Origin of the sequence: Nonomuraea sp. NPDC050733, assembly GCF_040654215.1 — a bacterium.
Lineage (GTDB): Bacteria > Actinomycetota > Actinomycetes > Streptosporangiales > Streptosporangiaceae > Nonomuraea.
Map to the genome: position 1 here is coordinate 178863 of NZ_JBFAHO010000010.1, position 47196 is coordinate 226058.

Sequence of the window (47196 nt, forward strand, 5' to 3'; positions counted from 1 at the left end):
ACCTCGCCGCGGGCGGCCAGGGTGAGCAGGGCGTCCGTGGCGCTCGCTCGCGCGGCCGGGCCCGCGTGGCTCATGCCGCAGGCCAGCGCGTACGCCGTCGCCGTACCGGCGGCCCCCTCGCAGCGCGCGAGGTCGGTCAGCACGGCGACGTCGCCCTCGCGCGCCTCCGTGGAGGCGGCCAGGTGCGCGACGAGGTGGGCGGCGGCGAGCTCCCGGTGCGAGGGAAGAGCGAGCGGCCACCACCCGAGCGTGTACGCGTGCCCTGGCGCCGGCTCGAACAGCCCCGCGACCGGCTGGGGCAGAGCGGCGTCGGAGCCGGTCACGACGACGTCCATGCTCTCGCGGTCGTGGCCGAACATGCGGGACACGCGCGGACGGCAGGACACCTCGGGGTCGGGCAGGCGGTCGCCGGCCATCCAGGAGGCACAGGCGTGGCCGGCGTCCGAGCTGAACGTCCTGGCCCGCCGCACGGTCGCCGCGTCGATCTCCCGGGGCAGCCTGAGCAGGGCCTGCGTGAGGTCGGCGGGCAGGGCCCGCGCCCCGGCGGCCTCCAGGCGTGCGAGGCGGTCGAGCAGCACGCCGGGGTCGACGTGGCCGGTGCCCGAGGTGGGCGTGGCCAGCAGGACGGGATAGACCTCGCCCCTCTCGAACGGGGCGACGAGCTCGAAGGCACGACGCCGGGAGAGCCGGCTGATCGCATCCGCGTCCGCGGCGCCCCAGGTGCGGGCCCGTTCGGGGTCGTGCGGCAGCTCGCGGCTGACCTTCGGCATGGCGAACGCGAAGAACGCCCGGTCGAGGACCTCGTCCAGGGCGTCGTCGGCGTCCCTGACGAGATAGCGGTAAGCGTCCGGACGATGCGGCCACCACCAGGTGCGCAGCGCCTCGCGGAGCGCGCCGGGCTCCCGGTGCGACCAGTCGGCGAGCCCCGCGAGGATGCGTTCGAAGGCGGAGAAGTCGTACGGCCGGCGAAAACCGGTGAGCTCACGGACGAGCTCCCGGGGCGAGGCGATGGGCGGCTGCGGTTGCGGGGCCGGGGCGGCGACGAGGACCGGCACGTCTGGTGGGGTCTCCTCGCCGACCTCGCCGTACGCCGCGGCGACCCGGTCGCGCAGCTCGGCCGGAAGCCCGGCCGCCGCCTCCCTGACCGCCTCGCGGCCCTGCTCCCCCGCCATCGGGGCGAGCTTGACGGCCAGCCGTACGGCCCGCGCCTGCAGGACCAGCGAGTCGTGGCCGGCGACCCGCGCGAGGGCGCGGAGGGCGACGTCCACCCGGCCCGCGCCGCCGGGGCCGGCCGTGCGTACGGCCCCGATACCGGGTGTGGCGCCGCCGGCCGATCGGACGGCGGCGGGGGCGGCGGCCGGGGCGGCGAGCCAGGACAGGAGGGACCGCAGCAGCCTGGGCTCCGGCCGGAACGCCAGGGACTCCGCCGCCTCGGCGAACAGGTCCCCGTCCAGCCGTCCCGCCTCGTCCAGCGCCCGCAGCCGGGCCACGGCCGTCTCGGCCACCGCCACGGGCGCCGCGGGCAGCAGGCGGGCGTAGTCCCTGGCCCGCCCGGCGGTCTCGTCCAGACCGGGGTCGAGCCGGTCGTGCAGGGTCGCGAGCAGGGGCAGCCCGTTCTGCCCGTCGCGCAGGAGGCGTCCGACGACGCCGTCGAGCACGGCCCGGCGCTCCAGCACCCCGGTCTCGGTCAGCGTCACGAGCGTGTGCAGGGCGCCGGGCAGCGCCTCGCCCAGGCCGTCGGTCGCGAAGACGCGCGGAGCCATCGCGGGGAGCAGCGGGTCCGTGACCGCCGAGCCGGGGGTGAGGGCTCGCAGCCAGCCGATCGTGAACGCGGCGACGTCCGGCGGCTCGACGCCGGTCTCGCGGACGAGGGCGGCGGTCAGCTCCCAGTGCCGCAGGTCGGGGAGGCGCAGCCGCGCGGCGAGGCGGCGGGCCAGGTCGGCGCGCCACGGCTCGGGCCGGTCGCGCAGCAGGCCGAGGAGGCGGTCCACGTCACGGGGGTCCTGCCTGGCCCACCGGAAGTCGCGCCGGAACAGCCACGAGGCCACCGCCGCCGAGCCGCCGAGGCAGCCGGCGCCCGCCATCATCAGGGGCCGCACCTCGTGCCGCCACCGCCCCTCCCACCTGGGGCGCCGGCGGACGTGCTCGGCCAGCTCGGCCGCGACGGCCCTGCGGTCGGCGGGGCCGAGCCCGGCGACGTGGGCGGCCGTGCCGGCGACGTCGCCGCCGACGATGAGCTTGCGCAGGTCGTGCCAGGCGGCCATGGGGCCCCTTTCCAGGACGGTGTCACTGGTTCCGGGACATTAGCGGCGGCTTACGACAATCTTGATCGCCTACCGGGGCGGAGTGCTGTCGCGCAGGACGACCGTGGCGGGGACGGTGGTGACGGCCGGTCCTGGGTCGCCGGCGGGGGCGGCATCGGGTGACATCGCCGTGCTCCTCAGAAGGGCGGCCGGCGCGCCCTCTCGCGGAGGGCGCGCCGGTGGACGGATCAGCTGGAGAGAGCGGTGGGGTGCGTGACGTCGTGGGTGACGAGGTTGCCGCACATGCCCCAGCGGTCCTCGGGCGGGCTCTCCATGAGGGCCGCGTCCAGCAGGTGGGCGCCGTCGCCTGCTTCGAGGGCGTCGAGGACGGCGGCGGTATGGCGGGTCTGGGCGGCCACGTTGTGCTCCCACAGGTCGCGCCAGCGGGCCACGTTCGGGCGGACCAGGGCGACGGCGTCGGCGTAGAGGCGGCGCAGCGGCTCCGGGTCGCCGTCGCGGGCGGCGGCGGCCAGCCGCAGGAAGCCGTCCACGGCCAGGTCGCGGCGGCGGGCCACGGCCCGCTCGATCTCCTCGGTGGACGCTGCGGCGGGCAGCGCGGCGGCCTCGCGGTAGCGGCCGGGGTCGCCCACGACGTCCGGGGGGAAGGTCATGACCGCGTCGCCGGCCTCGGGCAGCCCGGCGTTCTGCATGACCACCACCACCCGCAGGTCGTCGTGGTTGACGGCGCGGTGGATGGTGCCCGGGGTGAACCAGACCGTGGAGCCGGGCCGCAGCTCGGTCTCGCGCAGCCCGCGCGCGTCCAGCGTCTGCAACGCGCCGCTGCCGCCGATCACCACGTACGCCTCGGTGGAGGCGGTGTGCAGATGCGGCGTGCCGCCCGCCAGGCCGTCGGCCGCGCAGGCGCCGGAGTAGACCGACAACCGGCTGACCGACGTGCCACCGGGGAACGTCATGCCGGCGCTCCCCCCGCGAGCGCCGCCCGGCCCCGCCCGGCCAGCAGCGCGGTGCCCTCCTCGCCCCGGTCGCCGTCGGCCACCACGACCGCGTACCGGAAGCGCAGCGTCTCGCCGTCCGGCAGCTCCAGCTCCTCGCTGAAGAACGGCGCCGGGCACAGGCAGGCGAACTCCTCGGTGCGCGCGAACCACTGCGGCGGGTGCCGCGGGTTCGCGGTGTCGTCCACCATGACGATCGTCGAGTGGCCGCCGGTCCCGTCGTGCCGGCCGCGGAAGCCGAACCACTCGGCGCGGGTGCCGCGCAGCTCGTCGCCGCCGGCCCCGGCGGGCGACTGGATGACGCCTCCGGTGAACGACCTCGGGCCGCGCCAGAACAGGCCGCCGTAGCCGGCGTTCTCACGGCCCTTCGTGGTCGGGGAGCCGAAGGCCAGCGGCGCGCCCGACACGTTCGTCATGACCGTGTCGAACACCAGGACCCACGTGGCGTCGTCGAGGACGGCGACCTCCAGCCCGCGCCGCTCGTCGATGACCGGGTCACCGGCCTGCGAGGTCCAGGCGAGGGTGTGCCCGATCCCGGCCCGGTCTCCCTCCGCCGTCAGGGTGGTCATCTCCTGGTGGGTGGCGCTGCCGTTGTTGTCGAGCTGCACGTAGAACCGCCCATGCACGTACGTCGGGCCGCCCCAGAAGTTGTGCTCGCCCACGTTCGGCAGCGACCAGGCGATGCCCTTGTGCCAGACGTGGTCGTGCGGCCGGAACAGCGACACCTCCGCGCCGCCGAGCGTGCGGATCGGGTGCAGGTACGGCTTCGGCGACTCCAGCACGGGCGTGTCGGGCCGGTAGACGTAGGTGAAGAGCTGGACGCCCCCCGCCGAGACGGCGACCGACCGGCCGAGAGCGTGGTCGACCTGAAGGGTCACGAGTTCCTCACCTTTTCCCAGGGTGTGCCCGTCCCGTCCATGCGCGGCGCGAACGGGTGATCGGGCGTGATCTGTCCACTGCGTACGCGCTCGCCGGTGAAGGCGGAGGCGTACAGGGCGGCGATGAACTCCATCGTCCGCCGGGCGTCGCCGGCCGTGACGGGCGGCGCCTCGTCCCGGTCGAGGGCGTCGAGCACCGCCGCGAACCAGCCCTCGTGGCCGCTCGGCACGGTGGTGTGCTCGCGGTTCCACAGTGCCACGACGTCCTCGTGGCCGGGGGCCGGGGTGACGGTCCAGTCGTCGTCGGTGTAGCCGTACAGGTGCTCCACCTCGACGGTGGCGTGCTCGTAGTCGAAGCGCAGCTCGGAGGTCTGCCGCGGCGACACCACGGAGTTGACCACGGTGGCGACCGCGCCGCTGTCGAAGGTGACCAGCGCCATCGACACGTCCTCGGTGTCGACGTCGCGGGCCCGGCGGGCGGCGACCGCGGTGACCTCGCTCCACGGCCCGAGCACGGACAGCAGCAGGTCGAACTGGTGGATGCCGTGCCCCATGGTCGGCCCGCCGCCCTCCTTCTCCCACGTGCCGCGCCAGGGCACCGCGAAGTACTCCTCGTCGCGGTACCACTGGGTGGCGCAGGTGGCCAGCAGCGGCCGGCCCAGCTCGCCGGCGCCGGTCAGGCGGCGCAGCCGTACCGCGCCGGCCCCGAAGCGGTGCTGCAGGACGGTCGCGACGTGCGCGGACGAGCGGCGCTCCGCCTCCACGAGACTGTCCATCTCGGCGAGCGACAGCGTCGGCGGCTTCTCCACCAGCGCCGTCACCCCCGCCTCCAGGCACTCCAGCGCCAGCGGCGCGTGCAGCTCGGGCGGGGTGCACAGGTGGACGAGGTCCACCTCCTCCTCGCGCAGCAGGTCGGTCAGGCTCGCGTGGACGCGGGGGATCTCCCACGTCCCGGCGAACGCCTCAGCCCGTTCGAGGTCCACGTCGACCGCGGCGGCGAGGTGTGCCCGGCCGCCCGAGCCGGTGACGGCGCGGGCGTGGGCGGTGGCGATCCCACCGGTGCCGACGATCGCGGACCGGTAGTTCCGTTGAGACAAGGTGAAGCTCCTGTGGGTGGCGTCAGGCGCCGTCGATCCTGCCACGGCGAGTTTCGTCGGTGGGAAAGCGCATTCCGCAGTGTGCACGGCCGTTACAGCAGCGTCAAGGGTCGTCCCAGAGAGTGGCCTCACCCGGTCACTCCCGGACATACCGCCCGGCCGGGATGCGGGTGGACGGCCCTTCGGCCGGCGCTGTCCCTCTCCTCCGCTCGTGCCTCAGAACGACCGACGTGCCCCAGAACGTCCGACCTGCCTCAGGTCGACGACGAACGATACTGGAACGCCCGGAGAGAACGTCGGCTTGACCCTCACGTGACGTCAGGGCACACAGTGACGGCATGAACGCCAAGGAATACACCGTCGGTGTCGTGGCCGACTTGGCCGGTGTGTCGGTGCGCACCCTGCACCACTACGACGAGATCGGCCTGCTGAAGCCCCAGGACCGTAGCACAGCCGGCTACCGGCTCTACTCCGCCGACGACATGCGCAGGCTGCAACGCATCCTGTTCTATCGCGAGCTGGACTTCGACCTGGACACCGTCGCCGTCATCCTCGCCGACCCGGCGATCAGCGATGCCGACCGCCTGCACGACCAGCGACGCCTGCTCGCCGAGCGGATCGCACGGCATCAGGCCATGGTCGCCGTGATCGACAAGGAGCTGAAGGCGCGCAAGATAGGCATCGCCCTGACCCCCGAGGAGCGGTTGGAAGTCTTCGGCAGCACGCGCCTCGAGGACAACGCCGACCGCGCCGAGCAGCAATGGGGCGACTCCGAACTGTGGCCCCAGCGGCAGCAACGCACGTCACAGTACTCGGCCGAGGACTGGCGGGAGATCCGCGCCGAGCAGTCCGGCATTCATCTGCGCCTGCTGGAGGCCATGCGCGCCGGCACCCCGGCCACCGACCCGGCCACGATGGATCTGGCGGAGGAACACCGACTGCACGTGGACCGCCGGTTCCATGACTGTGACTACGACACGCACCGCGCGCTGGCCAAGGCCTACCTCGCGAACGAGCGGATCGGCCTCAACTTCGACGATGTGGCCCCCGGCCTGTCCCGCTACATCCACGACGCCATCCTCGCCAACGCCGACCGCGCGAATGCCGGCCACGCATAAGCACGCTCTGACCCCTTCACCCGCAAGATCCCAACAGGTATGGTCGGATCCGTTCTCGAAGAAAAGTTTCACCCCTGGAGGGACAGTGGGCAAGAAGCTTCAGTTGCTGGCGTTACCGGTGGCGGCCATCGCGCTGGCCACCCTGACCAGCAGCCCGGCCCAGGCCGCGGACGGCTACGACCGATGCCATGCCGGCTACTACTGCCTGTTCTCCGGCCTCGACGGCTCCGGCGACATCGTCGAGCTCAAGAGCGACACCCCCGACCTCGCCGCACTGAACATGGCGAGCCGCTCCAAGTCCGACTGGAACCGCACAAGCTCGTACATCCACCTGTACTCCGGGGCCAACTACGGCGGCTGCTCGGCCGTGACCTCGCCCGGCGGCAAGGGCAACTTCTACAGCGCCTTCCGTGACTTCTTCAACTCCGTCCGCGTCGGCGGCCCGAACGGCCCGGGCTGCGAGGTGACGCTCGCCCGCTCGGTCACCGACTCGCACGGCTGACCCGGCTCCAGGCCAGGCCCGGCGGCGCGCGAGGGGTCACGCGCGCCGCCGGGCCGCAGTCCCGTGACGGGTGTCCCGGCAGTCAGCGGCCCGGGTCGAAGCGGCCGTCGATGACCGTCCAGCCGGCGTCCACCACCAGGTTGGCGCCCGTGACGTACGAGGCCGCGTCGCTGGCGAGGAAGGCCACCGCGGAGGCGACCTCGTCAGCGGTGCCCCACCGGCCGAACACCGTGTGCGCGTTGTACGCCTCCCTGGCCTCGACGTCGTCCCACAGCGGCCGGGTGAGCGGGGTGTCGATGACGCCCGGCGCGATGGTGTTGACCCGCACCCCCTGCGGGCCGACCTCCGTGGCCAGGCCACGCGCCATCTGCAGGATGGCGGCCTTGGTGGAGGCGTACACCCCCAGGCCGGGCTCGACCATCAGCCCTCGCATCGACGAGCAGGCGATGAGGCTGCCGCTCCCCTGCTCGGCCATGACCGCGCCGGCCTCCTTCAGGAAGAAGAACGTGCCCTTGAGGTTGAGGCCGACGATCCGGTCGAACTCCTCCTCGGTGTAGGCGGCCAGCCGCTTGCGGATGTTGATGCCGGGCGTGGTGACGCCGATGTCGAGGCTGCCGTACGCGGCGACGGTGGCGCGTACGGCGTCGGCGACCTGCTCGTGGGAGGCGAGGTCGGCGGCGAGCCCCTGGGCGGTGCCGCCCTCGGCCGTGATGGCCTTGGCCGTCGCCTCCGCGCCCGGCCCGTCGAGGTCGGCGCAGACGACGCTCGCCCCGAGACCGGCCAGCGTCTGGGCCGTGGCCTCGCCGATGCCGGACGCGGCGCCCATCACGAGGGCCGCCTTTCCCGTGAGGTCGAACAGGGCGCGGTACCGGTTGGTCATGGTGGTGTCTCCAGTGGTGTGATCGGTGTTCAGGGGAGCATCCAGCCCAGGACCGGGGTGGACTGGAGGAAGACGAGCAGGGAGATGGCGAGCAGCAGCGCGAGACTGTAGCCGATGACCTTACGGAAGACGTCGCCCTCCTTGCCCTGGAGGCCGACCACCGCGGCGGCGATGGCCAGGCTCTGCGGGGAGATCATCTTGCCGACGACGCCGCCCGAGGAGTTGGCCGCGGCCATGAGCTCGGGCAACAGCCCGGTCTGCTGGGCCGCGGTCACCTGGACGGCGCCGAACAGGGCGTTGGAGGAGTTGTCCGACCCGGTGATGGCCACGCCGATCCAGCCGATGACCGGCGAGAAGAACGCGAACAGCCCGCCGAGCGCGGCCACGCCGCGGCCGAGGGAGCCGGTCTGCCCGGACAGGTTCATGACGTACGCGAGGGCGAGCACGCAGAGCACGCACACGATGGTCCAGGTGAGCTGCCTGACCGTGGCCGCGTAGGCGCGGGCCGACCGGCCGGGCGACACCCCCAGCACCACGGACGACGTCGCGGCGGCGGTCACGCCCGGCGCGCTCCAGCAGGGCGGCCTCCTCCTCGGCGCTGCCGGTGCCCGAGCCGCCCGCCATCACGGGCGGGGCGGCGACGGTCAGCGCCTCGCGGGGCCGCCACACGCGCAGGAACGCGACGAGGAACACCGCGCAGGACAACGCGGCCCCGATGTCGGCCAGCTCGACCGAGATGTAGTTGGAGAAGACGAACTGCCCGGCGCCGAAGGCGGCCCCGGCGACGAGCGCGGCCGGCCAGACGGCCCGCACCCCGCGGCGGCCGTCCACGAGGAACACCAGCACGAGCGGCACGAACACGGCGACGACCGAGGTCTGCCGGCCGGCGATCGCGCCGAGCGTCTCGAAGTCCAGCCCGGTCACCTTGGACAGGGTGGTGATGGGCACCGACAGCGCGCCGAACGCGACCGGGGCGGTGTTGGCCACCAGGGAGGCCACGGCGGCGCGGAAGGGCCGCAGGCCGAGCGCGACGAGCATGACGGCGCTGATCGCGACCGGCGTCCCCGCTCCGGCCAGCGCCTCCAGCAGCGCGCCGAAGGCGAAGGCGATGATGATGACCTGGATCCGCTGGTCGTCGCTCACCCCGGCGAAGGAGCGGCGCAGCACCGCGAAGTGACCGGTCGTCTCGGTCAGCTTGAAGATCCACAACGCGTTGACGAGGATCCAGATGACGGTGAGGAAACTGGAGGCGGCCCCGTAGCCGGCGGCGCTCACGGTCTGCGTGAGCGGCATGCCGTACACGGCGAAGGCGATGAGCGCGGCCACGACCAGGGACGTCAGGCCCGCCCAGTGCGCCTTCCAGCGCAAGGCGCCGAGCAGGACGAACAGGACGACGAGCGGCAGTGCGGCGACGAGGGCGGACAGCCCGAGCTGCCCGAGGACGGGGTCGAAGATCTGCTGGTACATGGGCAACCCCTCGAAGGGATGGGGTCGGCCGTGACCGCCCGAGGGCACGCGAAGGAGACCTCGGGACGGCCGGGGCCGGCGGGGATGGAGAGCGGGGAGGGTGTGGGCGGCAATCCCCCGATGCCGCGGGTGACAGAGAGGAGGGTGACGGGGAGCCCGGCGGCTCAGGCGGTGACGATCGAGGCGTCCTCCCCCAGCAGCGCGAGGACGACGGCCGTGTCGAGCAGCAGAGCGGGGATGAGGCGGGTGCGGAACAGCGCGAGCACGGCCGCGACCTCCTCGGCGTCCTCGGTCTCGATCACCGGTACGGGCAGGGTGGCGGCAGCGGCGGCGGCCCTGGCGAGCACCTGGTCGCGCGCCGCGGCGTACGCGTCCCCGCGGGCGAGCGGCCCGAGCCGCTCCCACACCCCGAGCATGAGGCCGGGCCAGGTGCCGAGCGCGCGGTAGTAACTCAGCACCCGGGGATGGTCGTGCAGGGCGCGGATCTCCTGGTAGGCGCGGGCCAGATCCGCCCCCGGCTCCGAGGCGTCCGGCGCGATGGAGATCGCCTCGGACGGCACGCCGCGCGGGCCGGGACCCTCCACCGGCGTCCGGCCGTCGAGGGCGAGCGAGGCGGGCGCCCCCACGGTGATCCCCCGGTACCAGCAGGAGGCCAGCAGCAGCAGCTCGGGCAGCAGCCGGTGGAAGGTGACCGTGTAGCGCCGGACCCGGTCGAGGTCGGCGTCCGCGGCGAGCAGCGCCGGGTCGGGGCCGGGCAGCAGCCCGACGGGCACCCCGAGCCCGGCCGCCGCCCGCCTGAACTCCGGCGAGCCGATGACCGGCTTGAACCGGTCCCAGGCCGGGACGAGGTAGCCGGGGTAGTTGGCCAGCGCCTGGAAGACGGGGCTGACGAACGGGACGCCGAGGTACCCGGGCACCTCCCCGATCACCCGGGCGGCCTCGCCGCTCAGCTCCGGCTTGGCGGGCAGTGACGGCAGCAGCACGGCGCCGCGGGCGGCGTCGGCCCGCTCGGTCGTGATGACGGGCTCGCTGGTCGGCTCGCCGGCCACCGTCCGGCGGATCCGCGGGGGGTTCGTGTCGCGCGGCGGCGGGGGGAGCTGGTCCTCGGGGCTGTCCTGGTACGCCACCGGGCGCAGGAAGCGGTCGGCGGGGGTAGCGCCGGTGAACGTGCGGGGGTCGCTGGAGGAGTCGCTGCCAGGCTGCATGCAACGTAGAGTACAAACTTGGATCCAACGCATCAAGGGGGCGTTACCTGCGGATTTCGCGCGGATCATCGAAACGGCGCGGCCGGGTGAGGCTTTTCCGGCCCCCATGACGGCCGGCCCTTGGGCAGGCAGTTCACCTCTGGGAGAGTTCGCCTCTGGGCCAGCCGACCCTGGCCGCGTCCTCCTGGGACAGCGCCCTCCAGGGACAGCGCCCTCCTAGGACAGGTAGAGGCCGGCGGGCATGCGCAGGGCGTCGAGGCGACGGCTCGCCGCGGCCTGGACGTCCTCGACGTGCGTGCGCGCCTCGCGCTCGGCGCTCTCGCGGTCGCGGCGCAGCAGGGCCGCGACGATGCGCTTGTGGCCCTCCACGCAGGTGACGACCTCGTCGCCGGTGAAGACGGCGGCCATGTTGTACGTGACGCCGAAGTCGCGGTTGCGCAGCCACTCGCCGAGCAGCCGCCCGTTGCCCGACGCCTGGACGATGGCGTGGTGGAAGTCGCGGTTCATGCGGCCCAGCTCGGCGCGGGGACGGCGCTCGTACTCCTCCACCGGGGCGTCGTAGAACGCGGCGATGCGGGCGAGCTGCTCCTCGGAGGCGCGCACGGCGGCCAGGCCGGTCGCCATGGACTCCAGGGCGCAGCGCACCTCGTAGATCTCGCGGATCTCGTCGGGCGTGTGCTCACGCACCACCCAGCCCTGGCGTTCGCGGACCACGAGCCCCTGGTCGGCCAGGCGCATCAGCGCGACGCGGACCGGCGTGCGGCTGCTGCTGAGACGGGCGGCGACCTCGTCCTCGGGCAGGCGCTGGTTGGGGCGGTAGACGCCTTCGAGGATCGCGGCGCGGATGTGCTCGTACGCCTGGTCGCCGAGGGACTCGCCGCTGCCGGCGCGCGGTCTTCTCCGTCGCGCAGCGGGCTCCTCCACGCGTGCCTTCCCAGGTCGCTCGGCCATCAGTCCTCCGGTCCGTCGCCCCGCGGGCCCTTCATGAAGATTCTTACAGACTGTATGCCGAACCCGGAACCCGCGCCAACGCGCCCGGCATGTACCGATCCGTCCTGGAGTGCGCCGGCGCGCTGGGCCGTACGGGCGCGCCGGCGCGCTGGTCGTACCGGCGCGCCGGCGCGCGGGCCGGTGAGGCAGTCGCCCCGCCGGACAGGCGGACCGCTCAGACAGGCGGGCCGCTCAGGCTCGCGGGCCGCTCAGGCTGGCGGGCCGCTCAGGCGCGGGCCATGACGACGCTCGCCGCGGTGTCCCCGTGCAGGCCGCGGCCGTCCGTGTGCCCCGCCAGGCCCTCGCGTACGGCCCGGTGCAGCGCCTCGCGATGGGCGGCGGCGTACGGTGCCACGGCCGAGAACCCGAACAGGCAGCACAGCGCGTCCGGCCCGCCCGGCAAGGTGACCGGCACCGTCCACTCGTGCCGCTCGACCTCGGTGAACCCGGCCTCCTCCACCAGGGCGGCGACCTCTTCCCCCGCGAGCGACCACGGCTCCTCGAACAGCTCCGCCTGCTCCGCCCCGAGCACGGCGGCCACCGCGTCACGCAACGCGCGGAACAGCGGGTTGCGCGCCAGGGGCAGCCAGGTGACGACGGCGATCCGCGCGCCCGGCCGGGCGGCCCTGCGCATCTCCGCCAGTGCCGCCCGCCGGTCCGGGACGAACTGCAGCACCTGCTGCGCGGTGACGACGTCGAACGCCTCGTCGGACACGTGCAGCGGCGCGGCCCCGCACTCGACGTACTGGATCGGCGCTGACCGGACCTGCGCGGACCGGACCTGCGCGGACTCGACCCGCGCGGGCGGGGTCTGCACGAGCGTAGGCCGGATCGGCACGGAGGGACTCGACGCGGACGCGGGCCGGACCGGCGCGGGGTCCTCGCGGGCGAGTGTGAGCATGGCCGGGCTGGGGTCGGTGCCGACGACCGCACCCCGGGGGCCCACGGCCGCCGCCAGCACGCGTGCCACCGTCCCCGGACCGGTGCCGACGTCGAGCGCCCGTGCCCCGGGCGCGGGCGCCAGCGCGGCGACCAGCCGTTCCGCCCACGGGCCGAAGATCCCCGGCACCAGCACCTCCTGGTACGGCCGGGCCAGCTCCACGCCGCCCGCCTCGAACGCCGGCCCCGGCCCCGCGCCCCGGCCCGACCTGGTCGCCCGCTCCAGCGTCGCGGCCAGGTGGTCCACCTCGTCGGGCGCGTTGTAGAGGTAGAACGACGACCGGATGGCCGCGGGGATGCCGAAGCGGCTGCACGCGAGCTGGGCGCAGTGGTGGCCGGAGCGCACCGCGATGCCCGCCTCGTCGAGGTCGGTCCGCAGCCGCTGGAGCGGGACGCCGTCCACCACGAACGACAGCAGCGGCAGCCGGTCCACGCCGTCCGCCGGCCCGATGAACCGGATGCCGGGCACCCGCCCGAGCCGGTCCAGTGCGTACTCGACCAGGGCCTGGTCGTGCGCGGCGATCGCGTCCATGCCGATCTCGGTCAGGAAGTCGCAGGCCGCGCCCAGCCCGACGGCCTGCGCGACCGGCGGCGTGCCCGCCTCGAACTTGAGCGGCGGCGCGGCGTACCGCATGGCGTCGACGCTGACCGTCTCGATCATCTCGCCGCCGCCGAGGAACGGCGGCAGCGCCTCCAGCAGCTCGTGCCTGCCCCACAGCACGCCGATCCCGGTCGGCCCGCACATCTTGTGCCCGGAGAACGCCACGAAGTCCGCGCCCAGCGCGGCCACGTCCACCGGGAGGTGCGGCACCGACTGCGCCGCGTCCACCACCAGCAGGGCGCCGACCTCGGCGGCGCGGGCGGCGATGGGCGCGATCGGGTTGACGGTGCCGAGGATGTTGGAGGCGTGCACGACCGCCACCACCCTCGTCCGCTCGGTCACCACGTCGGCCAGGCGGGACAGGTCGAGGCGGCCGTCGTCGGTGATGCCCAGGTAGCGCACGGTGGCGCCGGCCCGCTCGGCGAGCAGCCGCCACGGGATGAGGTTGGAGTGGTGCTCCATCTCGGTCAGCACGATCTCGTCGCCGGGGCCGACGCGGAGCCCTTCGCCGGCCCACATCAGGGAGTTCGCCAGGAGGTTGACGGCCTCGGTGGCGTTCTTGGTGAAGACGATCTCCTCGGGGCGGGACGCGCCGACGAAGGCGGCCACGGTACGGCGGGCCCCCTCGTACAGCTCCGTCGCCTCGACGGCCAGGCGGTAGACGCCGCGGTGGACGTTGGCGTTGGCGCGCGTGTAGTAGTGGGCCAGGGCGTCGAGCACCGCGGCGGGTTTCTGCGTGGTGGCGGCGCTGTCGAGGTAGACGGGTGGGCGGGAGCCGTCAGCGGGTGTCTCGAAGAACGGGAATGCCTTCCGAATCGACTCGACGTCGATCGCCATCGTGGCCTCCTCTGCCGTGCGGTGTAGCGGCAGTGTCGCCCGCTCCGGCGGGGGCGGACCCAACTGGAGTTGCGCCACCTGGAGCCCACGATGTCCTCCGTACGATAGCCGGGTTCCGGCCGCAGGTGCGGTGCCGGCGGGCGGCAGGAAACGGCCGCCGTTTCTGGCCGTCGGCCCGTTCGTGATCTGGCGCCTAACCTGGCCGCATGGCCGGCGATTACTTGGTCGACGGAGCGCGGATCATGGCCATGCGCCGTGCGCGCGGTCTGTCCCGGCGGGTCCTGGCCGACCTCGTGGGGTGCAGCGAGGAGTGGCTGCGACTCGTCGAGAAGGGGGTGCGGCCGCTGGACCGGCTGTCCACCCTCATGCGCATCGCCGGTGTCCTGCGGGTCGTGGACATGTCGGAGCTGGTCGGCGGCCCCATCGCGCTGCCCGCCGTGTCAGGGCCGGCCGTGTCGGGGTCCGCCATGTCGGGGCGCTCCATGGCCGGGCCCGGCGGGCACGCGGGCGGGCGCGCCGGGCCCGGCGGGCACGCGGGCGGGCGCTACGGCGGGGCGGACGAGATGGGGCTCGCGCTGCTGTTCCCCCGCCGTCCCGCGGACGGCGAGGCGGCCGCGAGCGTCCACCGGGTTCGCCGGCACGTGACGGCGGCCTGGGAGGTGTGGCGGCGCTCGCCGCGCCGCTACACGGAGCTGCGCCGCGACCTGCCCGGCCTGCTGCTCATGGCGGACACCACAGCCCGCCGCGAACCCGACCCGGCCCAGGCCCAGGCGGAGGTTCAAGCTGAGGCCCAAGCTGGGGCCCCCGCCCAGGACCAGGCGGAGGCGGGGGTGGAGCTGGGGCGGGTGTACCGGCTGTTCGCGACCGTGCTGCGGGGGTGCGGGGAGCACGCGCTGGCCCTGCTGGCGGCGGACCGGGCGGTGTCGGCCGCGCCGGGCGACCCCTCGGCCGTGGCGCTGGCGCGGGCGGAGACGGCCGAGGCCCTGGTGCGGCTGGGCCGCCCGGCCGACGCCCGCCGCGTCGCCCTGACGGCCGCCGACCTCGCCGCCGAGGCGCCAGGACCGCCCCGCACGGGCGCGACCCGTACGGAGGATGCACCGGCGTCGGCCGCCGGGGCGTGCCTGCTCGCGGCGGCGCTCGCCGCCGCGGCGGAGAGCGACGTGCTGGGCGCCGAGGAGCTGCTGAACCGCGCCCGCAGGCTCGCCGGCCGGCTCGGCGAGGACCGCGACGCCTTCCTGGTGGAGCTGGACCTGCGCGCCGCCTCGGCCGCCGTCCGGGTGGGCCGCCACCGCCAGGCCCTGCGGCTGGCGGAGGGCATCGATCCGGCCCGCCTGTCCACGCGGGACCACCGGGTCCGGCACCTCCTCACGCTGGCGACCGCCCACGCCGGGGACCGCGACCCGCGCGCCGCCGCCGCCCTGCTCCGCAAGGTCGCGGAGACCAGCCCGGAGGAGCTGAAGCACGGCGCGCGGGCGGTGCGGCTGCTGGCGGAGCTTCGGCTCCTCGACTGCGCCACCACCCAGGGCGAGCTCCGCGAGCTCCGCGAGCTCACCCGCCTCACCGCCTGACCGGCCCGGAATGCCTGCGAAAGCGAAGGGCGCCGCGAGCCGCGGCGCCCTTCGTTCCTCAGGGCCTCAGTAGCGTTCGGCGGCTCCCGAGTTGATCTCGATGAGCCCCAGTGTGGCGTTCTGGTACGCCGTGATGTCGCTCCCGGGCGGCCCGGTCAGCACGGTCCGGGAGTGACGGGCGGCGGCGCCGACCGTGTGCACCCCGAGCCGGTCCAGGATGAAGGTGCGCACCGCCGTGGCCGCGTTGACGCGCCGGCTGCCCAGGTTGAGGTACGCGCCCAGCAGCTCGGCCCGCAGCGCGCGCGGCTGCGGCAGCGGCGGCATGAGCGCGGCCGACACCTCCTGCTGTGAGAGCCGCCCGTCCGGCGCGGAGCCGTCGGCCCCGTCGAAGCGGGTGTCGGTGGCCTGCACCCGGGCCAGCAGCTCGGGCGTCCGCAGCGAGGTCAGCACCGCCCACACCGTGGACGGCCGCGGGTCACGGCTCGGCGTCACCTCGGTGACCGTCGAGGTGGCCGAGGCCGTCACCGGGGCGTACGAGCAGCCGTTCGCGTTGACGTACACGACCTTGGCCTGTCCGGTCTGCGCCGTGCCGCCGGTGACGAGCAGGCTGGAGCGGGTGGTGAACCGCACAACCGTCGTCGCCCCCGGCTCCACCGGGCCGAGCCGCCAGGTCAGCGTGCCCCCGGAGACCTCGTCCGGCCGGGGCCCGCTCCCCTGGTCGAGGGCGGTGCTGTAGTACACCTCGCCGGGCAGGGTGTAGGTGAGCGTGACGCCGGTGGCGGCGGCGCCGCCGGTGTTGCGGACGGTCAGGGTGGTGGTCGCGGCCTCCCCGGCGTTGGCGGTCGGGGTCGCGGTCGCGGCCAGCGTGAGTCGCGGCGCTCTGACAGTGCTGCGCGCCGTGCTCGTGTTGTCGGACGTGTCGGCCTCGGGCCCGCCGGCCAGGTTCTGCGCCTGCACGGTGGCGGTGTTCGTCAGGGACGAGCCGTCGTCGGCCGTGCAGGGGACGAGATAGGCGAACGTCTCGGTGTGGTCCGCGCCGGGGGCGAGGGTCGTCCGCCGCCGCTCGGCCGTGGTGCCGTCCGGGAAGGTGTCGATCACCCGTACGGCCGCCGCGGTCCCCCGGCCCTCGTTGTGCACCCGCACGGTGTAGGTGAGGGTGTCGCCGGGCAGCGCCTCGGCCTTGTCCACAGTCTTGGCCGCGGTGACGTCCGGGTCGTAGAAGTCACGCAGGGCCAGCTCGGCGCCGAGCACGGCCGGGAACGCGATCTCGGTGCCCGACGGCGAGGACGCCGCCGCGCCCGCGTCCTTGGAGCCCACCGCGCGGTACTTGAGGGTCCCCCAGTCGTCGTGGCCGGTCAGGATGGTGGCGCGGCCGGTGTCGCCGGGCGCGGGCGCCGTGTTGCAGGCGTCGCCGCCGTTGAGGATGGCGTCGCCGACGTTCTCGTCGTTGCCGGAGGGCATCGTGGTCAGGACGCCGTCCGTGCCGGCGAGGACGCAGACGTCGTCGTCGGAGTTGACGTCGGCCGCGACGGGAGCGGGGTCGATCGCCGGAGTGCCGGCCACGACGTTGTCGTTCCAGTTCAGCGCGCCGGTGCCGGGACCGAACAGCTGGTTCCCTCCGGGGAGCCGCCAGCGGGTGAGGTCCTCGCCGTCGGCGATGCCGTTCGCCTCCATGAGCGCGGTCCTGTCGAGCGCGGCCAGCGACCGGCGCGAGTAGTCGAGGCGGCGCGGCAGCGGCTCGGGGCCCGTGGGGATGCCGATGGGGTCGAAGGCGTAGTTCATGACGCTGAGGTAGTTGGGCTTGAAGTTGGTGCGGTCCGTGCCTCCGTGCGGGAGGCCGAGGGCGTGGCCGAGCTCGTGCATGATGCTGCCGGACTGGTCGCGTACGGTCCCCACGTCCGCGTCGGCGGCCCCGGCGCCCTTCTTGAGGATCTGCCGGTCGTCGGTGCCCGGCTTGACCTCGGTGTCGCAGGCGCGATCGGTGCCGACGAGCACGTCGTCGCCCATCTTCACGTCGGTGGAGGCGGGTGTCGTGTCGAGCGTGCCGTTGTCACCGGGGGCGACGCAGACCGTGCGCCAGCCGCCGAGGGTGACGATGAAGTCCTTGCCTCCGCGGTTCGTCTCGCAGCAGCGGCCGGAGCTCAGCCCGCCGGCCGTGAGCTGGTGGCCGAAGATCGCGTAGTGGGCGTACGGGGCGAGCAGCGGGCTGAAGTTCGCGTTGCGGGCGGCGCGGTAGGCCGCGTCCAGGCCCATGACGGTCTGCTCGGGGATCGGCTTGCCCGCCACGTGCACGAAGTCGACGCCCTGCGTGGTGGTGAAGCCGGGATACGGGCACGGTGACACGGGATCGACCGGCCCGTCCTCGAAGGCCCGCTCGACCTCCTCGATCGCCGCGTCCTTCGGCTGGTGGCTGTGCCCGTCGGCGGCGCCGGTCATGAAGTCGATCTGCGCGACGACCGTCTTGCGGCAGGGGTTCGCGCCCATGGCCTTGAGGTCGTACTTCATCGAGCCGTCCTTGTCGCGCACGCCGAACCGCTCGATGACGTCGTAGATGCCGTCACCGTCGATGTCGGGCAGCGGGTCAGCCGCTCGATCTTGATGCCGACGGTGATGGCGACGCCGTCGTTGGTGTCGGGGAAGTTCGGGTCGCCGTCACCGGTGATGCGCTCCTGGCCGGGGGTGATGAGGTCGCCGGGGGCGGTCCAGGTGTCGGTGCCGATGTCGTACTGGAGGTCGAGGTCGTCGTCCTGGTTCTGCGGGCTGATGTCCATGTGGTCGTCGCCGAAGTTGGTGCCGTCGTCGTAGTCCCACAGCCGCACCAGGACCGGCACGGTGGTCCTGTCGTCGGGCACCTGCACGTCCTGGGTGAAGACCCACGGGTCGGGGAAGTTGCTCGGGTCGAACACGTCGTCCTGGACGTACGGCTTCCGCAGCAGGGGGCCGTCGCCGATGCGGATCTCGGGGAAGTAGTCGCCGTCGCCGCCGTCGTCGTCGGGGTTCTCGCCCTGCTGGATCCAGGTGATGGAGAGCTTCAGCCGGACGTCGGTCGCGGCCTTGGCCGGCGCGGCCACGGCGGCCAGCGCGGCCGTGACGAGCAGCAGCGCGGCGAGGACCGCGAGCGCTCTGGCCCGGACCGTCCCGCCGGAGTGAGGATGCATGACAATTCCCCCTGCCATTGATGTGACTGTGGCAAGGATTTAGAAGGGGAAGTTCCGGCGCATGAGTAGCCCTCTCCTCGGATGAGGCTTTGCCGGGAATTGGGGCGGTGCCGGGATATCCCGCACCGTACTGGTCAGAGCACCGACTTGACCCTCCAGATGAGGGCCGCTCCCAGCGCGGAGACGAGCGCCGAGGCCAGGTAGAGGCCGGGGTAGCCGCCGAGGTGGGTGATGAACCCGCCGACCTTGCCCGTGGGGTCGATGCCGGCGATCTGCTGCGGCATCAGGAACGTGCTCGGCGATTGGGAGGCGATCTGGGCGCCGAACCCGGCGACCACGTAGGCGACGATCCAACCGGGGCCCACGCGTCGCGTGGGGGTGAGCAAGGGCATGGACATCGACCGGCTTCCCTGCTGGTGGACGGAGGGCGTGACACGGTGAAGATGAGGTGTGCTCGTGATCAACCGTATTCGATCATGGTCTTCGCCCGGATCACAACCGCTGGGAACGCGCGGACGCCCACCCCTGGGATCGGGGTGGGCGCGGGCCTGCCGGGGATCTACTTCAGGATGGGGTGGCGCCGGACGAGGGGCAGGGCGCCCAGGCCGAGGGTGGCGCCGGCGCCGGTCAGGGCCAGGCCGGCCAGCACGATGGCGTACACGATGTGCTCGTCCATGAAGGGGTTGGTGGTGAGGGGCAGCTCCGCGGCCCACATCAGGGCCAGCATCAGGCCGCCGGCGACGGCCGCGATCCGGGTGCCGGCTCCCAGGACCAGGGCCAGGCCGATGCCGAGCAGCCCGGTCATGAACAGCCAGTCCACCCACGCCTGACCGGCCAGCGCGGAGAACAGCCCGCCGAGCGCGTTCTCGCCGGCGCCCTTGAGGAAGCCGGTGGTCGGGCTGCCGCCCGCGGTCCACGCCTTGACGGCGGGCGTGGCGAAGCCCCAGCCGAAGGTCTTGTCCAGGAACGCCCACAGGAACACCCAGCCGATCGAGATCCGGGCGGCGGCCCAGACGTAGTCGACCGGGTGGCGCGCCGTCCCGGCCGTGGGGGCGTGAGCGGCGGTGCGGGGGAGGGTGGCGGCCATGACGGCCTCCTTTTCGTTACCGGGTCGGGGGGATCTCTTGCGCAGTTCAAGAACACCGCGTCCGCCGCTCGGGGAGCAGAGCCGGAAGGACCCGTTCACCGGGACCTTCCAGCCCGGCACGATGGGACTTTCGGCCCTGGAGCGCCTCCCCCGCTGCGCCCTGCGCCGCCGCGCCCGTCGGCACCATGGCCGGAATCGTGCCGTACGAAGGGAATCTTCCCAGGTCGGAGCGGGCATCAAGCCTGCGGCCGGAGGTGACGCCCACCGCCGCCGCCCGGACCGCGCCGGCGAAGGTCCGCGGTGTCCGGCCAGGCCCACGAGCATCGGGCGGGGAGGGACGGGTAGCCATGCTGGTCCGGGAGGTCATGTCGAGCCCCGCCGTGACGGTCGAGCGCACCACGTCGATCCGCCGGGCCATCCGGCTGCTGCACGGCCACGACATCGCCGCCGCCCCCGTCCTCGACGACACGGGCCGGTTGGTCGGCCTCGTGTCCGAGCTGGACCTGCTGCGCGGTGAGTTCCAGCCCGGCCCGGGGACGACCGCCCGCCCCTTCCCGGCCGCCTCCGCGCCGCCGCCCGGCGAGGTGTGGCAGGTCATGACCCACGCGGTGATCACCGTGACGGAGACGACGGACGTGACCACGGCCATCGACCTCCTGGTGGGCAAGCAGATCAAGAGCCTGCCCGTGCTCGCCGGCCAGGAGGTGGTGGGCATGGTAGGTTGCCGCGACCTCATGGGCGTACTCGCCCGCCCCGACGAGGAGCTGTGCGAGGAGGTGGTGGCCGCCCTGCGTGACCACTACCCGCACGGCCCCTTCTGGGAGGTGACCGTGCGCGACGGCGTCGCCGAGCTGCGCCCGGCGGCCGAGCCGCCACCGGCGCCAGGTGACGTGCCCGGCGCGGGATCGGACGACGCGCTCGCCGAGCACGTCACGGACGTGCTGGCCCGCACCGTGCCCGGTGTCGTCCGGGTGAGACATCTCAGGTGATCGGGAGTGGGCGGGCCGCGCTCAGCCTGCCCACCGGAGGGGCGCGGCCCCCTGAACGGGACGGCGCTCACACGGGCGTCTCCTGGGCGAGCGCCCGCTGAAGGCGCTCCATCAGGTCCTCGCGGTCGACGCCCGCCAGGGCCAGTGCCCGTGGCACCGTGCCGGCCTCGGCCCGCAGGATGCCCAGCAGCAGGTGGCCGGGGCGCAGGTCCTTCTTGCGGGAGACGCACGTGAAGCCGCGCTCCAGCGCCAGCTTCGCCGACGCCCCGAGCTGCGACGGGCGCTCGGCAGGGCGGGAGGGCTGGGGCAGGCGCCCGAAGGCGGCCGGTGACACGCCGGCCGCGCCCAGGCTGTGCTCGTACTCCTTGTCCAGCGCCTCCCGGATCGCCCGGTGGTCGAGCCCGGCGGAGGCCAGGGCCTCGTGGACGACGGCGTCGCGGCCGGCGGCGTCGCGCTCGGCGGCGAGGCCCAGCAGCAGGTGCCGGGCCTCGATGGCCGCCGATCCGTCCTCGCGGGCCTCGTCGGCTCCGCGCTCGATGATCGTGTTGATGTAGTGGTCGATGGGGGCCATCGTCAGCGTCTCCTCAGCCGGACGCCCGCGGCGATGAGCCGCTTGGCGTGCTTCTTGTGGACCGCCTGCCGCGTCACGCCGAGCGCTTCGGCGACCCGCGGCCAGCCCCAGCCCGCCCGCATGGCCTGCTCGGCGGCGGCGGCGTCCTCTGGCTGGTCGGCCAGCCGCCGCAACGCGGCCACGGCCGCCGGCGCGTCGGCGGGATCCTGCGGGGCCGGGATGTCGGGGAGTTCAGGTGCGGCCATGCGAGCAACCTTAGTTGACTAAATTCGGGTTAGTCAACTCTGGTTGCTAAGAGGGCGCGCCCACAAGGTGACGGCTCACGCCGTCGGCCACGGCCTCTCAGCGGGCGCGCACGACGGCCACGGGGCAGTCCGCGTGGTGCAGGATGCCGCGGCTGACGGAGCCGACGAGCGTCGAGGCCAGCGCGCCGTGCCCGTGCGAGCCGACCACGAGCAGGTCGCTCTCGGTCGACGCCTGGCGCAGCGCGTCCACCGGGTGCGCCGCCCGGACGTCCTCCTCGACCGTGACCTGCGGGTACTCCTTCTTGAACCGTTCGAGACGGTCGGTGACGATCTGGTGCGCGGCCTCGCGGATCGCGTCCATGTCGTTCGGGCACGGCGCGAACGCGTAGACGGGCATGTACCAGGCGTAGACGGCGCGGATGGCGCAGCCGCGCAGCCTGGCCTGCTCGAACGCGTACGCCAGGGCGGGCTCGCACTCGGGCGAGTCGTCCACGCCGGCCCCGATCCGGTCGTGCCGCCGGTCGGTCTCGCCGCGTACGACGACGACGGGGCAGCGGACCTGGCCGGCGACGTGGACGCTGACCGATCCCAGCAGCGCGCCCGCGAACCCGCCGAGCCCCCTGTTGCCGACGACGAGCTCGGCGGCGCCGGCCGCCTCGTCGCGCAGCACGATCGCGGGCGGCCCCTCGACGAGCCGCGTGCTCGTCTCGACGGACGGCTGCCGCTCGCGTGCCACCGCGAGCGCCTCGGCCAGCGCCTGCTCCCCGCCCCGCATGAGCGCGTCGGGCCACTGGGCGGCGGGGAACTTCGCGATCTGGTACGGCGAGCGGTCCACGGCGTGCACGACGCGCAGCGGCTGGTGCATGCGCAGGGCGTCGTCCGCCGCCCACTCGACGGCCGCGCGCGAGTGCGGCGAGCCGTCGACACCTACGATGATCATGGTTGCCTCCCGGTCCACTTCCATCCCACGGGAAAGCGCCGCCGGACGGCAGGGCCGTTGGTCCCGACCGGCGAGGCCGAACGGCAGTCGGAGGCCGCGCCCCGCCAGAGCCCGCCGCGTCGAGCTGGGGCGATTCGGCGGCGTCGCGCGGGGCACGCCTCCCAGGGAGGGGTGCCCGGCGCGACGAGAGCGCGACGAGAGCCGCGACGAGACGGGCAGGGGACGCGAGGCGAGGAGGCGGCGATGAACGCCAAGCAGTGGACCGTGCAGATCTACATCAGCGAGGACGAGAGCGACCAGCAGACGCTCGCGCGGGCCGTCCTGTCGGCGCGCGGCACGAGGTGGCACGAGAGCGTGGGCGTGGCCCGGCGCAACCCGGCCGACCGTCCGGTCCCGGAGATCGGCGACGAGCTGGCCGCCGGCCGCGCCCTGATGGACCTGGCCGACAAGCTCCTGGGCGACGCCGCCCGGGACGTCGCGGACCTGGGAGGCCCCGCCCAGGTCCGGTGAGCACCGGCCCGGCCCGTCACGACCGGCCGTCACGGGCGGCCTGTCACGATCGGCCCGTCACGGCTGGTAGGGCGGCAGGCCGAGGCGCTCGCGGATGGTGCGCTGGATGGTGGCCTTGTCGCCGCGGGCGTCCACGCTCGTGACGTACTCCTTGCCGCGGAACAGCTCCAGCACCGGGTCCGTCTTGTCGTGGTAGTCGCGCAGCCGCCGGGCCAGTGCCTCCGGCGTGTCGTCCTCGCGGGCGACCAGCTCGCCGCCGCACACGTCGCACCGGCCCTCGGTCTCGGGGCGGTGGGCGATGAGGTTGTAGTCCATGCCGCAGCGCGAGCAGAGGCGCCGGGCCAGCACGCGCCGCCGCACCTCCTCGTCCGGCAGGTCGAGGTGGATCACGCCGTCGATGTCGTAGCTCTCCAGGAAGAACTCGGCCTGCCGCCGGTTGCGCGGGAAACCGTCCACGACGAACCCGTAGTTCCAGTCGTGCTGCTGGAGGCGTTCGCGGACGACGTCCTCGACCAGGTCGTCGCCGACCAGCTCACCAGCGGCGACGACGCGGCGGACCTGGGCCCCGATCTTGGTGTGCTGCTTGACGTGCCACCGGAAGATCTCGCCGACGTTGATATGGGTGAGGTCGAGGCCGTCCGCGAGCAGCTTGCTCTGGGTGCCCTTGCCACTCCCCTGAACGCCCATGATCACATATTTGCGCATGTCCCATTGTCGGTCCCAGCGGGCCACGGGCGGGTCGCAGGGGGCGGACGGCGCGTCGTGTGGACAGAGGAACGTTGACAGGCGTACCAACCAAGCGCATGCTTCATGCTGTGACGGGGGCCACATCCCCGGCCCGTTCGCAGCGTTCGCACCGGCGCGAGGTGCCATCGCGGTTGTTCCTCCGGCCGCCGCCGGCGAGCTCTCCGCCGTCGCGGCGCACGCACGTCGAAGGGATCGGATCCTGCATGCCTGAGCTCAGCACGTCCGAGACTGTCCCCACGGCCCCGCCCTCCGGGCCCACCCGCCGCGCCCTGCTCCGGGGCGCCGCCCTGACCGGCGGCGCCCTCGTCGCCGGCGCCACCCTCGGCCGCCCCTCCCCCGCCTACGCGCAGGCGGAGTACGACGTCGTGGTCGTGGGATCCGGCGCGTCCGGCATGACCGCCGCGCTGACCGCCGCCAAGCGCGGCCTGAGCGTGGTCGTCGTGGAGAAGGCGCCGACCTTCGGCGGCTCGGCCGCCCGCTCCGGCGCCGGCATCTGGATCCCCAACAACGAGGTGATCCTGGCCGCCGGCGTGCCCGACACCCCGGCCAAGGCCGCCGCCTACCTCGCCCGCGTCGTGGGCGACACGGTGCCCGCCGCCCGGCAGCAGGCCTATCTCGCCAACGGTCCGGCCATGATCTCGTTCGTCATGCGCAACAGCCCACTGCGCTTCCGCTTCATGGAGGGCTACTCCGACTACTATCCCGAGTACCCCGGCGGCATGCCGAACGGCCGCTCCATCGAGCCCGACCAGCTCGACGGCCGCATCCTCGGCGCCGAGCTGGCCCGCCTCAACCCCTCCTACATCCCCACCCCGGCCGGTCTTGTCGTCTTCAGCGCCGACTACAAGTGGCTGACGCTGGCCGCCGTCAACCCCAAGGGCCTGGAGGTCAGCGCCGCCTGCCTGGCCCGCGGCACCGCGGCCGCGCTGCGCGGCGAGAAGCCCCTCACCATGGGCCAGGCCCTGGCCGGCGGGCTGCGCGCCGGGCTGCTCGCGGCCGGCGTCCCGGTCTGGCTCAACACCCCGCTCACGGACCTGCGCATCGAGAACGGCCGCGCCACCGGTGTGCTCGTCAACCGCGAGGGCACCCAGACGCTCGTCAAGGCGCGCCGCGGCGTGATCGTCGGCTCCGGCGGGTTCGAGCACAGCGCCGCCATGCGCGCGGAGTACCAGCGGCAGCCCATCGGCACGTCCTGGACGGTCGGCGCCCGGGAGAACACCGGCGACGGCATCGAGGCCGGCGAGCGTGCCGGCGCCGCCCTGGACCTCATGGAGGACGCCTGGTGGGGCCCGGCCATCCCGCTGCCCGGCGAGCCGTACTTCTGCCTGGCCGAGCGGACCCTGCCCGGCTGCATCCTGGTCAACGGCAAGGGCGAGCGCTTCGTCAACGAGGGGGCGCCGTACAGCGACGTCGTGCACATCATGTACGACCGCGACACCCCGTCCGCGCGGCACATCCCGGCCTGGCTGATCGTGGACCAGAACTACCGCAACAAGTACCTGTTCAAGGACGTCGCGCCGCTGCTGCCGTTCCCCGACTCCTGGTACGACAGCGGGGCCGTGTTCAAGGCGGCGACCGTCGAGCAGCTCGCCCAGAAGATCGGCGTCCCGCAGGCGGCGCTGCGCGCGACCGTCACCCGGTTCAACGGGTTCGCGGCCACGGGCAAGGACACCGACTTCCACCGCGGTGACAGCGTCTACGACCGCTACTACGCCGACCCGTACGTCAAGCCGAACCCCTGCCTCGCGGCGCTGTGGCTGCCGCCGTTCTACGCGTTCAAGATCGTCCCAGGCGACCTCGGCACCAAGGGCGGCATGCGCACGGACGCGCGGGCGCGCGTGCTGCGGGCCGACGGGTCCGTCATCGCCGGCCTGTACGCGGCGGGCAACGCCAGCGGCGCCGTCATGGGCCACAGCTACGCCGGGGCCGGCTCGACGCTGGGCCCGGCCATGACGTTCGGCTACGTGGCCGCGAACGACATCGCCTCCACCTGACCGGACAGGTTCCCCGGGCCCCGGCGCCGCCCGCCCCCCTCCAGCGGGCGGCGGCCGGCCCGGAGGCGGGTCAGTCGCCGGCGACCAGGCGCGCCGGGAACCCGCCCGTGGCGATGGGCCCCCAGCGGTCGATGTGCAGCCGGATGAGCGACTTGCCCTGCCGCTCCATCGCCGTCCGGTACTCGTCCCAGTCGGGGTGCTCGCCCGCGATGCACCGGTAGTACTCGACCAGCGCGTCCAGCGACTCCGGCAGGTCCAGCACCTCGGCCCGGCCGTCCACCTGGACGTACGGGCCGTTCCAGTCGTCGGACAGCACGCAGATCGACGCCCGCTCGTCACGGCGGGCGTTGCGGGCCTTGGCCCGGTCGGGGTAGGTCGAGACGACGATCCTGCCCTCGCCGTCCACGCCGCACGTCACCGGTGAGAGCTGGGGCCGCCCGTCGGCGCGGGTGGTCGCCAGCAGGCCGTGGTGCCTGGGGCGCAGGAACTCCAGCAGGTCGGGCAGGTCGACGCGGCGCGCGGTCGCGATGTTCGGAGCCATCCGGTGCCTCTCCCTCGTACGTGTCCGGGACGACGCCCAGGCTATCGGCCCGACCGTTACCCGAATCGCCGGCGGTTCCGGCCCGCCCGGCGAGCGGCGGCCGGTGCGGTGATGGTCACGGGAATCCCCGAGGGGGTCTGGGCGCCCGTGATACGCCTCAGCTCGGCCTCGCCCGAACGGACCTGGCTGGTCTGCGGGACGATGCCGGCGTCGGCCATCAGGCGGGTCATGTCACGGCGCTGGTTGGGCAGGACGAGGGTGACGACGCTGCCGGACTCGCCGGCGCGGGCGGTGCGGCCGCCGCGGTGCAGGTAGTCCTTGTGGTCGCTCGGCGGGTCGACGTTGACGACGAGGTCGAGGTTGTCGACGTGGATCCCGCGGGCCGCGACGTTGGTCGCCACCAGCACCGTGACGTGGCCGGTCTTGAACTGGGCGAGGGTCCGGGTGCGCTGCGGCTGGGACTTGCCCCCGTGCAGCGCGGCGGCGCGTACGCCGCTGTTCAGGAGGTTCTCGGTGAGCCGGTCCACGGCGTGCTTGGTGTCCAGGAACATGATCACCCGGCCGTCGCGAGCAGCGATCTCCACGGTGGTGGCATGCTTGTCGGCGCCTTGGACGTGCAGGACGTGGTGCTCCATCGTGGTGACCGCGCCCGCCGACGGGTCGACCGAATGGACCACCGGGTCGGTCAGGTAGCGGCGGACCAGCAGGTCGACGTTGCGGTCCAGAGTGGCGGAGAACAGCATCCGCTGGCCCCCGGGGCGCACCTGGTCGAGCAGGTGGGTGATCTGTGGCATGAAGCCCATGTCGGCCATCTGGTCGGCCTCGTCGAGCACCGTGATGGCGACCTGGTCCAGGCGGCAGTCGCCGCGCTCGATGAGGTCCCTGAGCCGTCCCGGGGTCGCGACGACGACCTCGGCTCCACCGCGCAGGTCACTGGCCTGCCGACCGATCGACATGCCGCCGACGACGGTGGCCAGCCGCAGCTTCAGTGACCGGGCGTACGGGGTGAGCGCGTCGGTGACCTGCTGGGCCAGCTCCCGAGTGGGAACGAGGATGAGGGCCAGCGGCTGCCGCGATTGGGCACGCTGTCCGGAGGTGCGGACGAGCAGGGCCAGGCCGAAGGCGAGTGTCTTGCCCGACCCGGTGCGCCCCCGCCCGAGGACGTCCCGGCCGGCCAGGGAGTTCGGCAACGTGGCCGCCTGGATCGGGAACGGCTCGTTCATGCCCAGGCTGGTGAGCGTCTTCATCAGCTCGGCCGGCATGTTCAGCTCGGCGAACGTCGCGGCTGCGGGCAGGGGCGGAGTGACGGTGACCGGCAGTGCGAACTCCCCCTTCAGCGCGGCGGGACGCCGCCCGTTACCACCGGAACGGCCGGAGGCGCCGGAACGGCCCCAAGCCGGCGAGCCGGATCGGCCGCCCCTGTTGGCGGAGCCGCCCGTGCGGCTGGGGGAGTAACGGTCGTGCGTGCGAGTCGCATGGTTCATGCGGAACCTTCCTCGATACGGCACGTGTCAAGTGATTCCCGGCGCGACGAGCGGCACGAAGAATGGCAGGCACGAGCCGAAGAAAAGACGAGCCGAGCCGGCGGAGAACAGCCTGGCCTCGGACGTCGAAATGGCCGGCATCCGATGCCGGTCAGAGGGGCTGGAGCGGACATGTGCCCGGACCGGAGCCGTCAGTGGTCGATCCGGTGTGCGGCGGAAGGACGGACATGCCGTTCTTCGCGGTTCGTGAGGCCGTCACGGCGCATCGGGTGCCACAAAAGCAACGCGGCCGGGGCCCATGCGGGCCCCAGCCGTGTCGTGCGTCGGTGTCAGGCGGGAACGATGTTCTCGGCCTGCGGGCCCTTCTGGCCCTGGGTGACGTCGAAGGTGACCTTCTGGCCCTCGTGCAGCTCGCGGTAGCCGCCCTGAGAGACGATGTTGGAGTAGTGCGCGAAGACGTCGGCGCCGCCGCCGTCCTGCTCGATGAAGCCGAAGCCCTTTTCCGCGTTGAACCACTTCACGGTGCCGGAAGCCATGTTGATCTCCTCTTGGTAGGTGCAAAGCCGGAACCCGCATCGGACGGATTCCGCGTCGCCGCGACAGGACCACACCCGGAGAAGACCGGAAAACAAAAATGCACCTGAGGTTACGTTCCGTCAGGTGCACACAAGTTCTTATGGGTACCACAACTGCAACTGGATCTAACCTAGCACACACCCGGCCGTGCCGCGCAGCCCCGGTCCCGACCTGTCATCCGTGGAGATAGCGCGTGAGACCCGCGGCGAGGGCGGTGGCCATGCGCTGCCGGAAGGCCGGGGCCGACATCCTGGCGGCGTCGCCGCGGTTGCGCATGTTGCCGCACTCGATGAACACGGCGGGCCTGGTCGACAGGTTGAGGCCGCCGAGGTCGGTGCGGACCGACAGGCCGTTCCTGGCGGTGTACGTGGCGTACGGCAGACCGGTGCCACGGTGGAAGTCGTCGCGGACGTCGAGCCCCAGGCGCCGGGACGGCCGGACGATGGCGTCGTTGTGGCCGGCGACCAGGCCGGGCAGGATCACGTGGAAGCCGTGGCCGGACGGCACGGCCCCGTCGCCGTGGATGGACAGGACGGCGTCGGCGCCGGCCCTGTTGCCGATGGCGGCCCGCCGGGTGACGCACGGGCCGACGCCCTTGTCGTCCGGCCGGGTGAGCACGACCGTGGCGCCCTCGGCCTGGAGCAGCGGGCGGAGCCTGCGGGCCACGTCCCAGGTGAAGGCGTGCTCGGGGTATCCGGCGTCGGTGCTGGTGCCGGTGGTGTTGCACGGCTTGCGCCCGGTGATGATGTCGACCTGGCGGTTGATCTGGGCGGGATGCGCGGCGTTGCCGCCGTTGTGGCCGGGGTCGATCACGATGACCTTCCCGGCCAGCGGCTTCCCGGGCTGCCCGCCGTGCCCGCTCTGGCCGCTCTGCGGCTGGGTGGAGGCGCCGGACGTGCCGGTCCGCGAAGGGGGCGGTGACGAGGACGGGCCGGGCGGGGACGCGGGGGTGGTGGCTTCACGGACGGGCGGGCTGGCGCCGCCGCCGCACGCCGTGGCCAGTGCCAGCAGCGCGGCGGCGATCGCCGGTGCCTTGCCGACGGCGCGCATGCCTCGTACCGTACCGGCCGGGGCCGCTCGCGCCGGTCTGGTTTCCCTCCCGATTCGGAAGATCCCCGTGCCGCCGGTCACCCGCTGCCGGGCGTCCGCCGCCGGTCGCCCGCTCACGGCAGCAGTTCGACCGTGCCCCGCTCCCCGTCGACCCGGACGCGGTCGCCGTCGCGCAGCCTCATGGTGGCGTTGCCGGTGCCCACCACGGCCGGGATGCCCAGCTCCCTCGCCACGATCGAGGCGTGCGACAGCGGCGCCCCCATGTCCGTCACGACGGCCGCCGCTCGCGGGAACATGGGCGTCCACCCGACATTCGTCAGCGTCGTCACGAGGATCTCCCCCCGCTGGAGCCGCTCGCCGTCCTCGGGGCCGGACAGCACCCGCACCACGCCCTCCACCACGCCCGGCGCGCCCGGGAAGCCGGTCACGGTGTCGCCCGCGGGCGCGGACGCGCCACGCGCGTCGTAGAGGTCGGCGCGCCGGTCCGGGTCCGCGGCCCAGCGCACCGGGTCGAACCGGCCGGCGATCAGCGCCGGGTACGGCGGCAGCGCGGCGTACCGCTCGTAGGTCGCCCGCCGTACCGGGACACGGGCGAGCGGCGCGTCCGAGCCGCGCAGCACGGCCAGGATCTCCTCCAGGTAGAGGAAGAACAGGTCGTCGCCGCGCCCGGTCAGCTCGCCGGCGCGCACCACGAACGCGCGCAGCACCCAGAACGCCCGCACCACCTCGGAGCGGGTGGCCTCGCGGTCGCGCACCACCGCGTTCCAGCGGCGTACCCGCTTCCGCATGCCCGCCACCCGGCGCGGGTAGCGGCGGGCGAAGCGCTCCCAGGCGGCGTCGCGGGCCTCCCGCTGGCGCTCCAGCAGCGCCTCCGTGCCGGCGGTGACGTCGCGCAGACCGGCGAGCGCCGTGTCGATCCAGGCCGGGTCCTCACCGGGCCGCGGCATCGACACCTCGAACTCGTGCGGCCCGCGATGCCCGTACGTCCGGGCGTAGGTGTCGCGGTCGATCTCACCGGCGGCGAGCCGGGCCAGGCCGGTCACGGGGCCGAGGCTGGCCAGCTCGCCGTCGGCGCCCGCGCCCGTCAGCATGGCGTCGGCGTCGGCCTCGCCGACCAGCCTGCGCAGCCGGTCGCGGGTCCAGACGAGTGTGGCGCCGCCCTGGCGGCCGGCCGCCTCCAGCATGCGGCAGGCGGTGACGAGGTGCGGCCCGATCTCGTCGTCCCAGAGCGCGGCCAGCCCGGGGCCGGTCCCGGTGGCGGCGATCCGGGCGCGCAGCTCCTCGCAGCGCCGCTGGGAGGTGGCGAGGAACGGGCGCATGCCCTTGAGGTTGTCGCGCACGCGGCGGCGCAGGGTCAGCGCCATGGGCAGCGTGCCCTTGAGGATCTCCCAGCGCGAGGTCGTCAGCAGCGGCACGTCGAGGCCGGGCGGCAGCTTGCCGAAGACCTGCTCGACGGCGCCGAGCCGGCCCTGCATGCCGAGGGCGCGGGCGATGGAGAAGGTCACGCTGAGGTTCATGTAGAAACGGCCGCCGATGTTGCCGACCAGGTCGAAGCCGGGCAGCGTCGAGGCGTGCATCGCCTCGTGGATGAACAGGCGCACGAATGACCAGGTGGCGGGCGTCATCACGTCGGGGATGGCCTCGCCCAGGTTGCCGGCGGTCCACAGGTGGTCGGCCTTGAGGCTGTCGTTCCACTCCTCGACCTCGGGGGCGAGGCCGGTGATGGGGCGCGCCTGGAGGATGAGGAACGCGCCGCCGCCGCGCGCCCACTCCACGTCCATCGGCATGCCGTACAGGTCCTGGACGCGGGCGCCCAGCTCCGCCAGCCGTACGGCCTGCCGGTCGTCCAGCACCGGGCGGCGGCGCAGCTCGGCCGGGACGGGCTCCTCCCGGGTGCCGCCGGGGACGCGCACGGTCATCACGGCCTTGTCCCCGATCCGGGTCGCGGTCACCGCGCCGTCCGACACCGCGATCGTGTCCGGGGTGACCTGGCCGCCCACGACGGCCTCGCCCAGGCCCCAGGAGGCGTTGACGACGGTCGTGTCCCGGGCCCCGGTGACGGGGTCGGCGGTGAACATGACGCCCGCCGCGTCGGCGTCGACCAGCTCCTGCACGACCACGGCCAGCGCCACGTCGTCGTGCGGCACGCCGTTGTGCTCCCGGTAGGCGATGGCCCGCTCGTTCCACAGCGAGGCCCAGCAGCGCCTGACGGCGTCCAGCAGCCCGTCGCGCTCGACGCCGAGGTAAGTGTCCTGCTGGCCGGCGAACGACATGTCGGGCAGGTCCTCGGCGGTGGCGGACGACCGCACGGCGACGACCTTCCCACCGCCCTGCTCGCCCGCCCCGGAGGAGCTCACGCCCAGCGCGTCGTAGGCGGCGCGGATCTCCGCGGCCAGACCGGCCGGCATCTCCCGCTCGGCGAACAGCTCGGCGATGCGGGCGGCGTCGTGCCGGGCGGCGGCCTCGGCGATCAGGTCGCGGAGCCCGGCCGTGAACTCCCGGTAGGCCGCCGTGGTGATGTGGAACCCGCCGGGCACGGGCAGCCCCGCGCGGCTCAGCCGGGCCAGGGAGGCGCCCTTGCCACCCACCGTCTCCAGGTCGGCGCCCTCGTCGTCGAACGGCAGCACGAGCTTCATGCCCGGGTCTCCTCTCCGCCTGCCGGAGCGTCCGCTCCCATGACTCCCGCCGAAGCGACCATGACTTCCGCCGGAGCACCCGTGACTCCCGCCGGGGCTCGCGTGACTCCCGCCGGGGCTCGCGTGACTCCCGCCGGGGCCGTCAGGGCTTCGGCGTCGACGCCCAGGGACGCCGCCAGTTTGCTCAGCGCGATCTCGCGCATGCTGCCGAGGTAGCGGTGGGTGGCCTGCCGGATGGCGCGCGCCCCCTCCTCCCCCTGCGGCGCCCCGGAGCTCAGGGCCAGGTCCGCGGTCTCCGCGATCAGGTCCGGGAGCCGCTCGCCCGAGGGCGCGGACTCCGGCGGCAGCATGTCCCGCGTCAGGAGGAACCCGTGGAGGACGGCGCTCAGCACGGCGACCTGCTCCTGCGGCGTGCGCCCGGGCCGCAGGGCGCCGTGCCGGTCGAGCACCGCCAGATAGTCCTCGAACGCGGCCATCCGCCCCAGCATCACCTGGCCCGCGCCACCGCCGGTCCCGGATGCGCCCACCCTGTCCACCGCGCCGAGCCGCTTCTGCCGTACGAGCTTGCCGAGCACCTCGGAGTCGTGCGTCAGCAACGCCGTCATCAGCGGCCGGCGCAGCAGGCCGGCGGCGATCTCGCGCAGCAGCCCGCGCAGCGTCGCGGGCGCGGCGGCGGCCACCTCCTCCAGCATGGCGACGCGATCCCTGCGCAGCAACGCGGAGAAGAGCGCCTCACGGGTCTTCCAGTGCAGGTAGATCGTGCCCTTGGCGACACGCGCGTGCCGGGCCACGTCGTCGATCGTCGTCTTGTCGTAGCCCCACCGCAGCACCAGCTCGGCGGCGGCGTCGAGAATCCGGTGCGCCCGCTCCGACCGGCTCGCCGGGTCCTGTGGCGGCCTTCCCGTCCTGGCCATCTCGCCTCACCTCAGTTTCATGACTGGATGAGACTATACGGTCAATCAATTCATCACAAGGTCACCCGATCTTCGCCAGCAGCTCGGCCGCCTGCCGGGCGAAGGCGGGATCCTCGGTCGCCACGGCCAGCTCCAGCAGGCGGCGGGCCATGCCGACGTCCCCGTGGGCGTGCTTGATCTCGCCCAGCCGGCAGGCCGCCTCCGCCACCAGGTCCGGCCGGTCCGTGAGGGTCAGGGTCAGCTCGTAGTACCGCAAGGCACCGTCGCGGTCGCCCAGCCAGTAGCACAGCTCGCCCAGGTGGGCCGCCGCCATGCCGGACTCGGTGTCACCGGCGTCGATCACCCTCTGGTACCAGCCCAGCGCCTCGGGGAAGTCACGAGCCCGCTTGGCCAGCGCCCCCAGGTACATGGCCGCCGACGCAGCCGTGCGACCGTCCGGGACCTGGGTCTGCGGCGGCTCGGAACCGCCCGTCAGGCCGTTCTCGGCGTCGAGGGCCCTGAGATACCACGCGCGGGCCTCGGCCTCGTCCTCGTCGTGGTACGTCCGGCCGATGGCGATCATCGCGCGGGCCGCCAGGCCGTGGTCGCCGGCGCCCAGGACGCGCCGGTAGACCTCGCGCCCCTCGTCCACCTCCCCCGCCGCGACCAGGGCCTGGCCCAGCACGCTGAGGGCCGTGGCCTCGCCGGTCTCGGCCGCCGCGCGCAGCGTGCGCAGGGCCGCCTCCGTGTCGCCCTGGCGCTCCTGGAGCATGCCGAGCAGGCTGCCGAACACGCCCGGCACGGGACTCTCGGCGTCGCCCGCCTGACGTTCGGCCAGGCTGTAGAAGGCGTCGGAGTCGCCCTCGGCGTCGAGCAGCGTGAGCAGCCTGCCTCCGGCCACGAACCGCACGTCGGGGTCCTCGTGCTCGTTCAGCCGCTCGAACACCGCCCGAGCCTCGGCGGTCCGCCCCAGCCCGGCGAGCCGCTCGGCGACGTCCAGCTCGGCGAGCGGGCCGGAGCCGGTCAGCTCGTAGTAGGAGCGGACCGCTTCGGGGTCCTCGCAGCTCGCGCCCAGCTCACGCGCGGGCGCCGCCCCGTCCTCCCCCATCAGGGCCAGCACCCGCACGGCCCGCGCGTGGTCCCCGTCGCCGTGCGCCTGGCGGGCCATCGCCTCCAGCTCGTCCAGCGCGGTACGCGCCAGCGCGGTCGGCGTGCCCGCCGCGGCGGCGAACGCCTCGGCGGCGCCGGAGAGATCGCCCTCCTCGCGCAGCCAGGCGCCGAGCCGCAGGCCGCCCCGCGCCATCGCGTCCGGGTGCCCCGACCCGACGGCGAGCCGCGCCTCGCGCACGGCGGCGGCCGGGTCGCCCAGCGCGTGCAGAACGGCGGCGAGGTCGGCCCGGATGCTGTCCGTCAGGCCCGCGAACCCGGTGCCGACACCCTCGCGGTACCTGACCTCCGCGCCCCGCAGGTCGCCCACGGCCTGGCAGGAGTCGCCCCATACCCAGTAGCCCAGCGCGACGGTCTCGGGGTCGCCCGTGCCCACCGCCCGCTCGGCCTCGGCCGCGGCGGCCTCGTAGTCCTCCTGCCAGAACAGGTGGACCACCAACCGGCGCAGGGATTCGAGGTCGCCCGCCTCGGCCCCGGCGGCCAGTGCCCGGCGGGTCCCCTCCGCGTCGCCGAGGTCCTCCAGCACGCCGGCGAGCGTGGTCGCGGTGGCGGGCATCGCGTGGCGCAGCGCGTCGGCGGCGCCGGGCAGGTCGCCGCGCCCGCGCCGGGCGGCGGCGATCCCGCGCCAGGCCGTCTCGACGAGCTCCGGGTCGCCGGACCCGGTGACGGGCAGCAGGCACAGCTCGGCGCGGCAGTGGTGGCCCGCGCCGGAGAGGATCGCGCCCAGCCCGACCCGGGCGCGGGCGGCCCGCACCGGGTCGCCGTGCTCGGCGACGTACCGGCAGAGCACCTCCCCGGTCTCGCCCCCGAGGCCCCGCGCCACCTCCAGCACCAGGTCACCCGCCCTTCGGAGCACCGGGCCGGACGCCGTCTCCGCGCGGAGCCCCGCCAGGGCCGCCAGCGCGCCCTCCACGTCGCCGCCGGCCGCCAGGGCCGCGGGTCGTTCCTCGGGGGTTGCCGTGCCGAGCCGCAGACGGGCGACGACCGTCACGAGCGGGCCCGCGCCCTGCTCCTCCGCGCGTCGGTAGGCGGCGCGGGCGCCCGCCTCGTCGCCCGCCGCGGCCAGCGCGTCCCCCCGCTCCAGCAGGATCTCCCCTGCCAGGTCCGGTTCGAGCTCCACGGCCCGGTCGAACGCCGCCCGCGCTCCCTCGGTGTCGCCCGCCGCCGCCCGCGCGGAGCCCAGCACCCGTGCCGCCTGCCCGGCCAGCTCCTCGGGCGCGACGCCCGCCGTCTCCTCCGCCACGGCGAGGGCCGCCGCGACGTCTCCCCCGTCGCGCAGGAACCCGGCCAGGCACAGCGGCGCCGCCTCCCGGTCCAGCTCCTCCAGCAGCTCACGGGCCTCGCCGGCGTGCCCGAGCGCCGCCAGCACCCGAGCCAGCCGCATCGCCGCCTCCCCGGCGCCGGCGCTGCCTGTGTGGTGGGCGCCGCCGCTGCCGCCGAGGCCGTGGCCGTCGGGGTCACCGGGGTCGCCGGGGTCGCCACCCGTGTCCGCCCGCTCCATTGCCCGTGACAGGACCTCGGCCGCCGCGTCCAGGTCGCCGAGCCGGTGCAGGGCGTGTCCCATGCCGGTCAGCGCGACGACCGGCGACCCCTGGTCCTCGGCGAGCGCGCGTTCCCAGGCGGCCAGGGCGCCGCGATGGTCGCCGGCGTCGTTCCGGAGCGCCCCCAGGTAGCAGGCCGCCTGCCACCGGTACTCGGGATGACCCCCCTCCACCAGGAGAGAGAGGACCGCGTCGGCGCGGGACACCGCACCGGCACGGCGCCAGGCGTGGGCGCACTCCAGCCCGAGCAGGGTGGCCAGCGGCCACCCGCCGTCGCCGGAGACGCCGGCGAGGACGGCGAGCGCCTTCCCGGCGGCGTCGAGGTCGCCGTCCAGCAGGCACCGCGCGTAGCGACCGGGCACCGCCTGCTCTCCCCCTGCCCCGAGGCCCTCCGCCGCCAGGCCGAAGGCGGCTCGCGCGCCCGTCAGGTCGTCGAGCCGGACCTGCGTGAGCCCCAGCAGCAGCGCGTGCCGCGCCGCCTGTCCCGGCCGGCTCTCCGCGATCATGCGCTCGTGCAGCCGGCCCGCCGCCAGCAGGTCCCCCTGCACCTCGTACACGCCCAGCAGCGCCCCCGCCGCCTCCGCCCGCAGCCCCCGGTGCCCGGTCTCCATCGCCGCCTCGTACGCCGCCCGCGCCTCGCCCAGGTGGCGTTCGTGGCCGTCGAGCAGCCCTCCCAGCGCGTACCCCACCCAGGGGGCGAGCGCCGCGTGCCCCTCCGCGCGGGCTCGCCGCAGCAGCTCGATCGCCTCTCCGGCCTCGCCCCGGCTCTCCAGGATCTCCCGGAAGACCAGCGCCGCGTACGACAGCGCCAGCGGGTCACCGGAGCCGGCGGCGGAGCGGAACAGCGTGCCCGCCTCGGACACGTCGTACCCGGTGGTGACGAGCACCTGCGCGAACACCGCGGTGGCGATCGCCGCCACCGCCGGGTCGGGATCCTCCATGGCCGCCCGGTAGCCGATGAGCCCCTCCTCCCGCCCGAGCCGCTGATGGTCGAGGACGGCCCGCAGCACCGGGTGGAGCGCGTTCCCCGACGAGCGCAGCAGGTGCAGCATGAACGCGGCGGTGAACCCGCCCACCACGTCCTCCCCCTCGGCCACGTACGACAGCAGCTCGTCGGCCTGGTCCCGGTCGCCCTCGGCCAGCTCCAGCTGGGCGAGCGCCACCATGGCGCGCACGGCCTGGGTGCGCGCCCCCGAGTCGGCGGCGCGGCGCAGCATCAGGCGGGCCTGCGCCAGACGGCCGTCCTGGAGGAGCAGCAGGGCGTCGTCCACGTCGCGCAGCGCCTGCTCCTCGACGGGGTCGGCGAGCGGCCGCTGCCGGGCGTCGTGGTCGAGGAGCAGCCCCGCCTTGAACGCGGCGTCCGGGTCCGGATGCCCGGCGATCTCCCCGGCCAGCTCGACGATCTCCTCCCGGCGCTCCGGATGCTGCTCCAGCAGCATGCCGAGCAGCGTGGCGCTGACCGACGCCCACGGCGACTCCCCGGCGGCGAACACCGCCCGCAGCGCCGCCAGCGCCTCCTCCGCCTCGCCCGCCTCGGTGTGGAGCTGCGCCAGGCAGGCCCGCGCCTCGAGGGCGTGCTCCCGCTGCCCGCTGGCGATCACCCGCTCGAAGATCGCCCGCGTGGCGGCCATGTCGCCGAGCTGGGCGAAGACCTTGGCCTGCTCGATGAGGGCGGGCAGCCGCACCTCGGGCCGGGGGTCCTCGGCCGCCCTGGCGTACGCCTCCACCGACTCGGCGTACTCCCCGAGGTCGACGAGGACCGCCCCGAGCAGCTTGTAGGCCATGGTGAGGTGGCCGGGGTGCCCCACGGCGATGGCGTGCTCGCAGGCCTCCCGGGCCGCCGCGAAGTCGCCCTCCTCGGCGTGGATCCGGTACAGCCGGAACGCCGACAGCGACACCACCTCGGGATCGCCGCAGGTCAGCAGCTCGCGGTAGTCCTCCTCGCTCTCCGCCTCCTCGTACAGCTCCCAGGCCGTACGGGGGTCGGCCCACTCGAACACGGGCAGCTCCAGCCGGGCGGCCAGCTCCGCCACCGCGGGGCTGTCGCAGCGGCGGGCCCGCTCCAGCGCCTCCTCCGCGCCGGCGACGTCGCCCAGCTCGGTGAGCACCAGCACGAGGGCCGTGTCGGCGAGCGCGGCGACCTCGAAGTCGGCGCCGTCGGCGGCGATGGTCAGCACCCGGTACGCCGCCGGCCACTCGCGGGCGGCGACCAGCATCATCCCCATAGAGATGGCCGAGCGCTGCCCGAACACGGGGTCACCCGAGAGGATCACCGAGCGGTGGGCGGCCTCGGCGCCGTCGAGGTCGCCCTGCTCCTCCAGCAGGCACGCCAGCAGGTGGGACGCCTCGGGATCGCCGGTGGCCGCGATCTCCCTGAACAGAACGGCGGCGCCGCCGAGATCCCCCTCTTCCCAGCGCTTCATGGCCGTGGCGAGCTGTTCTGACGTCATATCGACTCCTGAGTCACCCAATAATGTGAAAAAGCTACCCAGGTGTCACGTACGTCACAGGCGTTTTGGCCCTGCCCACCGTCCCGGCGGATCCAGGACCGGCGGGCGGCGGGGGATACTCCTCCACCCGGCGTTCGCGCCACCGTCCGGCCGGGGCCGGATCGCCGTAGCGTAGGGCGCATGGGCAGAGCGTTCTGGATCGACCAGGAATACGACAGGGACCGTGACGGGCGCTATGCCGTACACGTGCGCAAGAACCTGGAGCAGTTCGAGTGGGGCGACATCGCGCCGGTCAGGTTCGCCTGCGCGGCGTGGCGGCTGGCGACGCCGCCGGCCCTCAACCCGGGCTACGTGCGGTGGGACCGGCGCGTCCTGTCGGCGGACTGCCGCCGCAACACCTGGGACGGCAGCCTCAACGCGCGGGTGACGCTGGTCTCGCCGCTCCCCGCCGAGCTGACCCGCTCGCGCGCCTGGTGGCGCGACCGCGGCTGGGCGGGCTGGCAGGAGACGTTCGGCCAGTACCTCGACCCGACCGAGAAGGACCTGGCCCACCACCCGTTCCTGCGGACCACGCTGCTGGTGGAGACGCCGGTGCCGCTCGGCGACCTGCCGCCCGAGCCCGAAGGGCCGCACGACCAGGTCGAACGGGCCGCCGAGCGGGCCCTCGTGGTGCTCGTACGGGAGCTGAACGCGTTGATCAGCCCCATCCTGGACCAGCTCCCCTGAGGTCCCCCGGCCCGGCGGAGTCACTCGGTCACAGCGCGACATGGCCTTGGCATGAGCGGTTCATGGCGGGGTAACAGAGGCGCATGAGACTTGCGTTCGCGGTGCTCGCGCTGGCGCTGGCCGCGGGCTGTGCCGTCGACACGACGTCGCCCGCGCGCGCGGCGGAGCGTTTTCACGCCGCCGTGGCGGCGAAGCAGGACGAGGCGGCCTGCGCCATGCTCACCCGCACGACCGCCGAGAAGCTGCCCGACCCGGACGAGACCTGTGCCCAGGCGCTGGCCGCGCTGAAGCTCGGCCCGGGCGGCCGGGTCACCGGGGTCGAGGTGTGGGGCTCCGACGCCCTCGTGCGGCTGCAGGACGACACGGTGTTCCTGCACCAGTTCACCGACGGCTGGCGGATCACGGCGGCCGGGTGCGAGCCGCGGCACGACCTCCCCTACGACTGCGAGGTGGAGGACTGATGCGGGTCATGTTCACGCTGACGCTCGTCCTGATCGCGGCCGGGCTGATCTATTTCTTCGCGCTGGGACTGGCGCACCTGTGAGCGCGCCGAGGGGGGACGCATGAGGCGGATCGACGTATGAGACGGATCAAGGACAGCACGCTGTCGCTGACGTTCCTGGTGCTGTTCCTGCTGACGCTGGCGGGACAGGCCTGGGCGGGGGCGACGCAGTTCAACGAGCAGCAACTGGTCAACGGCCTGCAGCCCGTGTCCGTCTGGGAGTACGCGACGTCGTCGTCGTTCGCGGTGGACGTGGCGGAGAACTGGCAGTCGGAGTACCTGCAGTTCCTGCTGTTCATCGTGCTGACCGTCTGGCTGGTGCAGAAGGGCTCGCCGGAGTCCAAGAAGCCGGGCGAGGAGGGCGCCGAGTCGGACGAGGAGCAGCTCGTCGGCGAACACGCCAAGGAGGACTCCCCGGCCTGGGCCAAGGTCAGGGGCGCGCGGCTCTGGCTCTACAGCAACTCGCTCGGCCTGGTGATGGGGACCATCTTCGTGCTGTCGTGGCTGGCGCAGTCGGTGGCGGGGCTGGCGGCCTACAACTCGGAGCGGATCACCGACCTGCGCGACCCGGTCGACTGGGGGTGGTACGTGACCTCCTCCGAGTTCTGGAACCGGTCGCTGCAGAACTGGCAGTCGGAGCTGCTGGCCGTGCTGTCGATGGTGGTGCTCTCCATCTATCTGCGCCAGCGCGGCTCACCCGAGTCCAAGCCGGTCGGCGCGGCGCACACGGCGACGAGCGTCGAGGGCTGACCCGATGCTAGGAGCGCGGCGGGAAGGGCTCGCCGGTCACGACCGCCACCACCCGGGTGCCGGGCGCGAGTATGCCCCGCCGGGCGAGGTCCACGAGGCCGCGGAGCATCTTGGCCACGTACACCTCCTCCACCCCGTGCCGGGCGGCGAAGGCGCGCAGCTCGGGCGTCGTGCGCGCGTACCCGCCGAAGTGGTGGTCGAGGTCGATCGACCAGTTCTCCCACACGCGCCCGTACGCCTCGCGCTGGAGCCGGGCCACCTCGCCCGCCAGGAACCCGGCGCCCTTCAGCACCGCGAACCCGAGCGCCCGCCGGCCAGGAGGCAGCCCCGCCGCGATGCCCGCCAGGGTGCCGCCCGTGCCGACAGGGCAGCAGACGACGTCGTAGCCGCCACGGGTCTCGGCCTCGATCTCGGCGGGCAGCTCGGCGCAGCCGCGCACGGCCGCCGCGTTGCTGCCGCCCTCGGGCAGGATCAGCACCTCGCCCCAGCGCTCGCGCAGCGCCGCCTGCACCTCGGGGGTGTGCTTGAGCCGGTACGCGGCGCGGTCCAGGTACGTGAGCGTCATGCCGCAGGAGACCGCGTACGCCAGCGACGGGTTGAGCGGCAGCCGCTCCTCGCCCCGGACGACGCCGATCGTCTCGAACCCGTGCCGCCGGCCCGCCGCGGCCACCGCCCTGAGGTGGTTGGAGTAGGCGCCGCCGAACGTGAGCACGCGCGGGTGGCCGAGGTTGTACCTCAGCTTGCGGGCCTTGTTGTCGTCGCGTTTCAGCCAGACCCGGACCGAGCCGAGGCCGGGATCCAGGAGCTCCTCCACGCGCGCTAGTCTACGACCGGGCCTTTGTTGAGGAGTGTTCGATTATGCGGGTTGTTGAAGCTTTCGGTGCGGCGTTCGGCGCGGACCCGCGGACGGTCTGGCACGCGCCCGGCCGGGTCAACCTGATCGGTGAGCACACCGACTACAACGACGGCTTCGTGCTGCCCTTCGCCGTGCCGTGGGGCGTCACGGCCGCCGTCACGCCGCGCGGCGACGGGACGATCCGGCTGCTGTCCCTCCAGTCGGACGGCGACCCCGTCACGATCGAGCGGCACGAGGACGCGCGCGGCTGGACCCGCTACGTCGTCGGCGTGCTGGCCATGCTGGCCGACCGCCTGGGCGAGCCGGTCCCGGGCGCCGACATCGCGATCGACGGCGACGTGCCGCAGGGCGCCGGGCTCAGCTCCAGCGCCGCCCTGGAGGTCGCGGTGGCATCCGCGCTCAACGACCTGCACGGCCTCGACATGACCCCCATGGAGCTGGCCCTGCTGTCGCAGCGGGCCGAGAACGACTTCGTCGGCATGCCCTGCGGCATCATGGACCAGGCCGCCTCCGCGCTGTGCCAGGAGGGCCAGGCGCTCTTCCTCGACTGCCGCTCGCTCGGCTCCCGGGCCATCCCGCTCGACCTGGCCTCCCACGGGCTGCGCATCCTCATCATCGACACGCAGGTCCACCACGAGCACGCGGGCGGCGAGTACGCCAAGCGCCGCGCCGAGTGCGAGTCCGCGGCCCGCAAGCTCGGCGTCGAGGCGCTGCGGGACGTCACCGACCTCGCCGGCGCGCTGGAGCGGTTGCAGGGCACCGAGCGCAAGCGGACCATGCACGTCGTCACGGAGAACCACCGCGTCGAGGCCCTGGTCGGCCTGCTGCGGGCGGGCGCCGTCACCGAGATCGGCGCGCTGCTCAACGCCTCTCACCTGTCGCTGCGCGACCAGTACGAGGTGTCGTCGCCGGAGCTGGACGTCGCGGTGGAGGCGGCCGTCCGGGGCGGGGCCCGCGGGGCGCGGATGACCGGCGGCGGGTTCGGCGGCTCGGCGATCGCCCTGGTGGCGGAGGACCGTCTCGACGGCGTGCGGGAGAGCGTGTCGGCCGCGTACGCGGAGCGGGGCTGGCGGGCGCCGCGCTTCCTGCCCGCGGTCCCGAGCCCGGGCGCGCGCCGCCGCGCCTAGCGCTCCCCCTTTCACAGGGACGGGAAGTTCGGGGGGCGGCGTTCGAGGAAGGACGCGAGGCCCTCCGCGAAGTCGGGCCGGCCGAACGAGGCGATCATCTCGGCGGTCGCCGCCTCGGCCGACTCGGCCAGCGTGACCTCCCAGTCGTGCCAGACCTGCCGCTTGATCACCGCCATCGACGCGGGCGAGCAGTGCGCCGCCAGCTCCCCGGCGTACTCCTGCGCCTCGGCGAGCAGCCTGTCCGCCGGCACCGACCGGTTGACCAGCCCCATCTCGTACGCCTCCCGGCCGGTGAAGACGCGCCCCGAGAGCAGGACGTCCATGGCCCGCTGCTGCCCCATGAGCCGGGGCAGCACCCACGCCAGGCCGTACTCCGCGATCAGGCCGCGGCGCGCGAAGGCGGTGGTCCACTTGGCGTCGTCGGCGGTGAAGACGAGGTCGCAGACGAGGGCGTGGACCATCCCGAGCCCGGCGCAGGCCCCGTTGACCGCCGCGACCACCGGCTTGCCGACGGTCGCCGGGAACGTGTTGGGCCGCGGGTCCGGCTTCTCGTCGTAGCTGCCGTCCTGGATCCGGCCGAGCGTCCGGAAGTCGGCGCCCGCGCAGAAGCCCTTGCCCGCGCCGGTGACCACGACGGCGCGCACGGCCGGATCACTCGCGGCCTCCTCCAGCAGGTCGAAGTAGCGCCTCCCCATCGCGTCCGTCCACGCGTTGAGCCGGTCGGGACGGTTGAAGGTGAGGGTCAGAACGCCCTGGTCGAGCGAGGAGAGCACGAGTTCGTCCATGCGCCAACCGAACCATGTTCTAGCAGGCGCGGGCAAGACCGCCGCTCACTCGCGGCGCCTGACCTGCGGCGCGTCACTCACTCGCAGCAGGTCATTTGTGGCGCACGAACGCCGGGGTGAGCGCCGAATTGTCGTAGTAGCGGTGGAACACCGGCGTCGCCCCGCCCGAGATCGGCGGGACGATCCACGACCAGTCCGCCGGGCAGACCCGCCCCGCCTTCTCCTCCCGCTCCAGGTGCGTGAGGAAGCGCCGCGACTCGGTGTGGTGGTCGGTCATCGTCACCCCCTCCCGCTCGAACGAGTGGAGCACCGCCACGTTCAGCTCCACCAGCGCGTGGTCGCGCCACAGGGACCGCTCGGTGGAGGTGTCGAGCCCCAGCCGCCCGGCCACCACCGGGAGCTGGTCGTAGCGGTCGGCGTCGGCCAGGTTGCGGGCGCCGATCTCCGCGCCCATGTACCAGCCGTTGAACGGGGCGCACGGGTAGCAGATCCCGCCGATCTCCAGGCACAGGTCGGAGATGGCCGGGACGGCGTGCCAGCGCAGCCCCAGCTCCTCGAACCACCGGTAGTGCGGGTGGACGATCGGCACCTCCAGGACCGCGTCACCCGGCAGGCTGCACACCAGCGGCTTGCCGCGCCCGGCCTGCACCACCAGGGGCAGCACGTCGAACCGGCCGCCCGCCCCCCGCCAACCCGCCGCCGTCACCATGTCGGTGAAGGCGGCGTTACGCGGGTCGCCGACCACCCGCCCGTCGGCGGTGCGGTATCCGGCGTAGCGGATGAGCTGCTCGTTCAGCACCCGGGGCCCGGGACGGCCGGGGACGTCGGGGGCGAAGACCGTGATGGTGGGCCGGACGCGGCCGCCGTTGGCCGCCTCGCGCAGGTGCTCGACGCACTCGATCGCCACCCCCTCGGCGCTGGTGACCTGCCGCCGGTCGCGGAGCCTGAGCGAGCGCCAGTAGAGGCGGCCGATGCACCGGTTGCTGTTGCGCCAGGCCACCCTGGCGCCGAACTCCAGCTCGGCGAAGGTGTGGGCGTAGGTGCCGTAACGGGCGATGTCCGCGGCCACCTCACGCAGGCGGCCTTGGGGAGATCCCGCGGCGGGGTTCTCGGCGTGGAACAGCCTGATGAAGCGCTCGGCCTCGCGGACGTCGATCGTCCGCTCGATGAGCGTCTGCACGGCGATGGAGTCGAAGGGACGGAGAGACCTGATCCAGGTACGCACGCAGAAACCAGCACTTTTCGCTCACGGAGCACCCCACCGATTCCGGGTCGGCGGCACACTCCTGCCGGCGGTGCCCTCTCCACACCGCTCACACGGCCTGTCCGCGGCTGCCGTGTCCCGCGAACCGGGGCACGGCCACCTCATCCTGGCGGCTCGCCCCCTCCTTGTCACCGCAAATGCAAGAAGGTGTGACCTTACCGCTACAAACAGTGAACCTTCATCAGGTGGGAGTCGAACGGCCGATTCCGCGGACCAGCCCCAGCTCCATGGCCACCAGGACGGCCGAGGTCCGGTCGCCCACGCCGAGCTTGCGGAAGACCCGCAACAGGTAGGTCTTGACCGTGGCCTCGCCGATGAACAGGCGGCGGCCGATCTCGGCGTTCGTCAGGCCCCGCGCGACCAGCTCCAGCACCTCCCGCTCGCGCGCGGACAGCGCGGCGCCCTCGGAGGCCGCCGGAGCCCCCGCCGCGGAGGGGCCGGTCGCCGCCGGATCGCCCGCCGGGGAACCGCCCGTCAGGGTGCTGCCCGCCGGGGCGCCCGCCAGGCGGGCCGCGATCGAGGGCGCCAGCGCCGTCCTGCCACCGGCCACGGCGCGCACGGCGGCGGCCAGCTCCGCCCGCGACGCGTCCTTCAGCAGGTAGCCGGCGGCGCCCGCGGCCAGCGCCCGCCCGACGTCGGCGTCACCCTCGTACGTCGTCAGCACGATGACCCGGAACCCCGGGCCCAGCCGCCGGATGGCGCTCACCCCGTCGCCGGCCGGCATGCGCAGGTCCATGAGGACGACGTCCGGCCGCAGGCGGGGCGCCACGGCCACCGCCTCGTCGCCGGACCCGGCCTCCCCGGCCACCTCGATGCCGGGCTCGGCGGCGAGCATGCCGCGCAACCCCTCCCGTACGACGGGATGGTCGTCGACGATCAGGACGGTGAGCACGGCACCTCCATGGTGACCGTGGTGCCCTGGCCCGGCGCCCCGTCCAGGGTCAGCGTGCCGCCGACCCCGGCCACCCGGCGACGCATCCCCGGCACCCCGAACCCGCCGCCCAGCGCGCCGGCCCTCCCGGCTTCGTCCGCGTGTCGCTCCGCACGTCCCTCCTCGGGGCCGGGCCAGGCGGTCAGGCGCACCGGGTCGAGGCCGCGCCCGTCGTCGCTCACCGTCAGCCGTACCCGGCCGTCCCCGTACTCCAGCGCGAGACGGACGGAACGGGCGCCGGCGTGCTTGCGGACGTTCGCCAGCGCCTCCTGCGCGACGCGCAGCACGACGACCTCGGCCGCGGGGGACAGCGGCACGGGCGCGCCGCCGACGGCCACCTCCACCGGCAGCCCGAACCCCTGGGCCAGCCGCCGCAGCGCCTCCTCCACCGACGCGCCGCTCAGCGCGGGCGGCGCGAGCGCCGCGATGAGCGCCCGCGTCTCGGCCAGGTTGTCCTTGGCGGTCCGTACGGCCAGCTCCAGGTGCCGATCGGGGCCCGTGACCGCCTCGGCGGCCTGGAGCAGCATGATGATCCCCGCGAACCCCTGGGCCAGCGTGTCGTGGATGTCGCCGGCCAGCCGCTCACGCTCGGCCAGCACCCCGGCTTCCTGGCTCATCCTGGCCAGCTCGTCCCGGGTGCGGTCCAGCTCCTCGATGAGCCGGGCACGCTTCCGGTTCTGCGCGGACAGCCGGCCGATGGACGTGCCGAGCAGGGCTCCGGCGGGCAGCCCGACGCCGAGCGTCATGACGGCCCCCCACGGATCGACCCCGGCACTCGGCAGCAGCCCGGCCGCCGGAGCCGCGAACAGCCCCACCATGACCCCCAAGGCCCACGCCGTCGGCAGGGACATGAACGCCATGGGCAGCAGCGCCGACAGCGCGATCGCCGAAGCGGACTCGGCCAGGACGGCCGCGGTGAACAGCACCAGCATCGCGGCGGCGTACCAGCGGGCCTCGCGGACGTGCCGCCGCCGGTCGCGCACCGCCCTGCGCCCGACGAGCGCGTACGCGAGCGCCAGCACGAGCAGCAGCCCGATCGCCACGAACGGCCCCGCCGGTCCGGCCGGTCCCCTCGTCACGCCACCGGCCTGCGCGGCCACCACGACGACGGTCACCGCGAGCACGACCGCGTAGTAGGCGTCCCAGTACGGGTACGAGCGCAGCCAGACGTCCTCCGCCCGCGCACCCGCGCGCCCCCCGCCACCCATGAAGTGCAGTTTTCTCCAATTGACGGGACATGTCCACCGATCGGTGGATACCCTGCGGGCTCCCGAATCGTGATCGTGTGAAGCATGAACAAGCACGTCTACAACAGGGTCATGCTCGGCCTGTCGCTCGCCTTCGCCGCCCTGATCGCGGTTCTCGCCCTGCTCGGCTCCGAACAGGTGGGAGTGGTCGCGGGCGTCGGCGGAGTCCTCCTGGGCCTCGGCTGGGCTTTCTACGGGGTCGTCGGCGCCGACCGGCGCACGAGAACCCGCTGACCCGCGCCCTTCCCTGTCACCGCCGTACGCCGGCCGTGGACCCGTGCGCGAAGCATGACCGCTCACGGGCCACGCCCACCCGCGCGCCGGTCGACGGGAGGCCCGGTGGAACGCATCGGCCGATCTCGCCGGACACTCGGCACCCGACGCCACGCGAACCGGACAGCGACCCTCGGAACGACTCAGGCCCCCTTCCTGGACCAGGAAGGGGGCCTGAGCTGTGTCCCTCAGGACTGCAAAGCTCCCGCGATAGGACTCGAACCTATAACCTGCCGGTTAACAGCCGGCTGCTCTGCCGTTGAGCTACGCGGGATCGCGCTTCGGCGCTGATCGGGGGGCTTTTGGGCCCTTCCGTTCGGCGCAGGACTACATTAGCGCACTCCCGGAGTGCGTGTCGCATCGTCATCGGGGTAGGCCCGGAGACAAGCGGAGGTGCGAAATGCGATATCGAATGACATTCGCCGTCGGTATGGCCGTCGGGTACGTGCTCGGCAGCCGGGCAGGTCGCGAACGGTACGAGCAGATCAAGAAGATGGCCCAGCGCCTGAGCGACGACCCGAGGGTCCAGGAGGCCGCGGGGGTCGTGGGCGCGCAGGTGTCCAAGGTGGCCGGTGTGGCCCGTGAGCGGGTCGGTGGCACGCTCCAGGACAAGATCCCGTTCCTGGGCGGCCACGACCACGACTCGGGCACCGGCTGGCCGGACCAGACCGGCATGGGCGAGAAGAAACCCAACGAGACCGGCATCCCCTACTGACCGGTCCGGCGGGTCCCGCACACGCCGGCCGCCGAAGGCCGGTCCCCCGGAAGATCCACGGGCGTGTGGGGGGGGGTCTGACCCCCCCCCCCCCCCGCCCCCC

41 protein-coding genes, 1 tRNA gene and 1 pseudogene (1 of these 43 cut by a window edge) are annotated in these 47196 nt (G+C 73.9%); 12 read left to right on the forward strand and 31 right to left on the reverse strand.

Annotation, left to right across the window (positions count from 1 at the left end):
- The 4 genes from AB0H64_RS19530 to AB0H64_RS19545 all read right to left on the reverse strand — a co-directional run.
- On the reverse strand, positions 1-2264 hold the 5' portion of the coding sequence (locus AB0H64_RS19530; RefSeq protein ID WP_357626103.1) for a hypothetical protein. 421 nt of this gene lie to the left of the window's left edge; only the first 2264 of its 2685 coding nucleotides appear in the window; it begins with the start codon at positions 2262-2264; the stop codon falls past the left edge of the window.
- 227 nt (positions 2265-2491) lie between these two features.
- The gene (locus AB0H64_RS19535; protein WP_357626106.1) at positions 2492-3217 is read right to left on the reverse strand and encodes a cupin domain-containing protein; all 726 of its coding nucleotides are present in this window, start codon (positions 3215-3217) and stop codon (positions 2492-2494) included.
- Positions 3214-4134, reverse strand: coding sequence for a PmoA family protein (locus tag AB0H64_RS19540; protein WP_357626109.1), 921 nt, complete (start codon positions 4132-4134; stop codon positions 3214-3216). The genes AB0H64_RS19535 and AB0H64_RS19540 overlap by 4 nt, the downstream gene beginning before the upstream one ends.
- Positions 4131-5231, reverse strand: a complete 1101-nt coding sequence (locus AB0H64_RS19545) for a Gfo/Idh/MocA family oxidoreductase (protein WP_357626111.1) — start codon at positions 5229-5231, stop codon at positions 4131-4133. The genes AB0H64_RS19540 and AB0H64_RS19545 overlap by 4 nt, the downstream gene beginning before the upstream one ends.
- Positions 5232-5569: 338 nt before the next feature.
- Between AB0H64_RS19545 and AB0H64_RS19550 the strand changes: the two genes are divergently transcribed.
- Both AB0H64_RS19550 and AB0H64_RS19555 read left to right on the forward strand, forming a co-directional pair.
- Complete coding sequence (locus tag AB0H64_RS19550; protein ID WP_357626114.1) at positions 5570-6349, forward strand: MerR family transcriptional regulator; 780 nt, start codon at positions 5570-5572, stop codon at positions 6347-6349.
- Between the two features lie 85 nt (positions 6350-6434).
- On the forward strand, positions 6435-6851 hold the full coding sequence (locus AB0H64_RS19555) for a peptidase inhibitor family I36 protein (RefSeq protein ID WP_355453548.1): 417 nt from the start codon (positions 6435-6437) through the stop codon (positions 6849-6851).
- An 82-nt stretch (positions 6852-6933) separates the two neighbouring features.
- On the opposite strand, the gene AB0H64_RS19560 is transcribed toward AB0H64_RS19555, so the two are convergent.
- From AB0H64_RS19560 to AB0H64_RS19585, 6 genes and pseudogenes are all read right to left on the reverse strand, one after another.
- Positions 6934-7731, reverse strand: coding sequence for an SDR family NAD(P)-dependent oxidoreductase (locus AB0H64_RS19560; protein WP_357626117.1), 798 nt, complete (start codon positions 7729-7731; stop codon positions 6934-6936).
- Between the two features lie 29 nt (positions 7732-7760).
- Positions 7761-8291, reverse strand: coding sequence for an L-lactate permease (locus tag AB0H64_RS19565; protein ID WP_357626118.1), 531 nt, complete (start codon positions 8289-8291; stop codon positions 7761-7763).
- Between the two features lie 91 nt (positions 8292-8382).
- A pseudogene (locus AB0H64_RS19570) lies at positions 8383-9198 on the reverse strand (L-lactate permease); the annotation flags it as partial.
- A 164-nt stretch (positions 9199-9362) separates the two neighbouring features.
- A complete protein-coding gene (locus tag AB0H64_RS19575) occupies positions 9363-10403 on the reverse strand; it encodes a halocarboxylic acid dehydrogenase DehI family protein (RefSeq protein ID WP_357626120.1) in 1041 nt (346 codons plus the stop codon).
- 216 nt (positions 10404-10619) lie between these two features.
- Positions 10620-11327 carry a GntR family transcriptional regulator gene (locus tag AB0H64_RS19580; RefSeq protein ID WP_357626123.1) on the reverse strand — a complete coding sequence of 236 codons (708 nt, stop codon included), beginning with the start codon at positions 11325-11327 and terminating at the stop codon, positions 10620-10622.
- Between the two features lie 292 nt (positions 11328-11619).
- Positions 11620-13770, reverse strand: coding sequence for a SufS family cysteine desulfurase (locus AB0H64_RS19585; protein ID WP_357626125.1), 2151 nt, complete (start codon positions 13768-13770; stop codon positions 11620-11622).
- 206 nt (positions 13771-13976) lie between these two features.
- Here AB0H64_RS19585 and AB0H64_RS19590 point away from each other — a divergent pair, with 206 nt between their 5' ends.
- The gene (locus tag AB0H64_RS19590; RefSeq protein WP_357626128.1) at positions 13977-15338 is read left to right on the forward strand and encodes a helix-turn-helix transcriptional regulator; all 1362 of its coding nucleotides are present in this window, start codon (positions 13977-13979) and stop codon (positions 15336-15338) included.
- 66 nt (positions 15339-15404) lie between these two features.
- On the opposite strand, the gene AB0H64_RS19595 is transcribed toward AB0H64_RS19590, so the two are convergent.
- The 4 genes from AB0H64_RS19595 to AB0H64_RS19610 form a co-directional block, all read right to left on the reverse strand.
- Positions 15405-17843, reverse strand: coding sequence for a CARDB domain-containing protein (locus AB0H64_RS19595; protein WP_357626130.1), 2439 nt, complete (start codon positions 17841-17843; stop codon positions 15405-15407).
- Positions 17840-18496 (reverse strand): hypothetical protein, encoded by a 657-nt coding sequence (locus tag AB0H64_RS19600; RefSeq protein WP_357626133.1) that lies wholly within the window; start codon positions 18494-18496, stop codon positions 17840-17842. Before AB0H64_RS19600 ends, AB0H64_RS19595 begins: the two co-directional genes overlap by 4 nt.
- A gap of 134 nt (positions 18497-18630) precedes the next feature.
- Positions 18631-18894 carry a hypothetical protein gene (locus AB0H64_RS19605; RefSeq protein WP_357626136.1) on the reverse strand — a complete coding sequence of 88 codons (264 nt, stop codon included), beginning with the start codon at positions 18892-18894 and terminating at the stop codon, positions 18631-18633.
- Between the two features lie 161 nt (positions 18895-19055).
- The gene (locus AB0H64_RS19610; RefSeq protein WP_357626139.1) at positions 19056-19583 is read right to left on the reverse strand and encodes a hypothetical protein; all 528 of its coding nucleotides are present in this window, start codon (positions 19581-19583) and stop codon (positions 19056-19058) included.
- A gap of 347 nt (positions 19584-19930) precedes the next feature.
- Between AB0H64_RS19610 and AB0H64_RS19615 the strand changes: the two genes are divergently transcribed.
- Positions 19931-20572: a CBS domain-containing protein gene (locus AB0H64_RS19615; RefSeq protein ID WP_357626142.1), complete on the forward strand. Its 642-nt coding sequence runs from the start codon at positions 19931-19933 to the stop codon at positions 20570-20572.
- 67 nt (positions 20573-20639) lie between these two features.
- Here the strand turns inward: AB0H64_RS19615 and AB0H64_RS19620 are convergent, their stop codons facing one another.
- From AB0H64_RS19620 to AB0H64_RS19630, 3 genes are all read right to left on the reverse strand, one after another.
- Positions 20640-21143, reverse strand: coding sequence for a Clp protease N-terminal domain-containing protein (locus tag AB0H64_RS19620; protein WP_357626144.1), 504 nt, complete (start codon positions 21141-21143; stop codon positions 20640-20642).
- Positions 21144-21145: 2 nt separating this feature from the next.
- A complete protein-coding gene (locus AB0H64_RS19625; protein ID WP_357626147.1) occupies positions 21146-21388 on the reverse strand; it encodes a hypothetical protein in 243 nt (80 codons plus the stop codon).
- A gap of 97 nt (positions 21389-21485) precedes the next feature.
- Positions 21486-22328: a universal stress protein gene (locus AB0H64_RS19630; RefSeq protein ID WP_357626149.1), complete on the reverse strand. Its 843-nt coding sequence runs from the start codon at positions 22326-22328 to the stop codon at positions 21486-21488.
- Between the two features lie 243 nt (positions 22329-22571).
- On the opposite strand from AB0H64_RS19630, the gene AB0H64_RS19635 reads away from it, so the two are divergent.
- Positions 22572-22838 carry a DUF1876 domain-containing protein gene (locus AB0H64_RS19635; RefSeq protein ID WP_357626152.1) on the forward strand — a complete coding sequence of 89 codons (267 nt, stop codon included), beginning with the start codon at positions 22572-22574 and terminating at the stop codon, positions 22836-22838.
- Between the two features lie 57 nt (positions 22839-22895).
- Here the strand turns inward: AB0H64_RS19635 and AB0H64_RS19640 are convergent, their stop codons facing one another.
- The gene (locus AB0H64_RS19640) at positions 22896-23525 is read right to left on the reverse strand and encodes a nucleoside monophosphate kinase (protein WP_357626155.1); all 630 of its coding nucleotides are present in this window, start codon (positions 23523-23525) and stop codon (positions 22896-22898) included.
- Positions 23526-23788: 263 nt separating this feature from the next.
- Between AB0H64_RS19640 and kstD the strand changes: the two genes are divergently transcribed.
- The gene (gene kstD, locus AB0H64_RS19645) at positions 23789-25579 is read left to right on the forward strand and encodes a 3-oxosteroid 1-dehydrogenase (RefSeq protein WP_357626158.1); all 1791 of its coding nucleotides are present in this window, start codon (positions 23789-23791) and stop codon (positions 25577-25579) included.
- Positions 25580-25649: 70 nt separating this feature from the next.
- On the opposite strand, the gene AB0H64_RS19650 is transcribed toward kstD, so the two are convergent.
- From AB0H64_RS19650 to AB0H64_RS19680, 7 genes are all read right to left on the reverse strand, one after another.
- The gene (locus AB0H64_RS19650) at positions 25650-26120 is read right to left on the reverse strand and encodes a PPOX class F420-dependent oxidoreductase (RefSeq protein WP_357626161.1); all 471 of its coding nucleotides are present in this window, start codon (positions 26118-26120) and stop codon (positions 25650-25652) included.
- 56 nt (positions 26121-26176) lie between these two features.
- Positions 26177-27604: a DEAD/DEAH box helicase gene (locus AB0H64_RS19655; protein WP_357626163.1), complete on the reverse strand. Its 1428-nt coding sequence runs from the start codon at positions 27602-27604 to the stop codon at positions 26177-26179.
- 329 nt (positions 27605-27933) lie between these two features.
- A complete protein-coding gene (locus AB0H64_RS19660) occupies positions 27934-28140 on the reverse strand; it encodes a cold-shock protein (protein ID WP_357626165.1) in 207 nt (68 codons plus the stop codon).
- Positions 28141-28354: 214 nt separating this feature from the next.
- On the reverse strand, positions 28355-29230 hold the full coding sequence (locus tag AB0H64_RS19665; RefSeq protein WP_357626168.1) for an N-acetylmuramoyl-L-alanine amidase: 876 nt from the start codon (positions 29228-29230) through the stop codon (positions 28355-28357).
- Between the two features lie 113 nt (positions 29231-29343).
- Positions 29344-31866: a PEP/pyruvate-binding domain-containing protein gene (locus AB0H64_RS19670; protein WP_357626171.1), complete on the reverse strand. Its 2523-nt coding sequence runs from the start codon at positions 31864-31866 to the stop codon at positions 29344-29346.
- Positions 31863-32780 carry a helix-turn-helix domain-containing protein gene (locus AB0H64_RS19675; protein WP_357626176.1) on the reverse strand — a complete coding sequence of 306 codons (918 nt, stop codon included), beginning with the start codon at positions 32778-32780 and terminating at the stop codon, positions 31863-31865. Before AB0H64_RS19675 ends, AB0H64_RS19670 begins: the two co-directional genes overlap by 4 nt.
- 61 nt (positions 32781-32841) lie before the next feature.
- Entirely contained in the window at positions 32842-37917 is a 5076-nt protein-coding gene (locus AB0H64_RS19680; protein ID WP_357626179.1) for a tetratricopeptide repeat protein, read from the reverse strand.
- 180 nt (positions 37918-38097) lie between these two features.
- Here AB0H64_RS19680 and AB0H64_RS19685 point away from each other — a divergent pair, with 180 nt between their 5' ends.
- The 3 genes from AB0H64_RS19685 to AB0H64_RS19695 all read left to right on the forward strand — a co-directional run bounded on the left by AB0H64_RS19685 (position 38098) and on the right by AB0H64_RS19695 (position 39895).
- Positions 38098-38643, forward strand: coding sequence for a hypothetical protein (locus AB0H64_RS19685; protein WP_357626181.1), 546 nt, complete (start codon positions 38098-38100; stop codon positions 38641-38643).
- Between the two features lie 83 nt (positions 38644-38726).
- On the forward strand, positions 38727-39104 hold the full coding sequence (locus AB0H64_RS19690; RefSeq protein ID WP_357626184.1) for a hypothetical protein: 378 nt from the start codon (positions 38727-38729) through the stop codon (positions 39102-39104).
- Between the two features lie 119 nt (positions 39105-39223).
- On the forward strand, positions 39224-39895 hold the full coding sequence (locus AB0H64_RS19695; RefSeq protein WP_357626186.1) for a DUF6766 family protein: 672 nt from the start codon (positions 39224-39226) through the stop codon (positions 39893-39895).
- Positions 39896-39902: 7 nt separating this feature from the next.
- On the opposite strand, the gene AB0H64_RS19700 is transcribed toward AB0H64_RS19695, so the two are convergent.
- Positions 39903-40709 carry a pyridoxal-phosphate dependent enzyme gene (locus AB0H64_RS19700; RefSeq protein ID WP_357626189.1) on the reverse strand — a complete coding sequence of 269 codons (807 nt, stop codon included), beginning with the start codon at positions 40707-40709 and terminating at the stop codon, positions 39903-39905.
- Positions 40710-40753: 44 nt separating this feature from the next.
- Between AB0H64_RS19700 and galK the strand changes: the two genes are divergently transcribed.
- Positions 40754-41878, forward strand: coding sequence for a galactokinase (gene galK / locus AB0H64_RS19705; protein WP_357626192.1), 1125 nt, complete (start codon positions 40754-40756; stop codon positions 41876-41878).
- 11 nt (positions 41879-41889) lie between these two features.
- Here the strand turns inward: galK and AB0H64_RS19710 are convergent, their stop codons facing one another.
- The 4 genes from AB0H64_RS19710 to AB0H64_RS19725 form a co-directional block, all read right to left on the reverse strand.
- The gene (locus AB0H64_RS19710; protein ID WP_357626194.1) at positions 41890-42663 is read right to left on the reverse strand and encodes an enoyl-CoA hydratase-related protein; all 774 of its coding nucleotides are present in this window, start codon (positions 42661-42663) and stop codon (positions 41890-41892) included.
- Positions 42664-42754: 91 nt separating this feature from the next.
- Positions 42755-43888, reverse strand: a complete 1134-nt coding sequence (locus tag AB0H64_RS19715; RefSeq protein WP_357626197.1) for a nitric oxide synthase oxygenase — start codon at positions 43886-43888, stop codon at positions 42755-42757.
- A gap of 220 nt (positions 43889-44108) precedes the next feature.
- Positions 44109-44819: a response regulator transcription factor gene (locus AB0H64_RS19720; protein ID WP_357626200.1), complete on the reverse strand. Its 711-nt coding sequence runs from the start codon at positions 44817-44819 to the stop codon at positions 44109-44111.
- Positions 44804-46066 (reverse strand): sensor histidine kinase, encoded by a 1263-nt coding sequence (locus tag AB0H64_RS19725; protein ID WP_357626201.1) that lies wholly within the window; start codon positions 46064-46066, stop codon positions 44804-44806. Before AB0H64_RS19725 ends, AB0H64_RS19720 begins: the two co-directional genes overlap by 16 nt.
- 84 nt (positions 46067-46150) lie before the next feature.
- Between AB0H64_RS19725 and AB0H64_RS19730 the strand changes: the two genes are divergently transcribed.
- Complete coding sequence (locus tag AB0H64_RS19730) at positions 46151-46339, forward strand: hypothetical protein (RefSeq protein ID WP_357626203.1); 189 nt, start codon at positions 46151-46153, stop codon at positions 46337-46339.
- Positions 46340-46580: 241 nt separating this feature from the next.
- Here the strand turns inward: AB0H64_RS19730 and AB0H64_RS19735 are convergent.
- Positions 46581-46652: transfer RNA gene (locus AB0H64_RS19735), tRNA-Asn, on the reverse strand.
- 126 nt (positions 46653-46778) lie between these two features.
- Here AB0H64_RS19735 and AB0H64_RS19740 point away from each other — a divergent pair.
- Positions 46779-47093 carry a YtxH domain-containing protein gene (locus AB0H64_RS19740; RefSeq protein WP_357626206.1) on the forward strand — a complete coding sequence of 105 codons (315 nt, stop codon included), beginning with the start codon at positions 46779-46781 and terminating at the stop codon, positions 47091-47093.
- Positions 47094-47196 lie beyond the last annotated feature (103 nt).

Bases quoted from the DNA above. Each gene is read 5' to 3' on its own strand.
- AB0H64_RS19595 (WP_357626130.1), bottom strand. From the start codon at position 17,843: ATGAAGTACGACCTCAAGGCCATGGGCGCGAACCCCTGCCGCAAGACG.
- AB0H64_RS19670 (WP_357626171.1), bottom strand. From the start codon at position 31,866: ATGAAGCTCGTGCTGCCGTTCGACGACGAGGGCGCCGACCTGGAGACG.
- AB0H64_RS19625 (WP_357626147.1), bottom strand. From the start codon at position 21,388: ATGGCCGCACCTGAACTCCCCGACATCCCGGCCCCGCAGGATCCCGCC.
- AB0H64_RS19710 (WP_357626194.1), bottom strand. From the start codon at position 42,663: ATGGACGAACTCGTGCTCTCCTCGCTCGACCAGGGCGTTCTGACCCTC.
- AB0H64_RS19585 (WP_357626125.1), bottom strand. From the start codon at position 13,770: ATGGCGATCGACGTCGAGTCGATTCGGAAGGCATTCCCGTTCTTCGAG.
- AB0H64_RS19730 (WP_357626203.1), top strand. From the start codon at position 46,151: ATGAACAAGCACGTCTACAACAGGGTCATGCTCGGCCTGTCGCTCGCC.
- AB0H64_RS19590 (WP_357626128.1), top strand. From the start codon at position 13,977: ATGGCCGGCGATTACTTGGTCGACGGAGCGCGGATCATGGCCATGCGC.
- AB0H64_RS19560 (WP_357626117.1), bottom strand. From the start codon at position 7,731: ATGACCAACCGGTACCGCGCCCTGTTCGACCTCACGGGAAAGGCGGCC.
- AB0H64_RS19550 (WP_357626114.1), top strand. From the start codon at position 5,570: ATGAACGCCAAGGAATACACCGTCGGTGTCGTGGCCGACTTGGCCGGT.
- AB0H64_RS19725 (WP_357626201.1), bottom strand. From the start codon at position 46,066: ATGGGTGGCGGGGGGCGCGCGGGTGCGCGGGCGGAGGACGTCTGGCTG.
- AB0H64_RS19635 (WP_357626152.1), top strand. From the start codon at position 22,572: ATGAACGCCAAGCAGTGGACCGTGCAGATCTACATCAGCGAGGACGAG.
- AB0H64_RS19610 (WP_357626139.1), bottom strand. From the start codon at position 19,583: ATGGCCGCCACCCTCCCCCGCACCGCCGCTCACGCCCCCACGGCCGGG.
- AB0H64_RS19660 (WP_357626165.1), bottom strand. From the start codon at position 28,140: ATGGCTTCCGGCACCGTGAAGTGGTTCAACGCGGAAAAGGGCTTCGGC.
- AB0H64_RS19690 (WP_357626184.1), top strand. From the start codon at position 38,727: ATGAGACTTGCGTTCGCGGTGCTCGCGCTGGCGCTGGCCGCGGGCTGT.
- AB0H64_RS19685 (WP_357626181.1), top strand. From the start codon at position 38,098: ATGGGCAGAGCGTTCTGGATCGACCAGGAATACGACAGGGACCGTGAC.
- AB0H64_RS19535 (WP_357626106.1), bottom strand. From the start codon at position 3,217: ATGACGTTCCCCGGTGGCACGTCGGTCAGCCGGTTGTCGGTCTACTCC.
- AB0H64_RS19620 (WP_357626144.1), bottom strand. From the start codon at position 21,143: ATGGCCCCCATCGACCACTACATCAACACGATCATCGAGCGCGGAGCC.
- AB0H64_RS19630 (WP_357626149.1), bottom strand. From the start codon at position 22,328: ATGATCATCGTAGGTGTCGACGGCTCGCCGCACTCGCGCGCGGCCGTC.
- AB0H64_RS19600 (WP_357626133.1), bottom strand. From the start codon at position 18,496: ATGCATCCTCACTCCGGCGGGACGGTCCGGGCCAGAGCGCTCGCGGTC.
- AB0H64_RS19640 (WP_357626155.1), bottom strand. From the start codon at position 23,525: ATGGGCGTTCAGGGGAGTGGCAAGGGCACCCAGAGCAAGCTGCTCGCG.
- galK (WP_357626192.1), top strand. From the start codon at position 40,754: ATGCGGGTTGTTGAAGCTTTCGGTGCGGCGTTCGGCGCGGACCCGCGG.
- AB0H64_RS19740 (WP_357626206.1), top strand. From the start codon at position 46,779: ATGCGATATCGAATGACATTCGCCGTCGGTATGGCCGTCGGGTACGTG.
- AB0H64_RS19680 (WP_357626179.1), bottom strand. From the start codon at position 37,917: ATGACGTCAGAACAGCTCGCCACGGCCATGAAGCGCTGGGAAGAGGGG.
- AB0H64_RS19650 (WP_357626161.1), bottom strand. From the start codon at position 26,120: ATGGCTCCGAACATCGCGACCGCGCGCCGCGTCGACCTGCCCGACCTG.
- AB0H64_RS19615 (WP_357626142.1), top strand. From the start codon at position 19,931: ATGCTGGTCCGGGAGGTCATGTCGAGCCCCGCCGTGACGGTCGAGCGC.
- AB0H64_RS19695 (WP_357626186.1), top strand. From the start codon at position 39,224: ATGAGACGGATCAAGGACAGCACGCTGTCGCTGACGTTCCTGGTGCTG.
- AB0H64_RS19575 (WP_357626120.1), bottom strand. From the start codon at position 10,403: ATGCAGCCTGGCAGCGACTCCTCCAGCGACCCCCGCACGTTCACCGGC.
- kstD (WP_357626158.1), top strand. From the start codon at position 23,789: ATGCCTGAGCTCAGCACGTCCGAGACTGTCCCCACGGCCCCGCCCTCC.
- AB0H64_RS19665 (WP_357626168.1), bottom strand. From the start codon at position 29,230: ATGCGCGCCGTCGGCAAGGCACCGGCGATCGCCGCCGCGCTGCTGGCA.
- AB0H64_RS19655 (WP_357626163.1), bottom strand. From the start codon at position 27,604: ATGAACCATGCGACTCGCACGCACGACCGTTACTCCCCCAGCCGCACG.
- AB0H64_RS19605 (WP_357626136.1), bottom strand. From the start codon at position 18,894: ATGTCCATGCCCTTGCTCACCCCCACGCGACGCGTGGGCCCCGGTTGG.
- AB0H64_RS19675 (WP_357626176.1), bottom strand. From the start codon at position 32,780: ATGGCCAGGACGGGAAGGCCGCCACAGGACCCGGCGAGCCGGTCGGAG.